Annotated in this window: 53 protein-coding genes and 1 pseudogene (2 of these 54 cut by a window edge); 29 read left to right on the forward strand and 25 right to left on the reverse strand. The window is 60.4% G+C overall.

Translation table 11 applies throughout. The annotated features are described in order from the left end of the window. The 8 genes from nuoN to EV130_RS21120 all read left to right on the forward strand — a co-directional run. Positions 1-810, forward strand: the 3' portion of a protein-coding gene (gene nuoN, locus EV130_RS21085) for an NADH-quinone oxidoreductase subunit NuoN (protein WP_074060890.1). Its footprint begins 636 nt before the window's first position; the window shows 810 of its 1446 coding nt (coding positions 637-1446); its start codon lies off the left edge, out of view; its stop codon occupies positions 808-810. Further along, positions 807-1571, forward strand: coding sequence for a biotin--[acetyl-CoA-carboxylase] ligase (locus EV130_RS21090; RefSeq protein ID WP_132552175.1), 765 nt, complete (start codon positions 807-809; stop codon positions 1569-1571). The genes nuoN and EV130_RS21090 overlap by 4 nt, the downstream gene beginning before the upstream one ends. An 8-nt stretch (positions 1572-1579) precedes the next feature. After that, on the forward strand, positions 1580-3250 hold the full coding sequence (locus tag EV130_RS21095; RefSeq protein WP_074060892.1) for a ribonuclease J: 1671 nt from the start codon (positions 1580-1582) through the stop codon (positions 3248-3250). Between the two features lie 3 nt (positions 3251-3253). After that, the gene (gene mce, locus EV130_RS21100; protein ID WP_074060893.1) at positions 3254-3658 is read left to right on the forward strand and encodes a methylmalonyl-CoA epimerase; all 405 of its coding nucleotides are present in this window, start codon (positions 3254-3256) and stop codon (positions 3656-3658) included. 123 nt (positions 3659-3781) lie between these two features. Then, a complete protein-coding gene (locus tag EV130_RS21105) occupies positions 3782-4057 on the forward strand; it encodes a DUF1467 family protein (protein ID WP_074060894.1) in 276 nt (91 codons plus the stop codon). 593 nt (positions 4058-4650) lie between these two features. Next, positions 4651-5973: a proline--tRNA ligase gene (proS, locus tag EV130_RS21110; RefSeq protein ID WP_074060895.1), complete on the forward strand. Its 1323-nt coding sequence runs from the start codon at positions 4651-4653 to the stop codon at positions 5971-5973. A 17-nt stretch (positions 5974-5990) separates the two neighbouring features. After that, positions 5991-7298: a lipoprotein-releasing ABC transporter permease subunit gene (locus EV130_RS21115; RefSeq protein WP_074060896.1), complete on the forward strand. Its 1308-nt coding sequence runs from the start codon at positions 5991-5993 to the stop codon at positions 7296-7298. A gap of 15 nt (positions 7299-7313) precedes the next feature. Next, a complete protein-coding gene (locus tag EV130_RS21120) occupies positions 7314-7997 on the forward strand; it encodes an ABC transporter ATP-binding protein (protein WP_074063122.1) in 684 nt (227 codons plus the stop codon). Here the strand turns inward: EV130_RS21120 and EV130_RS21125 are convergent, their stop codons facing one another. Then, positions 7998-8462, reverse strand: a complete 465-nt coding sequence (locus EV130_RS21125) for a DUF5680 domain-containing protein (protein WP_132552176.1) — start codon at positions 8460-8462, stop codon at positions 7998-8000. It lies immediately after the preceding gene. A 502-nt stretch (positions 8463-8964) separates the two neighbouring features. Here EV130_RS21125 and dnaE point away from each other — a divergent pair. Next, on the forward strand, positions 8965-12447 hold the full coding sequence (gene dnaE / locus EV130_RS21130; RefSeq protein WP_132661247.1) for a DNA polymerase III subunit alpha: 3483 nt from the start codon (positions 8965-8967) through the stop codon (positions 12445-12447). 37 nt (positions 12448-12484) lie between these two features. Here the strand turns inward: dnaE and EV130_RS21135 are convergent, their stop codons facing one another. From EV130_RS21135 to EV130_RS21150, 4 genes are all read right to left on the reverse strand, one after another. Beyond that, positions 12485-12991, reverse strand: a complete 507-nt coding sequence (locus EV130_RS21135) for an HIT family protein (protein WP_132661249.1) — start codon at positions 12989-12991, stop codon at positions 12485-12487. Between the two features lie 47 nt (positions 12992-13038). Beyond that, positions 13039-13509: a hypothetical protein gene (locus EV130_RS21140; RefSeq protein ID WP_074060899.1), complete on the reverse strand. Its 471-nt coding sequence runs from the start codon at positions 13507-13509 to the stop codon at positions 13039-13041. 188 nt (positions 13510-13697) lie between these two features. After that, positions 13698-14936 carry a L,D-transpeptidase family protein gene (locus EV130_RS21145; RefSeq protein WP_132661252.1) on the reverse strand — a complete coding sequence of 413 codons (1239 nt, stop codon included), beginning with the start codon at positions 14934-14936 and terminating at the stop codon, positions 13698-13700. A 139-nt stretch (positions 14937-15075) separates the two neighbouring features. Beyond that, positions 15076-16368 (reverse strand): DNA polymerase IV, encoded by a 1293-nt coding sequence (locus EV130_RS21150; RefSeq protein WP_132661255.1) that lies wholly within the window; start codon positions 16366-16368, stop codon positions 15076-15078. A gap of 78 nt (positions 16369-16446) precedes the next feature. Here EV130_RS21150 and EV130_RS21155 point away from each other — a divergent pair, with 78 nt between their 5' ends. Next, positions 16447-17061 carry a GNAT family N-acetyltransferase gene (locus EV130_RS21155; protein ID WP_132661257.1) on the forward strand — a complete coding sequence of 205 codons (615 nt, stop codon included), beginning with the start codon at positions 16447-16449 and terminating at the stop codon, positions 17059-17061. Here EV130_RS21155 and EV130_RS21160 read toward each other — a convergent pair. Further along, positions 17009-17654: pseudogene (locus EV130_RS21160) on the reverse strand (hypothetical protein). The gene EV130_RS21155 and the pseudogene EV130_RS21160 overlap by 53 nt on opposite strands. Before the next feature lie 5 nt (positions 17655-17659). Continuing rightward, positions 17660-17968, reverse strand: a complete 309-nt coding sequence (locus EV130_RS21165; protein ID WP_074060903.1) for a DUF3572 domain-containing protein — start codon at positions 17966-17968, stop codon at positions 17660-17662. Positions 17969-18100: 132 nt separating this feature from the next. Between EV130_RS21165 and EV130_RS21170 the strand changes: the two genes are divergently transcribed. Together EV130_RS21170 and EV130_RS21175 are read left to right on the forward strand one after the other, a co-directional pair. Then, entirely contained in the window at positions 18101-18472 is a 372-nt protein-coding gene (locus tag EV130_RS21170) for a response regulator (RefSeq protein WP_074060904.1), read from the forward strand. Positions 18473-18490: 18 nt separating this feature from the next. Further along, complete coding sequence (locus tag EV130_RS21175) at positions 18491-19864, forward strand: PleD family two-component system response regulator (RefSeq protein ID WP_074060905.1); 1374 nt, start codon at positions 18491-18493, stop codon at positions 19862-19864. A gap of 748 nt (positions 19865-20612) precedes the next feature. On the opposite strand, the gene rpmG is transcribed toward EV130_RS21175, so the two are convergent. From rpmG to EV130_RS21215, 8 genes are all read right to left on the reverse strand, one after another. Next, on the reverse strand, positions 20613-20780 hold the full coding sequence (rpmG, locus tag EV130_RS21180) for a 50S ribosomal protein L33 (RefSeq protein WP_003547442.1): 168 nt from the start codon (positions 20778-20780) through the stop codon (positions 20613-20615). A gap of 93 nt (positions 20781-20873) precedes the next feature. Further along, positions 20874-22058, reverse strand: a complete 1185-nt coding sequence (locus EV130_RS21185; RefSeq protein ID WP_132552180.1) for an MFS transporter — start codon at positions 22056-22058, stop codon at positions 20874-20876. A gap of 232 nt (positions 22059-22290) precedes the next feature. After that, positions 22291-22749, reverse strand: a complete 459-nt coding sequence (locus tag EV130_RS21190) for a DUF983 domain-containing protein (protein ID WP_132552181.1) — start codon at positions 22747-22749, stop codon at positions 22291-22293. 106 nt (positions 22750-22855) lie between these two features. Further along, positions 22856-25228: a ribonuclease R gene (gene rnr / locus EV130_RS21195; protein ID WP_074060907.1), complete on the reverse strand. Its 2373-nt coding sequence runs from the start codon at positions 25226-25228 to the stop codon at positions 22856-22858. A gap of 2 nt (positions 25229-25230) precedes the next feature. Beyond that, complete coding sequence (gene topA, locus EV130_RS21200) at positions 25231-27891, reverse strand: type I DNA topoisomerase (protein ID WP_132661259.1); 2661 nt, start codon at positions 27889-27891, stop codon at positions 25231-25233. Positions 27892-28052: 161 nt separating this feature from the next. Next, positions 28053-28673: a glycerol-3-phosphate 1-O-acyltransferase PlsY gene (gene plsY / locus EV130_RS21205; RefSeq protein ID WP_074060909.1), complete on the reverse strand. Its 621-nt coding sequence runs from the start codon at positions 28671-28673 to the stop codon at positions 28053-28055. Positions 28674-28816: 143 nt separating this feature from the next. Then, a complete protein-coding gene (locus EV130_RS21210; protein WP_074060910.1) occupies positions 28817-30109 on the reverse strand; it encodes a dihydroorotase in 1293 nt (430 codons plus the stop codon). Then, complete coding sequence (locus EV130_RS21215; protein ID WP_074060911.1) at positions 30106-31047, reverse strand: aspartate carbamoyltransferase catalytic subunit; 942 nt, start codon at positions 31045-31047, stop codon at positions 30106-30108. The genes EV130_RS21210 and EV130_RS21215 overlap by 4 nt, the downstream gene beginning before the upstream one ends. 177 nt (positions 31048-31224) lie before the next feature. Here EV130_RS21215 and EV130_RS21220 point away from each other — a divergent pair, with 177 nt between their 5' ends. The 4 genes from EV130_RS21220 (at position 31225) to EV130_RS21230 (ending at position 34402) form a co-directional block, all read left to right on the forward strand. Beyond that, positions 31225-32874, forward strand: coding sequence for an acyl-CoA dehydrogenase family protein (locus tag EV130_RS21220; RefSeq protein WP_074060912.1), 1650 nt, complete (start codon positions 31225-31227; stop codon positions 32872-32874). Between the two features lie 254 nt (positions 32875-33128). Further along, a complete protein-coding gene (locus tag EV130_RS21225) occupies positions 33129-33788 on the forward strand; it encodes a TetR/AcrR family transcriptional regulator (protein ID WP_074060913.1) in 660 nt (219 codons plus the stop codon). A 120-nt stretch (positions 33789-33908) separates the two neighbouring features. Then, entirely contained in the window at positions 33909-34079 is a 171-nt protein-coding gene (locus EV130_RS32630) for a transposase (RefSeq protein ID WP_074060914.1), read from the forward strand. Next, positions 34076-34402: a DUF6105 family protein gene (locus EV130_RS21230; RefSeq protein WP_074060915.1), complete on the forward strand. Its 327-nt coding sequence runs from the start codon at positions 34076-34078 to the stop codon at positions 34400-34402. Before EV130_RS32630 ends, EV130_RS21230 begins: the two co-directional genes overlap by 4 nt. Here the strand turns inward: EV130_RS21230 and ruvX are convergent. Further along, positions 34345-34833, reverse strand: coding sequence for a Holliday junction resolvase RuvX (gene ruvX / locus EV130_RS21235; RefSeq protein ID WP_074060916.1), 489 nt, complete (start codon positions 34831-34833; stop codon positions 34345-34347). The two genes, EV130_RS21230 and ruvX, sit on opposite strands and share 58 nt — an antisense overlap. Before the next feature lie 115 nt (positions 34834-34948). On the opposite strand from ruvX, the gene EV130_RS21240 reads away from it, so the two are divergent. The 4 genes from EV130_RS21240 to EV130_RS21255 all read left to right on the forward strand — a co-directional run bounded on the left by EV130_RS21240 (position 34949) and on the right by EV130_RS21255 (position 38017). After that, the gene (locus EV130_RS21240) at positions 34949-35653 is read left to right on the forward strand and encodes a metal-dependent hydrolase (protein WP_074060917.1); all 705 of its coding nucleotides are present in this window, start codon (positions 34949-34951) and stop codon (positions 35651-35653) included. Between the two features lie 70 nt (positions 35654-35723). Continuing rightward, complete coding sequence (gene gatC / locus EV130_RS21245; RefSeq protein ID WP_074060918.1) at positions 35724-36011, forward strand: Asp-tRNA(Asn)/Glu-tRNA(Gln) amidotransferase subunit GatC; 288 nt, start codon at positions 35724-35726, stop codon at positions 36009-36011. Between the two features lie 49 nt (positions 36012-36060). Beyond that, positions 36061-37542 (forward strand): Asp-tRNA(Asn)/Glu-tRNA(Gln) amidotransferase subunit GatA, encoded by a 1482-nt coding sequence (gatA, locus tag EV130_RS21250; RefSeq protein ID WP_074060919.1) that lies wholly within the window; start codon positions 36061-36063, stop codon positions 37540-37542. A 199-nt stretch (positions 37543-37741) separates the two neighbouring features. Further along, entirely contained in the window at positions 37742-38017 is a 276-nt protein-coding gene (locus EV130_RS21255; protein WP_074060920.1) for a hypothetical protein, read from the forward strand. 54 nt (positions 38018-38071) lie between these two features. Here EV130_RS21255 and EV130_RS21260 read toward each other — a convergent pair whose 3' ends face one another. Beyond that, positions 38072-38329: a YjhX family toxin gene (locus EV130_RS21260; protein WP_074063125.1), complete on the reverse strand. Its 258-nt coding sequence runs from the start codon at positions 38327-38329 to the stop codon at positions 38072-38074. Between the two features lie 297 nt (positions 38330-38626). On the opposite strand from EV130_RS21260, the gene EV130_RS21265 reads away from it, so the two are divergent. The 6 genes from EV130_RS21265 to EV130_RS21290 all read left to right on the forward strand — a co-directional run bounded on the left by EV130_RS21265 (position 38627) and on the right by EV130_RS21290 (position 42702). Then, positions 38627-39142, forward strand: a complete 516-nt coding sequence (locus tag EV130_RS21265; RefSeq protein WP_074060921.1) for a GNAT family N-acetyltransferase — start codon at positions 38627-38629, stop codon at positions 39140-39142. Between the two features lie 82 nt (positions 39143-39224). Beyond that, entirely contained in the window at positions 39225-40727 is a 1503-nt protein-coding gene (gatB, locus tag EV130_RS21270; protein WP_132661262.1) for an Asp-tRNA(Asn)/Glu-tRNA(Gln) amidotransferase subunit GatB, read from the forward strand. 5 nt (positions 40728-40732) lie between these two features. Next, positions 40733-41236, forward strand: a complete 504-nt coding sequence (locus EV130_RS21275; RefSeq protein ID WP_132661264.1) for a GNAT family N-acetyltransferase — start codon at positions 40733-40735, stop codon at positions 41234-41236. A 218-nt stretch (positions 41237-41454) separates the two neighbouring features. Next, on the forward strand, positions 41455-41655 hold the full coding sequence (locus EV130_RS21280) for a GNAT family protein (RefSeq protein ID WP_074060924.1): 201 nt from the start codon (positions 41455-41457) through the stop codon (positions 41653-41655). A 102-nt stretch (positions 41656-41757) separates the two neighbouring features. Then, positions 41758-42156 carry an NADH:ubiquinone oxidoreductase subunit NDUFA12 gene (locus EV130_RS21285; protein ID WP_074060925.1) on the forward strand — a complete coding sequence of 133 codons (399 nt, stop codon included), beginning with the start codon at positions 41758-41760 and terminating at the stop codon, positions 42154-42156. Between the two features lie 114 nt (positions 42157-42270). Next, a complete protein-coding gene (locus EV130_RS21290; RefSeq protein WP_074060926.1) occupies positions 42271-42702 on the forward strand; it encodes a DUF2155 domain-containing protein in 432 nt (143 codons plus the stop codon). Between the two features lie 160 nt (positions 42703-42862). Here EV130_RS21290 and aat read toward each other — a convergent pair whose 3' ends face one another. The 5 genes from aat to EV130_RS21315 form a co-directional block, all read right to left on the reverse strand. Then, entirely contained in the window at positions 42863-43477 is a 615-nt protein-coding gene (gene aat, locus EV130_RS21295) for a leucyl/phenylalanyl-tRNA--protein transferase (RefSeq protein ID WP_074060927.1), read from the reverse strand. 5 nt (positions 43478-43482) lie between these two features. Next, positions 43483-44829, reverse strand: coding sequence for an acetyl-CoA carboxylase biotin carboxylase subunit (gene accC / locus EV130_RS21300; protein ID WP_074060928.1), 1347 nt, complete (start codon positions 44827-44829; stop codon positions 43483-43485). 10 nt (positions 44830-44839) lie between these two features. Next, positions 44840-45316 carry an acetyl-CoA carboxylase biotin carboxyl carrier protein gene (gene accB / locus EV130_RS21305; RefSeq protein ID WP_074060929.1) on the reverse strand — a complete coding sequence of 159 codons (477 nt, stop codon included), beginning with the start codon at positions 45314-45316 and terminating at the stop codon, positions 44840-44842. A 20-nt stretch (positions 45317-45336) separates the two neighbouring features. Next, positions 45337-45774, reverse strand: a complete 438-nt coding sequence (aroQ, locus tag EV130_RS21310; RefSeq protein WP_074063126.1) for a type II 3-dehydroquinate dehydratase — start codon at positions 45772-45774, stop codon at positions 45337-45339. Positions 45775-45918: 144 nt separating this feature from the next. After that, positions 45919-46677, reverse strand: coding sequence for a DsbA family protein (locus EV130_RS21315; RefSeq protein WP_074060930.1), 759 nt, complete (start codon positions 46675-46677; stop codon positions 45919-45921). Positions 46678-46887: 210 nt separating this feature from the next. Here EV130_RS21315 and EV130_RS21320 point away from each other — a divergent pair, with 210 nt between their 5' ends. After that, positions 46888-48042 carry a pyridoxal phosphate-dependent aminotransferase gene (locus EV130_RS21320; RefSeq protein WP_132661267.1) on the forward strand — a complete coding sequence of 385 codons (1155 nt, stop codon included), beginning with the start codon at positions 46888-46890 and terminating at the stop codon, positions 48040-48042. Positions 48043-48239: 197 nt separating this feature from the next. Here EV130_RS21320 and EV130_RS21325 read toward each other — a convergent pair whose 3' ends face one another. The 3 genes from EV130_RS21325 to EV130_RS21335 form a co-directional block, all read right to left on the reverse strand. Next, positions 48240-48908, reverse strand: a complete 669-nt coding sequence (locus EV130_RS21325; RefSeq protein ID WP_132552185.1) for a hypothetical protein — start codon at positions 48906-48908, stop codon at positions 48240-48242. Between the two features lie 89 nt (positions 48909-48997). After that, complete coding sequence (locus EV130_RS21330; RefSeq protein WP_074060933.1) at positions 48998-49240, reverse strand: hypothetical protein; 243 nt, start codon at positions 49238-49240, stop codon at positions 48998-49000. Then, complete coding sequence (locus tag EV130_RS21335) at positions 49188-52028, reverse strand: Rne/Rng family ribonuclease (RefSeq protein ID WP_132661269.1); 2841 nt, start codon at positions 52026-52028, stop codon at positions 49188-49190. The genes EV130_RS21330 and EV130_RS21335 overlap by 53 nt, the downstream gene beginning before the upstream one ends. Before the next feature lie 726 nt (positions 52029-52754). On the opposite strand from EV130_RS21335, the gene EV130_RS21340 reads away from it, so the two are divergent. Both EV130_RS21340 and EV130_RS21345 read left to right on the forward strand, forming a co-directional pair. Beyond that, entirely contained in the window at positions 52755-53915 is a 1161-nt protein-coding gene (locus EV130_RS21340; protein ID WP_425375575.1) for an N-acetylmuramoyl-L-alanine amidase, read from the forward strand. A 238-nt stretch (positions 53916-54153) separates the two neighbouring features. After that, positions 54154-56521, forward strand: the 5' portion of a protein-coding gene (locus EV130_RS21345) for a penicillin-binding protein 1A (protein WP_074060936.1). It continues 92 nt past the right edge of the window; the window shows 2368 of its 2460 coding nt (coding positions 1-2368); its start codon is at positions 54154-54156; the stop codon falls past the right edge of the window.

Below are 56521 nucleotides of genomic sequence, written 5' to 3' on the forward strand. Positions count from 1 at the left end.
ATCCTCGCAGGCATCGCCTTCAAGATCTCGGCAGTCCCCTTCCACATGTGGACGCCGGACGTTTACGAAGGTGCGCCGACCCCGGTCACCGCCTTCCTGGCGAGCGCGCCGAAGGTTGCGGCCATGGCGATGATGACGCGCATCGTCATCACCGCCTTCCAGCCGGTCATTGCCGACTGGCAGCAGGTCGTGGTCTTCATCTCGATTGCCTCGATGGTGCTCGGTTCCTTCGCCGCCATCGGGCAGCGGAACATCAAGCGCCTGATGGCCTATTCCTCGATCGGTCACATGGGCTATGCGCTCGTCGGGCTTGCCGCGGGCAACCAGACCGGCGTAACGGGCGTGATGCTCTACATGGTCATCTATATGGTCATGACGCTCGGCTCCTTCGCGATCATCATGTCGATGCGCCGCAAGGACGGCACGGTCGTCGAAGCTGTCGACGATCTCGCCGGTCTTTCCAGCACGAATCCCTTCATGGCGACGGTGCTGACGATCCTGATGTTTTCGCTCGCCGGCATTCCGCCGCTTGCAGGCTTCTTCGCGAAGTACTTCGTCTTTGTCGCTGCCATCGAAGCCAGGCTCTATGGGCTCGCCATCATCGGCGTTCTCGCGTCGGTCGTCGGAGCTTACTATTATCTGCGTGTCATCAAGCTGATGTGGTTCGACGAAGCGACGGATGAGTTTGCCCGCGTTTCCGGTCCGCTTCGTCTCGTCTTCGGGCTTTGCGGCCTGTTCGTTCTTGCCTATGTCGTCATCGGTGGCCCGATCGGCGGTGCGGCAGAACTCGCGGCTGCGACGCTGTTTTGATGAGTCCCCTGCGGCGCCGGATATCGCTCGGCGATTTCCGGCACGAGGCGCTGTCGGAAACTTCCTCCACCAACAGCGAATGCCTTGCCCGAGCCAGGGCAGGGGACGATGGTTTCCTGTGGGTGACTGCGGAGAAGCAGACCAGTGGCCGCGGCCGCCGCGGCCGCGCCTGGGCTTCGGAACGCGGCAATCTTTACGCTTCCCTTCTCCTGATCGATCCGGCGCCGATGGAGCGCCTTTCGTCGCTTCCGCTGGCAATCGCCGTTGCCGTGCATCAGGCAATCCGCATGGTTCTGCCGCCAGGCGCAGCACCCCTCGAGGTGAAGTGGCCGAACGACATCCTGATCGGCCGCAGGAAGACCTGCGGTATCCTCGTCGAGGGCGAAAAGCTTGCAGATGAACGCCATGCTCTGGTGATCGGGATCGGCATCAACGTCTCCCTCATGCCCGACAATCCGCTCTACCCGGTGACCTGTCTGCGCCAGGAAGGAAGCACCGCCGCCCCCGAGGAACTCTTTGCCCATCTTTTTGCTTCGATGGCAGAGGTGCTCGACATTTGGAACGAAGGGCGCGGCGTTCGCGAGATCACTGCCCGGTGGCGGGATGTCGCCTGCGGCATCGGCGAGAAGATCACGGTCAATCTGCCGGACCGCTCGATTTCCGGACAATTCGCCGGGATTGATGATAATGGCTTGTTGATGCTCGAAACCGGCACGGGCAAGATGATGCAGATTGCCGCCGGGGATGTATTTTTTGGATAGTGGAGCTTATGGCTAAGCAGGACGAACTGGTATTTCTGCCTCTGGGCGGTGTCGGCGAGATCGGCATGAATCTCGCGCTGTACGGCTACGGCCCGGCCGATCGCCGCCAGTGGATCATGGTCGATTGCGGCGTCACCTTCCCCGGTCCGGATCTTCCCGGTGTCGATCTGGTGCTGCCCGACATCCGCTTTCTCGCTGCAGAGCGCAAGAACCTCAAGGCGATCATCATCACGCATGCGCACGAGGATCACTACGGTGCACTGGCCGACCTCTGGCCGGGCCTGAATGTTCCCGTCTACGGCTCGCCCTTCACCGCGGGCCTGCTGGAAGCCAAGCGCAATTTCGAGAAGGATGCGATCGGCGAGGTGCCGGTGACGATCTTCAAGGCAGGCGATACGATCAATGCCGGGCCCTTCAGTATCGAAGGGGTGGCTGTCAATCACTCGATCCCCGAGCCGATGTCGCTGATGATCCGCACGCCGCTCGGCAATGTGATCCACACCGGCGACTGGAAGATCGACCACGAGCCGTCGCTCGGACCGCTGACGGACGAAATGCGCTTCCGCCAGCTTGGCGACGAGGGCGTCTTAGCGCTGATGTGTGACTCCACCAATGCGCTGCGCGACGGCGTTTCGCCGTCCGAAAAGGACGTTTCGGAAAGCCTGAGCAGGATCATCGAGAATGCAGAAGGCCGCGTGGCAGTCACCAGCTTCTCCTCGAACGTCGGCCGTATCCGCACCATTGCCGAGGCCGCTGAAGCTGCAGGCCGCGAAGTCTTGCTGCTTGGAAGCTCGCTGAAGCGCGTCGTCGATGTCTCGCGCGAGATAGGGCTGATGGAAGGCGTCAAACCCTTTATCTCCGAGGACGAATATGGCTATATCCCGCGCGACAAGGTCGTGGTCATCCTGACCGGGAGCCAGGGCGAGCCGCGTGCGGCGCTTGCCAAACTGTCGCGCGACGAGATGCGCAACGTCGCACTCGCCGCCGGCGACATTGTCGTCTTCTCCTCCCGCGCCATCCCAGGCAACGAGAAGGCGATCCAGGATATCAAGAACGGTCTCACCGAGCAGGGTGTGCACGTCATCACAGACAACGAGGCGCTGGTTCACGTGTCCGGTCATCCGCGACGCAACGAGCTGCAGAAGATGTACGAGTTGACCCGCCCGAAGATCGTCGTGCCCGTGCACGGCGAGGCGACCCATCTGACAGCCCACAAGGAACTGGCCGAACAATCGGGCATCGGCATCGTGCCGCGCGTGCGCAACGGCGATATTCTGCGGCTTGCGCCCGGTCCGGTCGAGGTCATCGATGAGGCGCCGCACGGACGCATCTACAAGGACGGCATGCTCATCGGCGATTTCGACGAGATGGGTATTGGCGAGCGCAAGAAGCTGTCCTATGTCGGCCATGTCGCGGTCAGCCTCGTCATCGACAGCCGGTACGACATCGTCGGCGATCCCGATCTCGTGGCCATCGGTCTGCCGGTGTATGATGACGAGGGCGACGAGATGGAAGACACGCTCTTCGACGCCGTCGTCGGCGCTATCGAGAGCATCCCGCGCGCCCGCCGCAAGGACCTCGACATGATGCAGGAAGCGGTGCGCCGCGCAGTCCGGGCTGCGGCGAACCAGACCTGGGGCAAAAAGCCGATAGTCACGGCGTTCATCACAAAGGTCTGATCGATGCTCGGCCGCGTCAACCACATCGCCATTGCAGTCCCCGAGCTTGCCGCAGCAACGGCAGGCTACCGCGACACGCTGGGTGCCAGGGTCTCGCAGCCGCAGGCTTTACCTGAACACGGCGTCACCGTCGTCTTTGTCGAATTGCCAAACACCAAGGTCGAACTGCTGGAGCCCCTCGGCGAAAATTCGCCGATCGCCGCCTTCCTCGAAAAGAACCCTTCCGGCGGCATGCATCACATCTGCTACGAGGTGTCGGACATCCTTGCGGCGCGCGATCAACTCGCAAGATCGGGTGCGAGGGTCCTTGGCAGCGGCGAACCGAAGACCGGCGCCCATGGCAAGCCGGTGCTGTTCCTGCATCCGAAGGACTTCTTCGGCACCCTGATCGAGCTGGAACAGGTCTGAGGCAGGCTGCGGCAGACTGACCCGACTGCGGGATGCGTCGGTATACGGGATTTGAGCTAACCACCATTCCGCTCTATAAGTGCGTCTGCTTTAATGTTTGCAACGGCGTCTCGGGACACAGAAATGCTGCAGATTTTTCTACAGGGCTTTGCCGTCTACTTCATCGTCTGGTGGATCACGCTTTTCGCCGTGCTGCCGATTGGCCTGCGCACGCAGGCGGAGGACAATGACGTGGTTCTCGGCACAGTTCCGAGCGCGCCGACGCGTTTTCGGGCGCTCTTCATCTTCTCACTGACGACCCTCGTTTCCGCTGTCGTCTATGGCGCCTGGTATGTCTCCTCGACCTATTTCGGCTGGGGTTTCGACGCCCTGCCGCAGATTGGCCCGAGCTTTCGATAGGAATGGAGCTTTTGCTCAATCTTTGAGCATATGTAATAATTTGCAGAATTCCGGAGCTACAGACGGACCTCGTGGGAAGGCACGGGTGAACTGACGCAACGGCACGATGCTTGCCGTAAGGTAAGGCGAATGGTGTCTTTGTGGGCGCGGGGAGTGGAAAAACCAAAAAAAAACAAGGCTGAAAGCCTTGTTTTAAGTATCGCGTGATCTGTAACCGTTGCCGGGGCTGCGACGAGCGCGCCTAAGATCTGATCCTCCCAAGACTTGACCGCGAATTCGACAGGAATTTAATCTCCCTGCCTGTTTTGTGAGCTAAAGCTAGCTCAAAGATTAAGCTTTGTCATCAGCTTTTTTTGCATTTTTGCTACACTTGAGAAAAAAATACCTGTTGACAAGATTTTGATCCAAACCTTTAGAAATGCCCGCTTTTTTTCGCATAGGCATTTTTCGGCCGCAAACTTGCGTCTACGATAGGCGGCTCGCGCGCCACGCGGGTTTCTTTCCGGCCGCGAAGCGGTTATGAACGCTCCCGATATCAACGATCGCCGTCGATTCCGCATGAGAGCGGAATCCCAACTGCTCTGGAATCCGTCATGCGTCTGTCCCGCTATTTCATGCCCATCCTCAAGGAAAACCCCAAGGAGGCGGAAATCGTCTCCCACCGACTGATGCTGCGCGCCGGCATGATCCGCCAGCAGTCGCAGGGCATTTATTCCTGGCTGCCGCTCGGCAAGCGCGTTCTCGACAAGGTGAACTCCATCATTCGCGAGGAGCAGAATCGTAGCGGCGCGATCGAGCTTTCCATGCCGACGCTGCAGTCGGCCGAACTCTGGCAGGAGAGCGGGCGCTACGATGCCTATGGCAAGGAGATGCTGCGTATCAAGGACCGCCAGGACCGGCCGATGCTCTATGGACCGACGAATGAGGAGATGGTGACGGATATCTTCCGTTCCTACGTCAAGTCCTACAAGAACCTGCCGCTGAACCTCTATCATATCCAGCTGAAGTTCCGCGACGAGATCCGGCCGCGTTTCGGCACCATGCGCTCGCGTGAGTTCATGATGAAGGATGCCTATTCATTCGATCTGACGCGTGAAGGCGCCGAGCACTCTTACAAGAAGATGTTCACGGCCTACCTGCGCACCTTCGACCGCCTGGGCCTGCGTGCCATTCCCATGCGCGCCGACACCGGTCCGATCGGGGGCGATCTCAGCCATGAATTCATCATTCTCGCTGAGACCGGCGAATCCGAAGTGTACAGCCACAAGGATTTCGTCAATTTCGATATCCCGCCGGCCGATACCGATTTCGACGATGCCGCCGGCCTGAATGCCATTTTCGACAAGTGGACCTCTGTTTACGCAGCCACCTCGGAGATGCACGACGAAGCAGCGTTCAAAGCCATCCCGGAGACCGAGCGTCTTTCGGCGCGCGGCATCGAAGTCGGCCACATCTTTTATTTCGGTACAAAATATTCCGAGCCGATGGGCGCCAAGGTGCAGGGTCCAGATGGCAAGGAACATACTGTCCACATGGGCTCCTACGGTATCGGGCCGACACGCCTTGTTCCCGCCATCATCGAAGCATCGCATGACGACAACGGAATCATCTGGCCGGCTTCTGTTGCGCCGTTCGATGCGATCGTGATCAACATGAAGGCGGGCGATGCCGCTTGCGACACGGCTTGCGAGAAGATTTATGCGGCGCTTTCCAAGGCCGGCAAGGACGTTCTCTATGACGATACCGATGATCGCGCCGGCACGAAATTCGCCACCGCCGACCTGATTGGCATACCCATGCAGATCATCGCCGGCCCGCGCGCGGTCGCGAACGGCGAGGTGGAAATCAAGGACCGCAAGACCGGTGCCCGCGAAACGATGACGATCGACGCGGCAATCAACAAGCTCTTGGCGTAAGGCCGAACGGAGGCGAAATGGCAGATGCGGCGGTGGACCAGCGGGGTTCGAAATCCGGCTTCGGTCCGGCGGTCAGGCCATTTTCCGCTTTCGAACGGCTTGTAGCGTGGCGTTATCTGCGCGCCCGCCGCAAGGAGGCCTTCATCTCGGTCATCGCCGGCTTTTCCTTCGTCGGCATCATGCTGGGCGTCGCGACGCTGATCATCGTCATGGCGGTCATGAACGGTTTCCGCACCGAGCTGATCTCGCGCATCCTCGGCATCAACGGCCATATGATCGTGCAGCCGGTTGACGGACCTTTCACGGATTATGCGGCATTGACCGACAGGTTTTCGGCGGTGCCCGGCATCAGGATGGCGCTGCCGTTGGTCGAGGGCCAGACGCTGGCGTCGGGCCAGGCCGGTGCTGGAACCGGTGCCCTGGTGCGCGGCATCCGCGCCGACGATCTGACCAAGCTCAAGACGGTTTCCGACAACATCAAATCGGGAGACCTTGTCGGATTCGCTTCGGGGCAGGGCGTTCTTGTCGGTTCGCGCATGGCGGAGCAGCTCGGTCTGCAGGCCGGCGATACCATCACGCTCATTTCACCGGAAGGCGATGTGACGCCGATGGGCATCAATCCGCGCGTCAAATCCTACACGGTCTCCGGCATCTTCGAGATCGGGATGTCGGAATATGACGCGGCGATCATCTATATGCCGCTTGAAGAGGCGCAGCTCTATTTCAATGCCGAGGGCCTCGTTCAGTCGATCGAGCTCTTCGCCAACAACCCCGACGATATCGACAATCTCCGTCCAAAGGTGGAGGAAGCGGCAGGCCGTCAGATCGCCATCACTGATTGGCGACAGCGCAACCAGACCTTCTTCTCCGCCCTGCAGGTGGAGCGCAATGTGATGTTCATGATCTTGACGCTGATCGTTCTGGTCGCGGCGCTGAACATCATTTCCGGCCTGATCATGCTGGTGAAGGACAAGGGCAGCGATATCGCCATCTTGCGCACCATGGGAGCGACCTCCGGCGCCATCATGCGCATCTTCTTCATGACCGGTGCTGCGATCGGCATCGTCGGCACTATTGCCGGCGTGCTGCTCGGCGTCGTCGTCTGCATCAACATCGAATCGATCCGGCAGTTCTTCTCCTGGGTCACGGGCACCGTGCTCTTCAATCCGCAACTCTATTTCCTCAGTCAGCTGCCGGCCGAGATGAGTCTCGGTGAGACGGTCTCTGTCGTCGTCATGGCGCTGGCGCTGTCTTTTCTCGCGACCATTTTCCCCGCCTGGCGGGCCTCGCGGCTCGATCCGGTGCAGGCGCTCCGCTACGAATAAGGAATGCTGATTTCAATGAAACGGAACGTCGTTCTCAAGCTTTCGGGGGTCGAGCGTCACTATGGCCAGGGCGATACCGTGCTCACCATTCTGAAGGGGGCAGATTTTACCCTTCACAGCGGCGAGATCGTCGCGTTGGTCGCTCCTTCGGGCACCGGCAAGTCGACACTGCTGCATGTCGCGGGCCTCCTTGAGCACCCAGACGGCGGCGAAGTCATTGTCAATGGTCAAGTCTGCGAAGGGCTGAGCGACGACAAGCGCACCGCAATCCGCCGCAGCGAGATTGGCTTCGTCTACCAGTTCCACCATCTGCTCCCGGAGTTTACGGCCCTCGAGAACATCATGATGCCGCAGATGATCGCCGGACTGCCGCGAAAGGAGGCCGGCGAACGTGCAAAGCAGCTGCTCGACTACATGCGTATTGGCCATCGCGCCAGCCATCGTCCCGGCGAGCTTTCGGGCGGCGAGCAGCAGCGGGTCGCGATTGCGCGCGCAGTTGCCAATGCGCCGACCGTGCTTCTGGCCGACGAGCCGACCGGGAACCTCGATCCCGAGACCGCAAGCTACGTGTTCGATGCGCTGGAGGCGCTCGTCCGCCAGTCAGGACTTGCAGCGCTGATCGCCACTCATAACCACGAGCTCGCCGGCCGCATGGACCGTCGCGTGACGATCAGCGACGGTAGGGTTGTCGAGTTCTGATCAGCAGCGGACGAGGCCGCCTCGGTAGTCCAGCTCGTAAGCTCTCCGCTCTTCAACGATGATGATTTCCCGTCCGCTGAAGTGATCGCAATCGCCAATGCTGTGGTCGGCATAAAAGCCGAAGGGATGCTCGAATTCCATGCCGCCCAGGAAGCGCCCGTATTCGGCATACATAGTCGAAAGCGCCGCTTTGATGACGGCGCCTGCCTTGTCCCCATCGATCAGGGCCGGCTCGACGATGCGGCCGAAATAGTTCATTACCCAGACCGGCTCGCCGCCCAGCCAAACGACTTCTTGACCGGCAAAATCCGTTCCGCCGAAATAGCTGTCGAGATAGCGCCAGTCTTCGCGCTCGTAGCCGATGTCGTGCGATCCGCTGCGGCAGCCGCCCAATTTTTTCCCGCCGCCGACATAGGTATTGGCCTTCGCTTCGACGATGAAGTCGTTCAATGCAGCAAGATTCATGGCTTTCGGCCTCCCGCGCTGAAGCTCTCTGAAAAACGTATGGCTGTAAAGAACAAAATGAGAACTTGCGACGAATGACCGCAATTCGACCGACCGCTTCACCGATCGCGTGGTGCTCGTTCGACTGGAACTTGCCGGCAGGAGAACCGTCGGCATTGTCGGCAGCCGATGCCGCTTAGAAACGAGGCGATGACGTTAATTCTCGTCCCGTCCCGCCGTTAACCATGCGGAAACGATTCCTGTTGACAACGGAACAATAGCGGAACAAATTGGAAACATAACGAGTAAGGAGAGCCAGATGACTGACATGATCCGTGATATCGCAGCATTCACCTCCATTGCGATGTTCGTTGCCAGCTTTTCATTGATCCTCATGGCAATGTAATTTTTCAGGGGACCGCATCGCATTCTTGCGGTCCCCACAAGGGGCTGCTTCTGGACATCGCTTTCATCAACACCGACAATGCAAACCGATTCATTCGGGCGATTGGAAGGGTATGAGATGGCGGATGCGGAGAGCGGCTTCGTCGGTGGTACGCCGGGTTTCGTGCATCTGCGTGTCCACTCGGCCTATTCGCTCCTTGAAGGGGCGCTGCCGCTGAAGAAGATCCTTTACAAGGCAACCGGCGATAGCCAGCCGGCGATCGCCATCACAGACACCAACAACCTGTTCGTCGCCCTCGAATTCTCGCAAAAGGCGATGGAGGAGGGGTTGCAGCCGATCATCGGCTGCCAGCTGTCGATCGATTTGGACGACCTGGAGACAGAAAGGCGCGGCGGCCAGCAGGGTCTGCCCAAGCTGCCTTCGATCGTCGTGCTCGCCGCGACCGCGGCTGGCTACGAGCGGCTCGTCGATCTCGTCAGCCGCGCTTATCTCGGCGGCGACGACAACCAGGCTGTCCATATCAGGGCCAACTGGCTGGAAGAGGCGGGAACCGAAGGGTTGATCGCGCTGACGGGTGCGCTTGGCGGTCCCGTCGATATGGCACTGAAGCAGGGGCATTCCGCACAGGCGCAAACCCGGTTGCTTGCCCTGAAGCACCTCTTTCCAGACCGGCTATATGTCGAATTGCAGCGCCACGGAACCTATGACAAGCGCCATGAACAGAGGGTCGTGGGGCTTGCATATGAGCACGATCTTCCGCTGGTGGCGACGAACGAGGCGTTTTTCCCGACGCGTGACGACTATGATGCCCACGATGCCCTGATGGCCGTTGCCCATAACGCCATCGTCTCGGACGACAGCCGCTTCCGCCTGACGCCGGACCACTATTTGAAGAGCCGCGCCGAGATGGCGAAGCTCTTTGTCGATCTGCCCGAAGCGCTGCAAAACACGGTGGAGATCGCCCGGCGCTGCTCCTTCGTACTGAAGACCCGCAAACCCATCCTGCCGCGCTTTACCGGTGCCACCGACGATCCCGAGGAGGCGGAACGCGCCGAAGCGCTGGAGCTCCGCCGGCAGGCGGAGGAGGGGCTCGACATGCGCCTTTCGACACTCGGCATGTCGCCCGGCTATGAGGAGAAGGATTACCGTGAACGGCTGGAATTCGAACTCAGCGTCATCGAGCGCATGCGGTTTCCGGGCTACTTCCTGATCGTTGCGGACTTCATCAAATGGGCAAAGCAGCATGATATCCCGGTTGGCCCCGGCCGCGGTTCCGGTGCAGGCTCGCTGGTTGCTTATGCGCTGACGATCACCGACGTCGACCCGCTGCGCTTTTCGCTGCTCTTCGAACGCTTCCTCAATCCCGAACGCGTCTCGATGCCCGACTTCGATATCGACTTCTGCCAGGATCGTCGCGAAGAGGTGATCCGCTACGTGCAGCAGAAGTACGGCCGCGCGCAGGTGGCGCAGATCATCACCTTCGGGTCGCTGCAGGCGCGCGCTGCCCTGCGCGACGTTGGCCGTGTGCTGGAAATGCCTTATGGCCAGGTCGACAAGATCTGTAAGCTGGTACCGAACAACCCGGCCAATCCGACGCCGCTCTCCAAGGCGATCGAGGAGGAGCCGAAGCTTCAGGAGGAGGCGGCGAAGGAGCCCGTGGTGGCGCGCCTGCTCGATATCGCCCAGAAGATCGAGGGCCTCTACCGCCACGCCTCGACGCACGCCGCCGGCATCGTCATCGGCGACCGCCCGCTTTCGAAGCTGGTTCCGATGTATCGCGATCCGCGCTCCGACATGCCGGTTACCCAGTTCAACATGAAGTGGGTCGAGCAGGCCGGCCTTGTTAAATTCGACTTCCTCGGCCTGAAAACGCTGACGGTACTGAAGGTCGCGGTCGATTTCGTCGCCAAGCGCGGTATCAAGGTGGACCTCGCCGCGATCCCGCTCGATGACAAGAAAACCTACGAGATGCTCTCGCGCGGCGAGACGGTCGGCGTGTTCCAGGTGGAAAGTGCCGGCATGCGCAAGGCGTTGATCGGCATGAAACCGGACTGCATCGAGGACATCATCGCCCTCGTCGCGCTTTATCGACCGGGCCCGATGGAAAACATCCCGACCTACAATGCCCGCAAGCATGGGGACGAAGAGATCGAGTCGATCCATCCGAAGATCGATCACCTGCTCAAGGAGACACAGGGCGTCATCGTCTATCAGGAACAGGTGATGCAGATCGCCCAGGTCCTGTCCGGCTATTCGCTCGGCGAAGCCGATCTTCTGCGCCGCGCCATGGGCAAGAAGATCAAGGCGGAAATGGACCAGCAGCGTGAACGCTTTGTCGACGGCGCCATCAAGAACGGCGTGTCGAAGCCGCAAGCCGATAATATCTTCGAATTGCTGGCAAAGTTCGCAAACTACGGCTTCAACAAGTCGCACGCTGCCGCCTACGCTATCGTTTCATATCAGACTGCCTATATGAAGGCGCATTACCCGGTCGAGTTCCTGGCCGCGTCGATGACGCTCGATATGTCGAACACCGATAAGGTCAACGATTTCCGGCAGGATGCCAAGCGCCTCGCCATCGAGGTCATTCCACCCTCGGTTCAAAGCTCGTTCCGACAATTTGAAACCGGCGACAACCGCATTTACTACGCATTGGCGGCGCTGAAGGGCGTCGGCGAAAATGCCGTCGATCACATTGTCGACGTGCGCGGCGACAAGTCTTTTGCGAGCATCGAAGACTTCTGCCTGCGCATCGATCCGCGCCAGGTCAACCGGCGCGTGCTGGAAAGCCTGATCTATGCCGGCGCCTTCGACTGCTTCGGCCAGGATCGCGCTCAGCTCGCAGCCGGCCTTGATCGCATTTTGGGCTATGCCCAGCGCGCGCAGGAAAATAAGCTGAGCGGCCAGTCGGATATCTTCGGCGGCGCGCTATCGTCCGGGCCGGAGAAAATCGCGCTGCCGCCGTTTTCGCCCTGGCTCGCTTCCGAGCGGCTGCTCAAGGAGTTCCAGGTGCTGGGCTTCTACCTGACGGCGCATCCGCTAGACAGCTACAACAACATCCTGCAGAAGATGCGGGTGCAGACCTTTGCGGATTTCTCCGCTGCCGTGAAACAGGGCGCAACCAATGCCCGGCTTGCCGGAACGGTCATTTCGAAGCAGGAGCGCAAGACGCGCACCGGCAACAAGATGGGCATCATCGTCTTTTCGGATTCGTCGGGCCAGTTCGAAGCCGTGCTGTTCTCCGAAATGCTCAACCAGTACCGCGACGTGCTGGAACCCGGGAAGTCCTTCGTGCTAACCGCCACCGGCGAGGAGCGGCCGGAGGGCGTCGGTCTGCGCCTGCAGACGATCCAGTCTCTGGAGGAGAAGTCGCTCCAAATGCAGAAGTCGCTGCGCGTTTATGTCCGCGATTCCGGTCCTTTGCGCTCCGTTGCGGCGCACCTGAACGCCAAGGGTGACGGCCTCGTTTCCTTCATCGTCATCAAGGAGGACGGCAAGCGCGAGGTCGAGGTCGAATTGCCGCAAAAATACCGCATCACACCGGAAATCGCCGCCGCATTGCGCGCTGCCCCCGGCATTGTCGATGTCGAGCTTGTCTAGGTCATGAACTGCAAGGCCGGCAGCCGCTGAACCAGAATCAGAAAACGCCCCGTTCCTGAAGAAAGGCTTTTGCGATCTGCTCTGCGAGCCGTGCCATCTCGTCGGCGGGAATCTTCAGCACGCCATGCTCGACCATCAGCGCGTGGTACTGCTGCTCTTCGAGGGGTAGGCCTGACGGCAGAGGAACCACATGGAAATGGAGATGGCTGTTGGCTTGCCGGCTTCCGAGTGAAAGAACGTAGATTCTTTCAGCCTCGAATGTGTTTTTCAGCGCCCGAGACAAGTGGTGAACATGCCGTTGCAGTCGAAGGTATTCTTCGGTGGAGAGATCCCCGGCCAAGTCCTCGCGGTGTTTCCTTGGGGAAACAATGCAGTATCCGGGCAGCGTTGGATACTTGCTGAGAAAGATGATCGTCTCCTCATCCTCGAAAATGCGATGATGGAAGAATGCAGGATCTCCGCCCACCAGCCCGCAGATAAAGCAGGGCCTTGTCTCTATGTCGCCCAGGTAGGCATCGAGATTGAACGGCTGGCGTTTGCTCATGCTGAACATCATCGAAACTATATTAACTCAAATACGCGCGCTTCCGTTCAATTTTGGACGAAGGTTGTCTTGAGCGCCTTGGCAGCATCCTGGGCGTGGTCTCGGCGGTCAATGAAGTTGCGTGCCCGAGGGATCGGGTCGTGCAGATACTGGTCGGGGCCGAGCATCTTGCGCCGATTTAGCTCGACCGTGCTGAGCGGATCGAAATCGACCCCCACGATTGCGTAACCCCACCCGGGGTTATGAGATGCCCACCCCTTCCGATGGTGTTCCAGAAGCCGTTCGCGCCCGCAATAACCGTGATGATCGAAGGCGATGATGCCGTTCGTCACATACATATGAGCTCCTGCAAAACCCTCGTTCGGAATGATCCGCTCAGCATGGAAATCTTCGAGCGGCGGACGCCGAAGGAAGACACCGGCGAGGATGTGGCAGGCGCCATAGCCAAAAAAGATCCGGTCCGGCAGCGCCCACCGTTTTTCAGGATTCTTCTTGATGCCGTGTTTCAGGACGTACATTCGTGAGCATTTCCGTTTTCGATCCGGCCAACCACTTGGTTGATCGAACGTTCCGAACGAGACGCTTTATCTGCAACCAGTATGGCATTGTTTGCAACGAGATCGCAACTGGAAGGCAGCGCCGGAACCGACTGCAAAGGCCTGACGGCCACCACGTCCGTGCCGCCTGCTATCGATGGCTTTGCGCTCTAGCGCGTAATGGTGATGAAATCCGTGCCGGCGCCGGTCTCTGGGCCGATGCCGGTGTCGGAAATCGTCAGCGTCGAGCCTGCCGCCAGCATGCCGTCGATCCGTCGGCGTGTTTCTGCGGGTATCGTGATGCGGTCGAGCGCGTTGGCGATCGGCGTGCCGGTTACGATCGAACTCTCGTTGGCGACGATCCCGAGCCGCTTCATTGCTTGCCTGGAGAGATCATTCTTGAGCGTCACGCCGAGCCAGTCGGCCTTGCCGGCCTTGGCGTCGACGGCGTGCAGCACGAAGAAATGCGCGCCAAGTGCCTGTCGTGCATTGTCGATCGAAACCGGTGCCTCGAAGACCGGCATGAAGTCCTGCCGCACCATGATGACGCCGTTCGGCGGCTCGCCTTTGCCGGTCGCAGCGTAAACTTCCCTGAGGAGAGTGTCGCTGACGAGCACCCTGTCATCTTTGAATTGCGCCGGCCGCAGCGACTTGAAGGTGTTGATCGCCTGAATGGTGGCCGGCCCGACAAGACCGTCAGCTGTACCCGTCGAAAAACCCAGCTGGTTGAGATGGGTCTGGATGTCGATCACTGTCTCGCGCTGGGTTCGACGGGTAATGAGGATGCGGATCGGATCGGTGTTTTGCGGTGCCGCGACCTGCGCGACAGGCGACGGCGCGGCGCTGTTCATCGCCAGCTGAACCGGCTCTCCGCCGTACTGGCCGATCGCCGGGCGCAGTTCCGCATCCGAAAGCAGCAGTGGCGGTTCCGGCTGCTCGGGACGGAAGAGATTTGCATGCGCGATCGGCTCAGGCACCACTTCGGCATCGCTGATGATGACCGGCACGCTGAGATCCGTCATCTTGTAGAGCTGCTTGGCAAAGGTTGCGGGCATGCGCACGCAGCCGTGAGAGGCCGGATAGCGCGGGACGGAATTCGATTCATGAAGGGCGATGCCGGACCAGGTCAGCCGCTGCATCCACGGCATCGGAGCTGCCGAGTAGAGGTTGGACTCGTGGTACTTCTTCTTTTCGAGTATTGAAAAGATACCGTTCGGTGTCGTGTGACCGACCTTTCCGGTGGAGACTTTCGAGGTCGCGATCACCTCTGTGCCGTCATAGACGACAAGCGACTGCTTGTCCTTGGATACAAAGATTTGCAAGGTGCGGGCATCCACCGCAAACGCCGGGTGATGCACGAGCGCGGTCGCCGACAAAAAGCCGAGGCCGAAAACAAAACGCGAGAACATGTGAGCCAACCAATACGCAATACTTGCCCGTAAGATTACGGCACGATTCCTTAAGGAAGGCTTGAGCATCCGTCGTGGGATCGGCGCTCACGCATCGGTGATCTTTGGCCGGCACAGTCGCGTTCTTGCCATTGCCGGACTATCCGTCGCGTTTGCCGCTGCCGAACGTATAGCCGGTCTCCACGGTCTTCTTGCCGAACTTCTCGCGCAGTTTGTCCATCGCGCCTTCCGCCGCCGCGCGCCGCATGGACTGCTTGTCGATGAGGTCCGGCGGGTCGGCCCGCACCGGATCGCAAAGGTCGGTGACGCCGATGCCGATCAGGCGGAATTTCGTGCCGTCGGTCTCCCTCTCCAGAAGCTCGATGCCGGTCCGGAAAATCCTGTCGGCAAGCTGCGTCGGATCTTCCAGCCTACGGTTGCGGGTGCGGGACCTGAAGTCCGCCGTCTTCATCTTCAAGACAACCGTATTGCCGGCAATGCCGCTCTTCTTAAGCCGCCAGGAAACCTTCTCGGAGAGGCTGCGCAGGATCGGCACCAACTCGTCATAACGTGAAATATCGTCGAAGAAGGTCGTCTCGGAAGAAACGCTCTTTGCCGGATCGTTGAGGTGAACCTGGCGATCGTCGATGCCGCGCGAAAGGCGCGCAAGCCTCTGGCCGATACTGCCGTAACGGCGCATCAGGTCCGTTTCCTCCATCGTCTGCAATTGCCCGATTGTGCGGATGCCGTCCGCTTCGAGCATTGCCGCGAAAGACTTGCCAACGCCCCAGATCGTCGTCACCGGTCGCGGCGCCAGAAAATCCACGGCTTCTGCACGGCCGATGACGGAAAAGCCGCGCGGCTTTTGCAGGTCTGAGGCCACCTTGGCGAGGAACTTGCAGTAGGACAGCCCGACCGAAACCGTGATGCCGATCTCGTTTTCCACGCGGCGGGCGAATTTCGCGAGCGTTTGCGCCGGCGTGTCGCTGTGCAGGCGCTGGGTGCCGCCGAGTTCGAGAAATGCCTCGTCGATTGAAAGCGGCTGCACAAGCGGCGTCAGTGCCTGCATCATGGTGCGGACCTCGCGGCCGACCTTGACGTATTTTTCCATATCGGGGCGGATGACGACCGCCTGCGGGCATGCCTCCAGCGCCTTGTACATCGGCATGGCGGAGCGAACACCATGGATGCGGGCGATGTAGCAGGCGGTGGACACGACGCCGCGCTTGCCGCCGCCGATGATGACCGGCTTGTCGGCCAGTTCAGGATTGTCGCGCTTTTCCACTGCCGCGTAGAACGCGTCGCAATCGATATGTGCGAGCGTCAGATCATTAAGTTCCTCGTGCCGCACGACACGCGGACTGCCACAGGCCGTGCAGCGGCGTGCCTGGCCCTTCTGCTCGGCAAGGCAGTCGCGACAGAAGCCGGGTGTCTTGTCAGGGTTGGGCGTCATCGTGGTGAGAACAAAGATTGAACATTGTCAGACTACGCCTTAAACTTCCGAGTCTCAAGAGACGGGAGAGGTTTGGCTTTGGATATCGATCTGCGTTTTGAGCCGGTGACGCCGGAGCGCTGGACAGATTTCGAGAGACTTCTCGGTCCGCGCGGCGGCTTCTGTGACTGCTGGTGCGTGGCACTCAGGTTGCCGCATGCAGTGCGCACCAAAATGCGGCCGGATGAGCGGAAAGAGCATATCAAAAACCGCATCGCCGCCAGTCCGCCACCCGGAATTCTCGCATATGCGGATGGCCAGCCGGTCGCCTGGGTGCAGGTGGGGCCGCGCCATGATGTTGCCCAATTCAACTCGCCGCGCACAGTTTCCCGGCCGCTGGAGGAGGGTGATGTGCTGGATCCGTCTATCTGGGCTGTGAGCTGTTTCTTTCTCTCGCCGCCCCTGCGTGGCATTGGTCTCAGCCATCGCCTTCTGCAAGGCGCGATCGATCACGCGCGGCAAAACGGCGCGCGCTATCTCGAAGGCTGTCCCATCGACCACTCGAGACAGTCGAAGTCGGTCACGCTGTGCATTGGCTCGACCGCGATCTTCGATGCGGCGGGCTTCGAGCCGGTGGCGCGGCGAAAGGACGGGCGGCCGGTCATGAGGCTCGATTTGCGGCAGCGAGGCTCCGAGCCGCATCAGCTTCAGTGAAATGTCGGCCGATCAGCGATGCAGCCTCGTTCCAGTCGTGAATACGGCCGAATGCCGTCCATGGCCGCAGGCGCGAAACGGTGACGATCAAAGACCGGCATCGGTTGCAGCACAAAACAATGGCAACATGATCGCGCACCGAATGAAGATTGACCGCCATGTCGTCGATGAAAGCGACCGGCCCTTTCGCCTGACAGGTGCCAAGCAGCGGGGAGGGGAGGTTGAAGCGGTCGGCCCAACCGCAGCCGTTGATCCGCATAGACCGGCGGCATTGCGGTCAGCAAAACGATATCGACAGTGGCGGAGAACCTGCCGGGCGCCTTTGCGGCCAGAAAAAGGGGTAACGCCACTCCTCCTGCCGTTCGAAGAAGATTTCGACCGGCCGACGGACATGGATAAGATCGAGCGCAACCCCATCTTTAGAAACGATATTGCCATGAAGATGAAAGGATCGCGGCAAAAGCTCATGCCCTTCGCTGAGCAGGAACCGCTGAAAGGGATCGATGGACTGCAGCACGAAGGCGTCGACCTCGCAGACGATCAGCGGGGTCGCCGAGCCGCACATGCGAGAGATCGAAAGCTCCGGTCTCCATTGCGCTCAGTATTCTCCCGAATCGAGGCCGGGAGAGGAGAAATGCCGCCATACGGCAGCGAGCGTATCGGGCTTCGTCCCGGTCGCCTCGCAAAACGCCACCGCCGTTGGCTCGTGGTTCATCAGGAAATCGAGCAGTCCGGCGAGGAAGCCCGGATCGTGGACGGCGTTGCGGACCTGGGCAGGCTCCACGCCGGTCAGTGCCAGGAAACGCGAGAACATGTCGGGTTCGTTCGCCAGCCAGCTCAGAACGGCAATCGCCGTTTCCTGCGGGTCTGCGGCTAATTGTTTGGAAGTCTTGAAGTTGCTTTGCATTTCGCTGGGTAAGTTACCTTTTCTTCAACCAAATACCGGTAGTTTGCCACTATCGGTTTCCTGGATTCGCGCGCGCAGGCTTATGTCACGGCGCGATCGGCTGCAGGGACGAGACGTAGGGACACGCGTGCCATGCCCAAACAGGTGATGATTGTAGAAGATAACGAGCTTAACATGAAGCTCTTTCGCGACCTGATCGAGGCGTCCGGCTATTCGACAATTCAGACCCGAAACGGCATGGAAGCGCTTGATCTTGCTCGAAAGTATAAGCCAGACCTGATCCTTATGGATATCCAGCTCCCGGAGGTTTCCGGCCTGGAGGTCACCAAATGGCTGAAGGAAGACGATGAGCTGCATGTCATCCCGGTGATTGCGGTGACGGCCTTTGCAATGAAGGGCGACGAGGAGCGTATCCGCCAGGGCGGCTGCGAAGCCTATGTCTCCAAGCCTATCTCGGTTCCGAAGTTCATTGAAACGATCAAGACCTATCTCGGTGATGCCTAGCGCATCTGAAAGACGTTTATGACTGCGCGCATATTGGTGGTTGATGATGTTCCGGCGAATGTGAAGCTGCTCGAAGCGCGGCTTCTCGCGGAATATTTCGACGTGCTGACGGCGGCGGACGGCTATCAGGCACTGGCGATCTGCGAGCGCAACCAGGTCGATCTCATCCTGCTCGATGTGATGATGCCGGGGCTTGATGGCTTCGAGGTCTGCGCGCGACTGAAGGCGAGTTCGAAGACTTCGCATATTCCCGTCGTGATGGTGACGGCACTGGACCAGCCGGCTGACCGCGTGCGCGGCCTCAAGGCGGGTGCCGATGATTTCTTGACCAAGCCTGTAAACGACCTGCAGCTCATCTCCCGCGTCAAGAGCCTTCTGCGCCTGAAGACGCTGAGCGATGAACTGCGCATCCGTGCCGAAACGGCCGAGACGATGGGAATCGACGATCTGCTGCGTGCCGGCGAAGGGCGCCCGGAAGAGGCCGGACAGATTCTGCTGGTCGACGGCCGCGCCAATTCGCAGGAGCGTATCATCAAGGCGCTGAAGCCGATCGCCGATGTGACGGCCATCTCCGACCCGCAGGCAGCCCTGTTCGAAGCTGCCGAGAACGCCTTCGAGCTCGTGATCGTCAATGCCAATTTTGACGATTACGATCCCTTGCGGCTCTGCTCTCAGTTCCGCTCGCTGGAGCGTACCCGCTTTCTGCCGATCCTGATCATAACGGAGCAGGGCGCAGACGACATGGTCATCCGGGCTCTCGATCTCGGCGTCAACGACTACATCGTCCGCCCGGTCGATCCGAACGAACTCGTTGCCCGCGGGCTGACGCAGATCCGCCGCAAGCGCTTCAACGACCGCCTGCGGGCCAGCGTCAAGCAGACCATCGAGCTTGCCGTCACTGATCCGCTCACGGGCCTCAACAACCGCCGTTACCTCGACAATCATCTCAAGGTCCTCTTCAACCGCTCGATGGCCCGGGGGCGACCGCTGTCCGTGCTGATCACCGACATCGACCGCTTCAAGCAGGTGAACGACACGCACGGCCATGATGCCGGCGACGAAGTGCTCAAGGAATTTGCCAACCGCATCCGCTCGACCGTCCGCGGCGCCGATCTTGCATGCCGCTATGGCGGGGAGGAGTTCGTCGTGGTGATGCCCGATACGTCACCTGAGGTGGCTGCAGCGGTTGCCGAGCGTCTGCGGGCCTCGGTCGAAAGCATTCCTTTTGGGTTGAAATCGGCGGGGCAGGAGCTGAAAGTCACCGCCTCCTTCGGTATCTCTTCGCGCCTGTCCTCGGTCATCACACCGGACCAGCTTATGAAGCAGGCCGATCTTGCCCTTTATGAAGCGAAAAACACTGGCCGGAACCGGGTTGTTGCTGCTGCAGCCTGACGGCAATACTGTCTCGTAACCGGCGCAGGACATGGTTTTCCACCGGAAAACGTCGAATATTACAAATTTGTAATCGTGCTCCTGGCAATGGACGCGCTTCTTTTGTGGAAAAGGCCTGGAAATGGATCACTGCCTTCAGTGAGGTTCTTGGTCTGCATTTGCCACGGCTAAAAGAACAACGCCACACTGTCGAAGAATACACGGATTGCGGCAGGCCACTATGCAAGCGGTGCTATTTTCCGAACGGAAATGTGCGACCTCACGTAACGTCAGCGTCCAGTGAAGTTACTGCTATGTGCCTATCGGTTTCTTTGGAAATCTGGTTCATTTCCTGAACGCCTAAGTCATTCGGCTGAGCTCCACCTGCCCCAAATTTGGACTTTTAACCATAGGAGCAGGCAGGAATTTCTCATCATTAAGAATTTGTTGATTTTCTTTCATTTCTGCGCAAACAATTGGCTCATAAGAGAAAAGCACTCCCTCTATAGGAGTCGGAATACCCCATGATGCTCAGGTCCGCCGCATCTCCTGGGTCGTGGGGTCCGGTCGGCTAGCTCGCAACTTTTCGCGGTTCCTCGTGCCGCCTTGCCTGCTGGCCGACCCCCTTTGCCTGAAAACGCCGTCTTGTGCCATTGCGGAGCAAGGCGGCGTTTTTCATTTTGGACTGGTGGGCAAAAAAGACAATCCAGGAATGAAAAAAGCGCGCAGCCGGACAGCGCGCGCTCTTTCATCAACCTGAGGTCAAGAATTACTTGATCTTGGTTTCCTTGAACTCGACGTGCTTCTTGGCGACCGGGTCATACTTGGTCTTCGTCATCTTGTCCGTCATCGTCCGGCTGTTCTTCGTCGTGACGTAGAAGAAGCCGGTGTCGGCCGTCGACAGCAGCTTGATCTTGATTGTGGTAGCCTTGGCCATGGTTGTCCTGCCTTTAAGAAAATGAAAGCCGTGGAAAGCCGGATGGGCTCCACGGCAAATTCTGGCGCGAAACTACGAATCCGGCCCGAAAAGTCAAGCCCGCTTTCGCAGGAAAAGCAGCCTTATGCCTGCCAGCAAGGCATAAAGCCCGAAGAAACAGGCAATCGCCCATGCAAAACCATTGTTTCCGGCAACGTCGATAGCAACCCCGATCGCCTGCGGGCCGGCCACGGTGCCCACGGCATAGCAGAAGACGAAGGCGGCATTAGCCGCTGCAAGATCGGAGCCTTTGAGCCTGGAACCGAGGTGGCTGAGGCCGACGGTATAAAGGCCGGCAACGCAACCGCCCCAGAAAAGCAGGACTCCTGCCATCATGATCCAGCTGTGGGAGAGCAGCGGAAGCATCAGCGAGCCGATTAGGCCCATGAAGGCCATTGCGGCAAGCAGCGGGCGCTTGTCGGAAATCCTATCGGAGAGCATTCCGACCGGGATTTGAAAGATCACATTGCCGATGCCCATGACCGTCAGCAGCAATGCCGCCTGCGATTCGGTGAAGTTCGCGCGGATCGCGTAGATCGGGAACAGTGAAAGGCCGCCCGCCTCGACCGCACCGAAAATGAAGACTGCGGCCGTTGCCGTCGGTACCAAAAAGACGTAGCGCATGAAGTGCAGCTCCGGCTTCTCCTCTAGGATAGGGCTTTCGTGTCGCGCGATAAAGATCGGAATGGCCGCAAGCAGGATCGCGGCTGCACCAACCAGAAACGGCAAAATGCCGTCGCTGCCGAGAATCGAAAACAAGAGGGGGCCGGCCGCGAAACCGAGCGAAAGCACTGTCGCGTAGATGCCAAGCACGAAGCCTCGTTTCGTCGGAGGGGAGGCGGCATTGATCCAGAACTCCGACAGGATGAACAGGGTCGTCGTCGCGCCGTGGAATGCAAATCGCAATGGGAACCAGAGCCAGAAATTTTCGGCGTAGTAAAATCCGAGTGAGCTGAGCGCGGAAATCACTACGGCCCAGAGCATTGTCGGGGCGACTCCGTATTGATGAGCGAGTTTTGTGGTGATCGGGGCGGCAGCCATGGCGGCGATCCCCGCCATGGCCGTATTCAGGCCGATGAGGGTTGAGGGAATACCGCGCTTTTCCAGGATGATGCTGAGAAGCGGAAGGCCAAGGCCGATCGCGATGCCGACAGCGGAAATCGACGAGACGGCGGCAACCAGCGACGGCCAATGGATTTCCTCGACATCGCCTGGTGTGCCGTTTCTCGGCTGAGACATGAATCCATCCTTGAATGACTGAAACGAATCGCCCGTTTTGTGGCACATAGAAAGGCACACGCGTGCCAAATCCAAGTGACGGGCTGTGCTTTACGGAAAGTCCGGTGCCGATGGCAATAGATCAAATAGTCCAGCTCATGTTCACTAGGGACTGGTGCTGCAATCCTGCAGCGCCGGCGAGCGTTGCCCACTACACGCGAATTATGTCTGGACGGTGAAGGTGCAGGACTGCTTACGATGAGCGCCCGCCGGGGATATCGTAGTCGTCGTGATCATCGTTCTGGCCGCCGAAACCATGCAGGCGAAGCGCCCATTGCAGGCCGATCACGCCGCCCTTGATCGGCTGGATCACGACGAGGGCGGTGACAACTGTGACGGGAGCCCAGATCGCCAGCGTCAGCCAGAGCGGCAGCGGCCAGATCATGTCGGTCATCATGTAGCCACCGACCACGACGTGGCCGAGAACGAGGATGACGAGATAGGGCGGAAGGTCGTCGGAGCGGTGATGGTGCATGGCCTCGCCGCAGGCGGCGCAATGGTCGACGGGCTTGAGAAAAGCTCTGAAAAGCCTGCCGCTGCCGCAATGTGGACAACGGTTGAGCATGCCGCGCATGATGGAGCGGCCGAGCGGACGCTCCGTCGTTTCTGCGTCCCCATGACGGACCGGTTGTTCGGTCGAGGCAGTTGTCATGATCGTTCCCTTTCGAGCGTCCCTACACGCATGGAGCACCGCCGTCCGCCTGGCGGAGAAGGGACGCTGCTTGTTTCAAATGCAGAACATCCCATGAAAGGATGTTCTATCGCCGCCCCCTTGGCGGCCTTGTCCCGGCCGCCTTGCGGGCCTGGCGGTTGTCGCGGCGGCCTGCCTTGTGGAACGAGCGCACCGCCGTCGGCATGTTGCGGCCTTCGCTTATCATCTCGAAGCGAAGGGCGCCGGCAAGCGGGATCGCTTCGGCAAGCTTCACGGTGACATCGTCTCCAAGACGGTATCCCAGACCGGTCCTTTCACCTGACAGCGCCTGATGCGCCTCATCATAGATGAAGTAGTCCGTGCCGAGCGTGGATATAGGTACGAAGCCGTCGGCTCCATAGTCAGGGAGGGCGACAAATAGTCCCGATTTCGTGACACCCGATACGCGCCCCTTGAATTCTTCCCCGACACGCGTGCTCAGATGATGAGCGACCAGCCGGTCGACCGTCTCGCGCTCGGCGGCCATTGCACGGCGCTCGAACGTGGAGATTTCGGCGGCGATGTCGTCGAGTGCGGCTTCTTCCTCCGGTGTGATACCGCCTTCGCCAAGACCGAGCGAGCCGACCAGAGCACGATGAACGATCAGGTCCGCATAGCGTCGGATCGGCGAGGTGAAGTGCGCATATTTCATCAGGTTCAGCCCGAAATGGCCGATATTTTCCGGGCTGTAGATCGCTTGGCTCTGCGAGCGCAGAACCATCTCGTTGACCATCGTCTGATGCGGCGTGTTCTCGGCTTTTGCCAGGATGCCGTTGAAGCTGTTCGCACGCACATTGCCGCCTTTGGCAAGCGAGATGCCGAGCGTTGCCAGAAATTGGCGCAGGATCTCCTGCTTGGCGAGCGTCGGACCGTCGTGGACGCGATAGATCAGCACCTGACGCTTCTTCTCGAGCGTTTCGGCCGCGCAGACATTTGCCTGGATCATCATTTCTTCGATAAGCTTGTGCGCGTCGAGCCGCGGCGGCACGAAGACGCGGTCCACCGTGCCGTCCGGTTTCAGCAGGATCTTGCGCTCGGGCATATCGAGTTCGAGCGGCTGGCGCCTTTCACGGCCGCGCTTAATCACCTCGTAGGCGTGCCACAGCGGCTTGAGGATCGGCTCCAGCATCGGCCCGGTCTTGTCGTCGGGCTTGCCGTCGATCGCTGCCTGCGCGTTGCTGTAGGAAAGCTTCGCCGCACTTTTCATCATGATGCGGTGGAACGTATGCCCGGCCTTACGGCCTTCCTTCGAGAAGACCATACGCACGGCAAGTGCCGGTCGGTCGACGCCTTCCTTCAGCGAGCAAAGATCGTTGGAGATGCGTTCCGGCAGCATCGGCACGACACGATCGGGGAAATAGACCGAATTGCCGCGCTTCAGCGCTTCGCGGTCGAGTGCTGAATTGGACCTGACATAATAGGAGACATCGGCGATCGCCACGGTGATGATCACGCCGCCGGGGTTGTCGGGGGAGGGGTCCTCTTCGGCATAGACCGCGTCATCGTGATCCTTCGCATCGGCCGGGTCGATGGTGATCAGCGGCACGTCGCGCCAATCCTCGCGATGCGACATCGTCGCGGGCCTGGCCGCCAAGGCTTCGTCGATCACCGGCTGCGGGAAGACATGCGGAATGCCGTGCGCGTGGATCGCGATCATCGAGATCGCCTTTTCCGAGGCGACGGAACCGACGACCGACAGCACCTTTGCGCGCGGCAGGCCGAAGCGTCCGAGGCGCGCGATCTCGACTTCGACGAGATCGCCGTCCTTAGCATCGCCCGTATAATCCGGATCGATCAGCATCTCTTCGCCGCGTCGTTCGATCGGCAGCAGCCGTCCAGCGCCGCCGGGGGCGGTGCGGAAGACCCCCATGGTCGCGCCGCGGCGCTTGTCGATGATCTTGATGATGCGCGCGGTATAGGCCGGTCCGCCGCGGTCAGCCGCCGGAAAGATCTTCGCCACGACGCGATCGCCCATTCCGGCAACGGGTGTCTTGCCCTTGCCCTGGCGTCCGGCAGGCGACGTCTGGCGGATCGCGACGGCAGGTGCAACGCCCTGATCCTCAGGCCACTCCGCCGGCCGGCCGATCAATTCGCCGTCCTTGTCGCGTGTCGTGATGTCGAGAACGGTTACCGGCGGTAGTGCGCCCGGCCGGATCAGCGATTTCCGTGTCTTCTGCAGCATGCCTTCCTGTTCGAGGCCTCGCAGCATGTGCTTGAGTTCGACGCGGCTGTCACCCTTGAGGCCGAAGGCCTTGGCGAGCTCGCGTTTGGACGCCTTTTGCGGATGCTCGGCGATGAAGCGCAAAATGACTTCGCGCGACGGCAATGCGCCGTGCACGATGTTCAGCGGTTCGACGGGAGCGGCTTCGCGGCTCGCGCGGCCGAGCTTGCCCGAGCGCTTGCCCAAGGTCTTCGTTCTTTCGCGCGGAATCCTGCTCACTCTCAGCTCTTCTTCGTTTTGGCGGGCGCTTTCGCTTTCGCAGCGGCTTTGGCCTTGGGCTTGGCGGCGCTTTTGGTCGCCTTGCCTTGTGAAGCGGCAGCCTTTGCCTTCGGTTTTGCCCTGCCCTTGGCCGCCGGCGCCTTGCCGGCCTTGGCGGCGATCAGCGCCAGCGCTTCCTCGACCGTGATTGCCTGCGGATCCTTGCCCCTAGGCAGCGTGGCATTCACCTTGCCCCAGCTCACATAGGGACCATACTTGCCGTCACGAACGGTGATTGCGCCACCATCGGGATGGTCGCCCAACTCCTTGAGCGCGGCCGGTGTTCCACGCCCACGGCCGCCCGGAGCCTTGTTCGCCTTCTCGGCGATCAGCGTTACGGCACGGTTGAGGCCGATCGAAAACACGTCCTCGACGCTTTCCAGATTGGCATAGCCGCCGTCATGCAGCAGGAATGGCCCGTAGCGCCCGATGCCGGAGGAGATCATCTTGCCGGTTTCCGGATGCTTGCCGATGTCGCGCGGCAGCGAGATCAGCGCCATGGCCTTCTCGTAGTCGATGTCTTCCGGCTTCCAGCCCTTCGGGAGCGAAGCGCGCTTGGCATCCTTGCCGTCGCCGCGCTGGATGTAAGGGCCGAATCGACCGGAGCGCAGCGTCAGTTCCTCGCCGGTCACCGGATCGATGCCGAGGTTCTTCGGTTCGTTTTGGACCCCACCTTCGGCTTCTCCGCCGTTTTCGGAGGTGAGCTGACGGGTGTAGTTGCATTCGGGATAGTTCGAGCAGCCGACGAAGGCGCCGTATTTGCCGAGCTTCAGCGACAGGTTTCCGGTGCCGCAGACCTGGCAGATGCGCGGATCGCTACCGTCCTCCCGCTTCGGGAAGACGAGCGGCGCCAGCTGTTCGTTGAGCGAATCGAGCACATTGGTGACGCGCAGTTCCTTTGTATCTTCGATCTGCGAGAAGAAATCCTTCCAGAAATCGCGTAGCACCTGTTTCCAGTTGAGCTCGCCTGCCGAGATCCGGTCGAGCTTCTCTTCCAGGTCGGCAGTGAAATCGTATTCGACATATTTGGTGAAGAAGCTTTCGAGGAACGCCGTCACCAGGCGTCCCTTGGAATGGGGGATCAGCTTGCGCTTGTCGATCGTCACATATTCGCGGTCGCGGAGCGTCGCGAGGGTCGCGGCGTAGGTGGAGGGACGGCCGATGCCGAGCTCTTCCATCTTCTTGATCAGCGTCGCTTCCGAATAGCGAGGCGGCGGTTCGGTGAAGTGCTGCGTCGAGTTGATCTTCTGCTTTGCGAGGTTTTCGCGCGCATTGATCTCCGGCAGGCGGCCGCCTTCGTCGCCTTCGTCGGTCTGTTCGCCGTCTTCCTTCTGGTCGGTGTAAGCGGCAATGAAGCCGTCAAACCGGATGACGGATCCGACGGCGCGCAGGCCGGCCTTCTTTCCATTGTTGTCAGCAGCGATTTCGGCCGTCGTGCGCTCGATTTCGGCAGAGGCCATCTGGCTCGCGATGCCGCGCTTCCAGATCAGGTCGTAGAGCTTGATCTGATCGGCATCGAGGAATTTCCGCACACGGTCGGGCGAACGGTAGAAATCCGTCGGACGGATTGCTTCGTGGGCTTCCTGTGCGTTCTTCGCCTTGGTGGAATAGAAACGGGCCTTTTCCGGCATGTAGCGCTCGCCGAACTGATCGACGATGGCGCGCCGGGCCGCATCGATCGCTTCTGGTGCCATCTGCACGCCATCGGTACGCATATAGGTGATGAGACCGACCGTCTCGCCGCCGATATCAACACCTTCGTACAGTCTCTGGGCGATCTGCATCGTGCGCGATGCAGAAAAACCAAGCTTGGAGGAGGCTGCCTGCTGCAGCGTCGATGTCGTGAACGGCGGTCCCGGGTTACGCTTGACGGGCTTTGCCTCGATGCTGTCGACGACATAGGCTGCACCCTCGAGCAGGGCTTTCAGCTTGCCGGCGTCGTCGCCGTTGGCGATCGATCGCGCCTGCAGCCGTTTGCCATCGGCTGCAACCAGCTTGGCCTCGAATTCATCACCGCGCGGCGTCTTCAAAAGAGCCGAAATGTTCCAGTATTCTTCCGAAATGAAACGCTCGATTTCGGTTTCGCGGTCGCAGACGAGACGCAGCGCGACCGATTGTACGCGGCCGGCCGAACGGGCACCCGGCAACTTGCGCCAGAGTACCGGCGAAAGATTGAAGCCAACGAGGTAATCGAGCGCGCGTCGTGCGAGATAGGCATCGACCAGCGGTACGTCGATGTCCCGCGGTTCGGCCATCGCATCCAGGACCGCCTTTTTGGTGATGGCGTTGAAGACGACGCGCTTCACCGACTTGCCGTTCAGCACGCGCTTCTTGTTCAGGACGTCGAGGACGTGCCAGGAGATTGCTTCACCCTCGCGATCCGGGTCGGTTGCCAGGATGAGCCCATCGGAAGACTTTACCGCATCGGCGATGTCCTTCATGCGCTTGGCCGAGGCGCTGTCGACCTCCCAGAGCATTTCGAAGTCCTGGTCAGGAAGAACAGAGCCGTCCTTGGCAGGCAGATCGCGCACATGGCCGAAGGAGGCGAGCACCGTGTATCCGGAGCCCAGATACTTGTTGATCGTCTTGGCCTTGGCAGGCGATTCCACCACTACAACATTCATCATGATTCTCTAAAAAACCACCGCGCCCGGCGAGGAGAAGAGCGTAATACTTGCCGCTCGAAGATTACCGGCACTCCGACATGGACAGGGAAATCGCTCCGGTCAAGGGGTTTGCTGAATTTTAGAGCTCCCGCAGCACCGGGAGGGCGGCTTCGTCCAACTTACCCTTTTGCCCCGATCTTGCTCTCCGTCCCACTCATGAGGCGGGAAATGTTGGCCTTATGCTTGTAATAGGAGATGACAGACATCACCGCCATGACCGCTGCAACTTTCTCGACCCCCAATATCCACAGTGCAACCGGGACGACAAGCATCGCAACCAGCGCCGACAGCGAGGAATAACGGGTCGTAAAGGCAACCGCGAGCCATACGGCGCCGAAAAGCAGAACCATGACCGGCGCGACCCCTAGCAGCGTGCCGATATAGGTGGCAACGCCTTTGCCGCCCTTGAAGCCGATCCAGACGGGGAAGAGGTGGCCGATGAAGGCAAAGAAGCCGGCAATGATGCCCGCTTCCCCGCCAAGGAAATAACCGACGATCCAGGCTGCGGCCGACGCCTTCAGCGCATCGAGCAACAGGGTCGCTGCCGCAAGCTTCTTGTTGCCGGTACGCAGCACATTTGTCGCGCCGATATTGCCGGAGCCGATGCTGCGCACATCGCCGAGCCCTGCCGCCTGCGTCAGGATGAGACCGAAGGGGATCGAGCCCAGCAGATAGCCGATAACGGCCGCCGCAAACGCCAGCGGCAGTGTGATCTGCCAGGTCAACACGTCAGAGATCATATAACTCCATCCCTTTCGTCCAATGGACTTACCCCACCCGCAGACCGTCTCGCCCAAAGGGGAAAGCATCTCTACAGCGCCTTGCGAAGGACCAAACGCCTCTGCCAGCCACCTTCACCACGCCTGCGGGGGCAACACCCGCCTTATTCCACTCCGTAAACAAGCTTACCCGCGACATAGGTCGCGACAGCCCGTCCGCTGAAGCGCGCATCCTCGAAAGGCGTATTCTTCGAGCGCGAGAGAAGCATGTCTTCCGAGACAAGCCAAGGCTCGTCGAGATCGATCAGCGCGATATCGGCTTTGGCACCGGGCTTCAGCGTGCCGGCATCGAGGCCGAAGATCTGCGCAGGGCGCGTCGACATCGCATCGATCAGCCGCATCAGACTCACCTGGCCGCTATGGTAAAGGCGCAAGCCCGCCGCAAGCATCGTCTCAAGACCCACTGCACCATCAGCCGCTTCGCCGAAAGGCAGCCGTTTGGTATCGACATCCTGCGGATCATGCGAAGAAACGATGATGTCGATTGCCCCTCTCGCCAGCGCATCCACCATCGCCACGCGGTCGTCTTCGGAACGCAGCGGCGGATAGAGCTTGAAGAAGGTGCGGTACTCGCCGATGTCGTTTTCGTTAAGCGTCAGGTTGTTGATCGAGATGCCGCAGGTCACCTTGGCGCCGCGGCTCTTGGCAAGTTCGATCGCCTCGACCGACTCCGGTACCGAGATCATCGCTGCGTGATACGTGCCGCGGGTCAGTTGCGCGATGCGAAGGTCTCGTTCAAGAGGAATGAGTTCGGCTTCCTTCGGAATGCCCCCGAGGCCGAGCCAGCTGGCAAGCAAGCCTTCATGCATGACGCCGGTGGCGCCGAGATATTTGTCGCGGGTCTCGCAGGAGATGACGGCGCCGAATTCGCGCGCATAGGTCATCACTCGCCGCAGCACCTGCGTGTCATGAACGCTGGAACGGCCATCTGTGAAGGCGACGGCGCCGGCTTGCATCAGCAAGCCGATCTCGGTCATTTCCTCGCCGGCCAGGTGCTTGGTGATCGCTGCAGCCGGATAGATGTTGACGAGCGCCGTGTCCCTGGCCGTTTTCTTGACGAATTCGACCAGTGCGATGTCGTCGATGACAGGATCGGTGTCTGGCATCATGATGATCGAGGTGACGCCTCCTGCGGCCGCCGCCCGGCTCGCCGAAGCGATCGTCTCGCGATGTTCGGCCCCCGGCTCGCCGATATTGACGCATGCATCGACCAGACCCGGGGTTGCGACAAGGCCGTTGCAATCGCGAACCGCGGCACCTTCCGGCGCCCCCTGGTTCTGCGCATCCTTACCGGCTGCGGCAATCACGCCGTCCTTGACGATGATCGTGCCGATCTCGTCGAGATTTTTCGAAGGATCGATGATACGAACATTCTTGAGAACGATCGAGTTCGTCATGCCCGCGGCCCCCGGTTCTGAGACACGAGCAAAATCTCCATCACCGCCATGCGCACCGCGACCCCCATTTCCACCTGTTCGGCAATCACGCTTTGCGGTCCATCCGCCACTTCGGATGAAATTTCCACCCCACGGTTCATAGGTCCCGGATGCATCACCAGGGCGTCGGCCTTGGCAGCTTTGAGGGTTTCCGCATCAAGCCCATAGAAATGGAAATACTCGCGCACGGAAGGCACGAAGGCGCCGGACATCCGCTCGCGCTGGAGGCGCAGCATCATCACCACGTCGGCGTCCTTGAGCCCTTCCTTCATCGAGTGGAAGACCTCGACACCCATCTCCGCAATGCCGGCCGGAAGCAGCGTCGCTGGTGCGACGACACGGACCCGCGCGCCCATGGCATTCAGAAGCAGGATGTTTGAGCGCGCCACCCGCGAATGGAGCACGTCGCCGCAGATCGCCACGATGATGCGCGACAACCTGCCCTTGGCACGGCGGATCGTCAGCGCGTCGAGCAGCGCTTGCGTGGGATGCTCGTGCTGGCCGTCGCCGGCATTGACCACCGAGCAGGAGACTTTTTGCGCCAGGAGTGCAGCGGCACCGGCGCTCGAATGGCGGATCACCAGCACGTCCGGCCGCATCGCGTTCAGCGTCATCGCCGTATCGATCAGCGTTTCGCCCTTTTTCACCGAGGAATTGCCGACCGACATGTTCATGACGTCGGCGCCGAGGCGCTTTCCGGCGAGTTCGAAGGAGGCTTGCGTGCGCGTGGATGCTTCGAAGAAGAGGTTGATCTGCGTCAGGCCGCGAAGGGTCGATGTCTTCTTCTCGCGCTGCCGGCTGATCTTGACGGCCTCATCCGCCTTGTCGAGCAGGTAGGTGATATCCTGCTCCGTGAGGCCTTTTATGCCGATGAGGTGGCGGTGGGGAAAGAAGACCATGAACCTGCCTCTTGCTGTGTCACGCGCTCTATAATGAGTGGCGCGGTAAGGGGCAAGCACGTGCTGCGGACAAAGGCTTACGTCCCCACGCAATTTGTCGTAAATCCGTAAAAGCAGAAGCGGGAAAGCTCGAACTTCCGCTTTCCCTTTGCCTGCCTCTTGCAATAGAAGCGACTCATGACATCCGCTGAAGAAAAACTCGCCGAGCTGAACCAGCCTAGTCTCTGGTCCGGCATCAATGCCTACCGGTCCGATCCGCTGATCGTCGACCTGACTGCGGCGCTGCCGCGCGGCACGCGCGAGGATCTGGAAAACATGGGCCGTTACGTGACCTCGCCGGAGGCGCAGGAGCTGGCGCGCATGGCAAACCAGGGCACGCCACAGCTTCGCACCCATGGCCCGCGCGGCGAGCGTCTGGATGTCATCGAGTTTCACCCGGCATGGCATGCACTGATGCGCCGCTCAATGTCCGTCGGCTTGCATTCCTCCGTCTGGGATCCACAGGCCGATGCCGACGCCAAGGATCAGGCGCACAAGATCCGCGCGGCCCGCTTTTACCTGACTGCCCAGCTCGAATCCGGCCACCTTTGCCCGCTGACGATGACGAGTGCTTCGGTGGCAGCACTGTCGGCTTCGCCTGCCGTGCAGAAGGACTGGGCGCCGAAGATCCTCTCGCGCAAATATGATTCGTCTAACAAGCCCGCCATGCAGAAGTCTGCCGTGACAATCGGCATGGGCATGACCGAGAAGCAGGGCGGCACCGACGTCCGCTCCAACAAGAGCACGGCCGAAAAGGTCAGCGAAGGCATTTACCGACTGTCGGGGCACAAATGGTTCATGTCTGCGCCGATGAGCGATGCCTTCATCATGCTGGCGCAGACGAAGGAAGGCATGGGCTGCTTCCTCGTTCCGCGTCTGCTGGAAGACGGTTCGGCCAACGGCCTGCGGTTCCAGCGGCTCAAGGACAAGGTCGGCAACCGCTCGAACGCCTCCTCCGAAGTCGAGTTCAGCGACACCTTCGGCTTCCTGCTTGGCGGCCCGGATGCAGGCATCCGCACGATCCTCGACATGGTGACGTTGACGCGGCTTGACTGCGCGCTTGCCTCGTCGGGCATCATGCGCGCCTCGCTTGCCGAGGCCGTCCACCATACCCGCGGCCGCAGCGTCTTCGGCAAGATGCTCGTCAACCAGCCGATCATGACCCGCGTGCTGGCCGATATGGCGCTCGACGTCGCGGCCGCAACGGCGCTGTCCTTCCGCCTCGCGGATGCTTTCGACAAGGCCCGCGGCAATGCGGAAGAGGCTGCCTACGCCCGCGTCATGACGCCGGTTGCGAAATACTGGTGCTGCAAGATCGCGCCGGCGCTGATCTATGAGGCGATGGAATGCATCGGCGGAAGCGGCTACATCGAGGAGCGCCCCATCGCCCGCCACTACCGTGAAGCCCCGGTCAACGCCATCTGGGAAGGCTCAGGCAACGTGATGGCGCTCGATGTGCTGCGCGTGTTGACGCGCGGCAAGGATCTGTTCGAAACGGTGTTCACCGGCCTTGCCCGCGATCTTGGTCCGGCCGGCAAGAAGACGATTGACGTCCTTCGCGCCGCAATGGCGCTTTGCGAACGGGACGAGGGCGCAGCCCGCCTTCTGGTCGAACAGCTTGCGCTCGCCGCGGCTGCTGCCGAGCTCTACCGCCTCGGCGCCGGTCGCATCGCCGACGCCTTCATCGAAACCCGCCTCGCAGGCGGCTGGCGCGCGACATACGGCATGCTCGATTCCCGCTTCGACGCGACCTACATCGTGGATCTGCTCTATCCGCCGGCAGGATAGCGCAAGATCACCTACAGCCCTTGCTTGCGCTTGGATAGTGACCAGCAGGCGTTGACGATCTCCAATGCCAGGTGGCAGGGTCGATGATCCTGCGGATGCGACGCATCTTCCGCGCAACGGGCCCATATGTTTTTTTGGGCCGGTGACACATTCGTCCATTTCAAACGATATCCCCAGGCTTTCCGAGGCTGCCCCATTGTCGGCAAGCAAAGGCTTCGCTACTCACCGCATAGTGACAGGCTGGGCGATCCGACATGTTGAATGAACCCGCGGTTCTTGAAGCTCTTCCGCAGGCTGCAAGCGAAGCCGAAAAGCGCGTCCGCGACCGCGGTGCGACCGAAAAGGCGATCCTCAGGGCGGCCAAGGCGCTGCTGTCCGAAGAAGGGTTCCAGAATTTCGGCATTAACGCGGTTGCCCGCCGGGCCGGATGCGACAAGCAGCTGATCTATCGCTATTATGGTGGCCTGAACGGCCTTGTCGAAGCGATCGGCTCCGATCTCGGCACCTGGGTCAGGGATCGCATTCCCGAAGATACCGGCGGCATGTTTCTGCTCACCTACGGCGACCTCATGGAGCGCCTGGCGTTGCTTTTCCTCGAGGCGCTTCGCGACGATCCTCTGATGCGCCGCATCGTCGCCTGGGAGGTATCTGAGAATACGGAGCAGGTGAGGCGGCTTGCCGAATCCCGCTCGAAGGCGCTGTCGCAATGGCTGGAGCGCATGAAGGGCTCGCTTTCGCCGCCGAAGGGCGTCGATGCCGCCGCCGTCAACGCAATTCTCATTGCCGCGATCCAGCACCTCGTCCTCTCGGCCTCGGCAGGCGGCCAGTGTGCGGGCCTGGCGCTGAAGTCCGCCAAGGATTGGGAAAAAGCCGCAACCGCGTTGAAGCGCATCGTTCGCGGCGTTTACGGCTGACGCGGCTTCGCGTCATCCACAGGCGGCGACTTGGGTGTTAACCTTAACGAATGGTTTACATTGCACGCTGCGGGGTAACGGGACAGGGTATCGGCAGTTCAAATCTCAGTTGTCGGAATCATGGGAACCAAAGCTGCCAACGCCATTCTGCTCTTTGCCGCGATGATATTTTTCGCGGTGCTTGCGATGGATATCGCCGTGCCCGCACTGGTTCTGAGCCTCATGGCGTTGTCGACACGGGCAGTCACCCTGGAGGCGTCTTTGAGCCGACAGGAAGGGGAGTCCTCATGAGGTGGTTCCTGGTCTTCTGGCTGGGACCGATCGCCTTTTTGGGCGGCTGGTACTGGCTTTCTTACTACGACATGAATTTCGGCATTTTCATGCTGACGCGCCAGGTTCATGACCTGACCTTCCAGATTTACGGCAATGCGCTCGGCGTACCGCCGGAAACCATCCCGCCGCTTGTCGCCCGCGCGATCGCTGTCGACAGCCTTGTCGTCTTCGCAATCATTGGTTTTCGCAAGCGCAGGAAGCTCGTTGCATGGTGGAGGGCGCGTCAGGCCTCCAGATCGTCCGATCTGGCGAGCAGCGAGAGCCTGTCCAGGGCTCCCTGAAGGATGAAGCTGGCGGCGGCTGAATCGATCCGCCCGGCACGTTTGGCACGCGACACATCCATCTCGATCAGCGCCCGTTGCGCTGCGACCGTCGAAAGCCGCTCGTCCCAGTAGACAAAGGGCAGGTTCGTCTTTTGCTCCATGTTGCGCACGAAGGCTCTCGTCGCCTGAACGCGCGCACCGGCCGAGCCATCCATGTTCATCGGCAGCCCTATGACGAAACCGGCTGCTTTTTCCTTCGCGGCAAAAGCAAGCAGCAATTCGGCGTCAATCGTGAACTTCTGCCGTTTGATGACAGGCCGCGGCGTAGCAAAGCGCCGCCCGAGATCTGACATCGCAAGGCCAATCGTCTTTGTGCCGAGGTCAAGCCCGGCGATCGCCTGTCCGGACCGCAAGACAGCCGCCAGTTCCTCGATCGTCAGCACCGTCATCGTCGTTCGTCCCGTCAAAAGAAATTGAAGCGCTGGCCGCTTTTCTTTGCGGTCATACCGGATATGTCCTTAGCATCCAATTCTGCTTTTGCATCACCTATTGAGGAGCGATTCCATGAAGATCACCTGGCTCGGCCATTCCGCCTTCCGCATCGAGACGAAAGCGGCAAGGATACTGATCGACCCGTTCCTCACCCACAACCCGTCCTTTGCAGGTCAGGACATTAAGCAGGTTGCGAGCGGCATCACACATATCCTCCTGACGCACGGCCATGGCGACCATGTCGGCGATACCATTTCGCTTGCAAGCGAGACCGGTGCCGTTGTGCTCGCCAATGCAGATCTGGCCGCCTGGCTCGGCTCCAAGGGCGTCGAGAGGATCGAGATGGGCAACACGGGCGGCACGGTTTCGCTTGGAAGTTTCACCGCCACCTTCACCAATGCGCTGCACTCCTCCGCCCAGATCACCGAGGACGGCGTTTCCCATTCGCTCGGCAACCCCAATGGCCTGATGCTGCATTTCGACGACGAGGCGAGCCTGCTCCATATGGGCGATACCGACATCTTCTCCGACATGGCACTCCTCAACGAGCTGCACCAGCCGGATGTCGGCATCGTGCCGATCGGTGACCGCTTCACCATGGGCGGCGCCGTTGCAGCGCTCTCCTGCCGGCGTTACTTCAACTTCAAGACGGCAATCCCCTGCCACTACGCCACCTTCCCGATCATCGACCAGACGCCGGAAAAATTCGTCGCCGGCATGGAAGGCTCGAAGACGCAGGTCAGGACGCCGAAGCTTGGCGAGACGCTGTCCATCTAAGCAAAACGCCGTTGCACTGGGCGGACAGGGCCTTTATAGCGGGTGGGAAATTTCCCATTCGGAGAATGCCATGTCCGTCGATCTTGCCACCGTTAAGCGCGTTGCGCACCTTGCCCGCATTGCCGTTTCAGAAGAAGAGGCAAATCGCATGGTCGACGAGCTGAATGGCATCCTCGGTTTCGTCGAGCAGCTTTCCGAGGTGAATGTCGAAGGCATCGAGCCGATGACCTCCGTCACGCCGATGGCGATGAAAAAGCGGAAGGACGAGGTCACCGACGGCAGCAAGGCCGAGGACATCGTCGCCAATGCGCCGGTCAGCGACCACAATTTCTTCCTGGTGCCGAAAGTCGTCGAATAAGCGATCGCTTTTTCCGACCCCGTTGCATTCAAAAATCCGAGCGAACACGATGAGCGAACTCACCAGCCTGACCATTGCCGAATCCCGCGAGAAGCTGCGCGCTAAGGAAATCACCGCGACCGAACTGACGGAAGCCTACATCTCGGCTATCGATGCGGCCAATGACCGGCTGAATGCCTATATCAAAGTCACGCCCGATCTCGCCCGGGTCATGGCGAAGAACTCCGACGAGCGCATCGCCGCAGGCCGGGCCGGCGATCTCGAGGGTATCCCCCTCGGCATCAAGGACCTCTTTGCGACAGTTGGCGTCCACACCCAGGCCTGCAGCCACATCCTCGACGGCTTCGAGCCGCGCTACGAATCGACCGTCACCCAGAACCTTTGGAACGACGGCGCCGTCATGCTCGGCAAGCTGAACATGGACGAGTTCGCCATGGGCTCCTCCAACGAAACCTCGCACTACGGCCCGGTCATCAATCCATGGCGCGCGAAGGGCTCCAACCAGCAGCTCGTTCCGGGCGGCTCTTCAGGCGGCTCGGCGGCGGCGGTTGCGGCCCATCTTTGCGCCGGCGCCACTGCCACCGATACCGGCGGTTCGATACGCCAGCCGGCCGCCTTCACCGGCACCGTCGGCATCAAGCCGACCTATGGCCGCTGCTCGCGCTGGGGCACGGTCGCCTTCGCGTCCTCGCTCGATCAGGCCGGCCCGATTTCCCGCGACGTGCGCGATGCCGCGATCCTCTTGAAGTCGATGGCAAGTGTCGATGCCCAGGATACGACCTCCGTCGACCTGCCGGTGCCGGACTACGAAGCCTCGCTCGGCAAGTCGCTGAAGGGCATGAAGATCGGCATTCCGAACGAATACCGCGTCGAGGGCATGCCGGAAGAAATCGAGACGCTTTGGCAGCAGGGCATCGCCTGGCTGAAGGACGCCGGCGCCGAGATCGTCACCATCTCGCTGCCGCATACCAAATACGCGCTGCCGGCCTATTACATCGTTGCTCCGGCCGAAGCCTCCTCGAATCTTGCCCGCTACGACGGCGTGCGCTACGGCTTGCGCGTCGACGGCAAGGATATCGTCGACATGTACGAGAAGACCCGTGCCGCGGGCTTCGGCAAGGAAGTCAAGCGCCGCATCATGATCGGCACCTACGTGCTGTCGGCCGGCTACTACGACGCCTATTACCTGCGTGCCCAGAAGGTCCGCACGCTGATCAAGCGCGATTTCGAGTTCGCCTTCGACGCCGGCGTCGATGCCATTCTGACGCCCGCCACCCCGTCTTCGGCCTTCGGCATTGCCGACGAGAACCTCGCCTCAGACCCGGTCAAGATGTACTTGAACGATATCTTCACCGTGACGGTCAACATGGCGGGTCTCCCGGGCATCGCCGTGCCCGCCGGCCTCGATCACAAAGGCCTGCCGCTCGGCCTCCAACTCATCGGCAGGCCCTTCGACGAAGAGACCCTCTTCAAGACTGCGCATGTCATCGAACAGGCCGCCGGCAAGTTCGCGCCGGCGAAGTGGTGGTAACGGTTCGTCATCTGCAAGATGACGGCACATTCGCTGCATGGAATTTGGCGGCGAAGATGAGCCCCGCGCCGCGATCCGTTAGGAGCGGTCGGGCTTTCAAGTGGCGGGGCGCTCAACTGGATTTGAGCCTTGGTACCGTTCTCGATAAGATGCATCTTGAACCGGTGCTCAGTTGTCAATAGCGGTGCCGGAGGGCTTCATGGACAAGACAGATCTCGCGCCGTTGATCCAGGCATTCGATCGTCTCGCAGGCGGCGATTTCCACATGGGCGGCGAATGGCGGGCCGTGCACGAAATCTGCCAGGCCCACGAGGGGGAATGGCCCTTCGACTGGGGTCATGCCCTTTGCCATCGCATCGAAGGCGACGACTGGAATGCCGATTACTGGTACCGCCGGGCGGGTAAGAGGCGCCCAGCCGGTACCGTGGCTGAAGAGTGGTCGGCGATGAAGGCCGAGCTTTCGGCGCATCTCTGACATCGCGGAGGGGCGCGCGCCGATCAGAACGCGCGGCCAGGGCGATGTGAAAAACTATCGATTGTTCTGCTCGGCTCTTACCAGCACCAAGCCCCGCTCCGTGATGCGGTAGGGTTTACCGCTCGAAGATTTGATCGCCTTCTTCTGTTTGAGTTTGCGGAAGGTGATCAGGTCAAGGCCTGAAAATACCCAGCCTTCGCGGGTATAGAGCTGCAGCTTTTCGATCCTTTTCTTTTCGTCGCGTGTGATTTCGATGCGGCCGCCCTGGGCCAATAGGTGCAGGATGCGTTGCTCCGTGCGGGAAATATCCATTTGAATGTTGATCCGGTCTTGGCGCCGAAAAAGCGCATAAAAAAACGATCCGGCGTTCGGGGCGAGCGTCGGGGCTTCGTTCTTTTTCTGGCCCATGCACGCAAGCAGGCTTGCAGGCAGGGCCCTTACCGGGTCTGAGAATGGCTCAACATAAGGATTTGGTAGCTCGCCTCGAACAGGAGGTCAAGCAGGCGCCGGGGGGGTTGAAAACCGGCTGGTAACGATTGCGCGAGCGAGCAAATCATTGGAAAAACCGCCGATTCGGTGCTCTAGTGAAAGTGTAGAGCGGAGGTGCCATTGATCCACATTCGCAATGCTCGCGAGGGCGAAGCGGACCTTTTGAGTGAGATCGGCCTCAGAGCCTGGCAAAAGGCGATGAGGGCAATGGGCGAGTCGGACGCGCTGCTGGATGCGGCGCGCAGTGCCTTCGTCAATTTTACGCAAGGCACGTGGCTGACGATCACCGTGATCGAGCTCAACGGTTTGGTTGCCGGCTGGGCGGCGCGCGAACACCTGGACGAGACGATATCCGATTTCTGGATCGATCCGGCCTATACTTGCCAGGGCCTAGGCTCTGCGCTTCTGGAAGCGATCGAAAAGGACATTGCCGAGCAGGGTTTTGCCAAAGCTGCAATGCAGACGCATTCGGGAAATACCGAGGCGATCAGTTTTTTCCAGAAGCACGGTTACGCCATCCACTGGCTTTCGATCGCCTATAATCCGAAGCTCGACCGCGACGTACCATCGCTCGGACTGGCAAAGGACCTTGAAACCGGGGGCGACGGAGCCTACGGGCCCGGCTCCAGCTTCTGACTTGACGTGCCGAAAGCCTTGCACCGGCAGACCATTTCCTTTACCTCACCAGTTGAAAAGAACAGCCTCCAAAGAGCATCAAATGACCATTGTCGACGTTCGTACGCCTGATCCGAAACGCTTCATTCCCGGCGCCACCGGCGATTGGGAAGTCATCATCGGCATGGAAGTCCATGCGCAGGTGCTGTCGAATGCGAAGCTCTTCTCGGGCGCCTCGACGCAATTCGGCAAGCCGCAGAATTCGAACGTCTCGCTGGTCGATGCTGCCATGCCCGGCATGCTGCCGGTCATAAACGAGGAATGCGTCAAGCAGGCGGTGCGCACCGGCCTTGGTCTGAAGGCTCAGATCAACAAGCGTTCGGTCTTCGACCGCAAGAACTATTTCTATCCCGACCTGCCGCAGGGCTATCAGATCTCGCAGTACAAGGATCCGATCGTCGGCGAGGGCACGATCGTCATTTCGCTTGGTCCTGACCGCCAGGGCCAGTTCGAGGATATCGAGATCGGCATCGAGCGCCTGCATCTGGAACAGGATGCCGGCAAGTCGATGCACGACCAGCATGCGACGATGTCATATGTCGACCTCAACCGTTCCGGCGTCGCGCTCATGGAAATCGTCTCGAAGCCCGATATGCGCTCGTCGGACGAGGCGAAGGCATACATGACAAAGCTGCGCTCGATCGTGCGGTATCTCGGGACCTGTGACGGCAATATGGACGAGGGCTCGATGCGCGCCGACGTCAACGTCTCCGTCCGCCGCCCCGGCGAGCCCTTCGGCACGCGCTGCGAGATCAAGAATGTCAACTCCATCCGCTTCATCGGCCAGGCGATCGAATATGAAGCCCGCCGCCAGATCGGCATCCTGGAGGACGGCGGTACGATCGATCAGGAAACTCGCCTTTTCGACGCGAACAAGGGTGAAACGCGCTCCATGCGTTCCAAGGAAGAAGCACATGATTATCGCTACTTCCCCGACCCGGACCTGCTACCGCTCGAATTCGACGAGAGCTTCATCAAGGATCTTGAAGCCCACCTGCCGGAGCTGCCGGACGACAAGAAGGAGCGCTTTGTGCGCGAACTCGGCCTTTCGGTCTACGATGCTTCGGTGCTGGTCTCCGAAAAGGCGATAGCCGATTACTTCGAGGCCGTGGCCGAAGGCCGCGACGGCAAGACGGCTGCAAACTGGGTGATCAACGACCTGCTCGGCGCCTTGAACAGGACCGGCAAGGACATCGAGGAGACGCCGGTTTCACCGGGCCAGCTGGGCGCGATCATCGATCTCATCAAGGCCGAAACCATCTCCGGCAAGATTGCCAAGGACCTCTTCGAGATCGTTCTCAACGAAGGCGGCGATCCGGTTGAGATCGTCGAAACCCGCGGCATGAAGCAGGTGACCGATACCGGCGCCATCGAAAAGGCCGTCGACGACATCATCGCCGCCAACCCGGATCAGGTTGCCAAGGTTCAGGCAAAGCCGACGCTTGCCGGATGGTTCGTCGGCCAGGTGATGAAGGCAACCGGCGGCAAGGCCAATCCGCAGGCCGTCCAGGCGCTCGTCAAGGCCAAGCTAGAAATCGAGGAGTAAGGGCCGTGTATTTCGTGCGCACGGCAAGCGAGCGGGACCTCGACACGGTCCGCGCCCTGCTGGCCGAGGCGTTTCGTTGCGCCTATGCCGATCTCTACGGCGAGGCGAAGGTGAGCGAGCTGATCGCGCATCTGTTTTCCCCGGCAGCGCTCCAGGCGCGGCTGGCGAGGAAGAACGCGGAATTCCTCGTCGTCGATAACGGCAAGACCCTCGGCGGCATAGGCTATGCCGCCATGTCGGACGAGATGACGAAGACGGTCATGCTGCACCTGCTCTACGTGCGGCCATCGCTGCATCGCCAGGGCATCGGGCGCGAAATCTTCGCCGAGCTCGAGACCTGCTTTCCGGATGCAGAGATCATGCGTCTCGAGGTCGAGCCGAGGAACGAGAAGGCAATCGCCTTTTATCACGCACATGGTTTTACCGATGCTGGCCGCCAGGAAAACGACGGACCGGGCCAATCCGGGATTGCGACGCTGATCCTCGAAAAGCGGCTCGAAACCCATTGAGCCGGCAATGATGGCCCGGCGCGCATCGCGATCTTTGCTGCCGAGGCCATTCGGCGCTCATGGCGATGCGGTCGCGGCGGACGCATTCCGCATCAAAGGGCGTTGTGAAGGATTGCCGCGCTGCCCGATCCGCGCCTTACCGAGCCGATCATCGCGCCGAGGTGGTCTTACTTTAAAAGTTCATCGCTGCGACGGTTAAGGTTTGCGGCGTCTCCTCCATGATCATCGAAGCGCTGCAGGCACGTGGCGACATGTGCGGCAAAGGAATTGCTGCACAGAATTCTGCCTCGCCAAGGCGAAAGGACGCATCAATTTCGCCTTTGCAAAGCATAAACGCCGGAGGCCGGGATGCGCATGGTTTCTACGAGCGGCTCAGTCATTGCCCGTTGCATTTGCGCTTCAAGATGGTCCTGAAATAGGGTCTCGCCCGATCGGAATCGCTGGACAATCCACCAATCCGGCGGCATAAGCGAAGGAACGAATTCCAGTCCGCTCGCCTTCGGCAGGCACAAGGAAAAGACATGAAGAATCTACTTTTGCAAATCTTCACCTGGTGGAACGGCCAGACGCTGGGCACGCGTTTTGCGACCTGGCGTTTCGGCAAGCGCGTCGGTGAGGATGAATTCGGCAACGTCTATTATGAAGGCGGGATGTCCTCCTACGGACTGCCGAAGCGCTGGGTGATCTACAAGGGATATGCCGAAGCCTCCGCCATCCCCCCCGGCTGGCACGGCTGGATGCACCACCGCACCGATGTTCCGCCCTCGAAGGAAAGCTACGTCGCCAAGGAATGGCAGAAGGCGCACCGTCAAAACCTCACCGGCTCCGCGCAGGCTTATCGCCCGCCGGGCTCGCTTGCCGTTGCCGGCGAACGTCCGCGGGTGACCGGCGATTACGACGCCTGGACGCCCGGCAACTGATATCGCGTTGCCGGGGGGCCGTCCGGCCCCGCTTTTGGCCACAATTGACCTTTACCCGCAGATTGGTCGCAGGACCTGCGACCACGATCTGAAATGCGCTGGAGACGGGTAGATATGAAGCTTTTCACGCGCAATCATGTCCTGCGTGCTGCCGGGTTTGGCCTGGCGCTTGGTACTTCCTTCTTGCCGCAGGCGGCGTCTGCCGCACGCATCGACAATCCCGTTGCCGTCTTCTCCGGCCTCGACAAAATCACCGGCCGCATCACCACCTTCGATGTCTATGTCAACGAAACCGTGCAGTTCGGCGCACTTCAGGTCACGCCGAAGGCCTGCTATTCGCGCGACCAGGCAGAAGCCCAGAAGATCGACGGTTTCGTCGAAGTCGACGAGATCACCCTCGACCGAAAGATCCGTCGCATCTTCACCGGCTGGATGTTCGCAGACAGCCCCGGCCTCAACGCTGTGGAACACCCGATTTACGACGTTTGGCTGAAGGACTGCAAGGCGCAGTCCGAGGTGCCGGCGCCCGAAGGGGCGGCGAAGTAGAATAGCGACATCGTGGCCATCCTCGTCCTTCGGGGCTACACCGTGCCGGCTTGCGCCTCCAGATGAGGAGGGGTGGCAGCGCCGACATTTGCCAAGCGCCTCAAAAGACAAAAGCGACCTTTACTAAGGGGCGAGGGCGGTAAGACTTGGGCCGCAGCCCTCAGAACTTCAGTTGCGGTGAATCCATCGCCGCGGCGAGCATTACCGCATATTCGTCCTTGGGCACGTCGATGGCGCCGAAAGTCTTCAGGTGCTCGGTAGTGAATTGCGTGTCGAGCAGGGTGAACTGCCTGTCGCGCAGACGCGCGACCAGATGAACAAGACAGATCTTCGAGGCGTCGGTGCGGCGCGAGAACATGCTCTCGCCGAAGAAGGCCGAGCCGAGCGAGACGCCATAGAGGCCGCCGACCAGTTGATCGTCGTGCCAGGCTTCGACGGAATGGGCATGGCCCATGCGGTGGAGTGTCGAATAGAGCGATCTGATCGTATGGTTGATCCAGGTGCTCGGCCGGTCTGAAGTCGCCTCGGCGCAGGCCGCGATCACGGCGTCGAAATCATGATCAAAGCGGATCTCGAAGGGATGCCTGCGGATCGTCTTCGCAAGGCTTTTCGAGACGTGGAAGCTGTCGAGAGGCAGTACGCCGCGAAGCTCCGGCTCGACCCAGAAGATTTCCGGATCGTCGGCGGATTCGGCCATCGGAAAGAGGCCGATGGAATAGGCGCGCAGAAGAATCTCCGGGGTTATGCCTGGGGACTTCCTGCGCGAACCTGCCATTTCCGTTATGCCGGATGGTTGGCCAGGTAGTGTTCCAGCCAGTGGATATCATAGTCGCCGTTGGCGATATCCTGATTGGACACAAGATCCTGGAACAGTGGTAGCGTCGTCTTGATACCGTCGACGACAAATTCGTCAAGAGCACGGCGCAGACGCATCATGCATTCTACTCGGGTGCGTCCATGCACGATGAGCTTGCCGATGAGGCTATCATAGTAGGGCGGGATCTTGTAGCCCTGATAGGCGCCGCTGTCGATGCGCACACCAAGGCCGCCCGGCGCATGGAAATGCGTGATCGTGCCGGGCGAAGGCACGAAGGTGCGCGGGTCCTCGGCATTGATGCGGCATTCGATGGCGTGACCCTCGAAGGTGACCTCTTCCTGCGTGACGGACAGGCCTCGGCCGGAGGCGACGCGGATCTGTTCGTGAACGAGATCGATGCCGGTGATCGCTTCGGTGATCGGATGCTCCACCTGCAGACGGGTGTTCATTTCGATGAAATAGAATTCGCCGTTTTCGTAGAGGAACTCAATCGTTCCGGCGCCGCGATACTTCAGCTTTTTCATGGCCTCGGCGCAGATCTGGCCGATCTTCATGCGCTGCTCGACGTTGAGCGCCGGAGAGTTTGCCTCTTCCCAGACCTTCTGGTGACGGCGCTGCAGCGAGCAGTCACGTTCGCCAAGGTGGATCGCATTGCCTTCACCGTCGCCAAACACCTGGATTTCGATGTGGCGCGGCTTGCCGAGATATTTTTCCATGTAGACGGCGTCGTTGCCGAAGGCCGCCGCCGCTTCCGCGCGTGCCGTAGACCAGGCCTCGACCAGGTCGGCTTCGGATTTTGCGACCTTCATGCCGCGGCCGCCGCCGCCTGCCGTTGCCTTGATGAGCACCGGATAGCCGATCAGGGCGGCCGTCTTGATCGCATCTTCCTCGGTCTTCACTTCGCCGTCCGAACCTGGAACAACCGGAATGCCGAGTTCCAGCGCGGTCGTCTTGGCGGTGATCTTGTCGCCCATGATGCGGATATGGTCCGCCGTCGGACCGATGAAGGTGATGTCGTGGGCATCGAGGATGTCGGCGAACTTGGCATTTTCCGAAAGGAAGCCATAGCCCGGATGCACGGCATCCGCGCCGGTGATTTCGCAGGCGGCAACGATCTGATGGATGTTCAGATAGCTATCGCGCGAGGGCGGCGGGCCGATGCAGACGCTCTCGTCGGCAAGGCGCACGTGCATGGCATCGGCATCAGCGGTGGAGTGAACCACGACGCAGGGGATGCCGAGCTCTTTGCAGGCGCGCAGCACGCGCAGCGCGATTTCCCCGCGATTGGCTATGAGGATTTTGGAGACCATGACGCCCGCCTTATTCGATGACGACGAGGAGTTGGCCGTATTCGACGGGCTGACCATCCTCGACCAGGATCTCCGTGATCGTGCCGGACTTCGGAGATGGGATCTGGTTCATCGTCTTCATTGCTTCGATGATGAGAAGCGTTTGGCCTTCCTTGACCGTCGCGCCGACTTCGATGAAGGCACGGGCGCCGGGAGCCGGGGCCATGTAGACGGTGCCGACCATCGGCGCGTTGACGGTGTTGGCCGGGTTGCGCACTGCAGCGGCCGCAGCAGCGGGAGCAGGCTGCGGTGCGGATGCGGAAGAAGCGGCTTGAGCATAGGCAGGAACACCGATCGGCGCCTGGACATAATGCGTATTGCCGGCGCGCGAAACGCGGATACGCAGATCGTCCTGCTCGACCTCGATCTCCGTCAGGTCCGTGTCGTTTAGGATATTTGCGAGATCGCGGATCAGCGCCTGATCGATACTTTTTTTCGTCTCAGCCATGAGTGTGCCCTGTCTTCTTCTTATGCCGTGAGGTTCTTCAGCGCGTGGAGCGCCAGGATATAGCTATGGGGACCAAAACCGCAGATGACGCCCTTCACAGCGGGTGCAATCAGCGACTTGTGGCGAAAGTCTTCGCGAGCATGAACGTTGGTGATATGGAGTTCCACCACCGGAATGGAAATAGCACGGATTGCATCGTGCAGTGCGAGCGAGGTGTGCGTAAAAGCCCCGGCATTGAGCATGACGCCCGCCGCCTTGCCGTTTGCCTCGTGGAGCCAGTCGATGAGGACGCCTTCATGATTGCTCTGGCGGAAGTCGATCTCCAACCCGAGCTCGCCGCCTGCCACCTTGCAATCCGTCTCGATATCCGTGAGCGTCTTTGCGCCGTATATGCCGGGCTCTCTGGTGCCCAGCAAATTCAGGTTAGGTCCGTTCAGGACGAAAATGGTCTGCGTCATCGAATGTTCCGTCAAAAGCACGAGGGCCACCTATAGACTCCCCATGCCTTGATTGAAAGCCCTTTGGGGGAGGCAGCCGGAATCGTGCCATATTTGTCCACATGGCTGAAACATTTGGATTTTGGCGAATTGATGGGCGCGGCCTCAGCAGCTCGTCTTGCCGCAGGTGCGCATGTTCTTGACCTTGGCCTCGAGGTTGTCGAAGCCGACCGCACCCTGCACCAGCTCGTTGCCGATAACATAAGACGGCGTGCCGGTGATGCCGAGGTTCTGCGCAAGCTGGTAGGTCTTTTGAACGCTCTCCTCGCTTGGGCTCTTCTTCATCTCCGCGAGGATCTGCTCCTTGCTGATGCCGAGCGATTCCGCAACGGCGAGAGCCTTCTCCTCGTCAGCGCGTCCACCGCTGCCGAGCAGGGCGACGTGGAACTCGCCGTATTTTTCGGGTGCAAGCTTTCGCAAGGCGTCCGAGACCTTGTGGGCGGCAGCCGATTCCGGCCCGAGGATCGGAAGTTCCTTCAGCACGAAACGGACATTCTTGTCTTTTTCGAGCATGGTCTGCATGTCGGAAAGAGCCTGGCGGCAATAACTGCAATTGTAGTCGAAGAACTCGACGATCGTGACGTCGCCCTTGGGATTGCCGATGGCCGCGTCGTATTTCGCGTCGAAGATTTCCTTCTGGTTGTCTTCGATCGCCCTGTTGGCTTTCACCAGGCGAGCCTCTTCCTGCTTCTTCTGCAGGGCATTCTGGACGTCGATCATGATTTCGGGGTTCTCAATCAGGTATTCCTTGATGAACTCGCCGAACTCCTTCTTCTGCGCGTCGTCGAGGGCTGCTGCCGGAACGGGCAGCGCAACGCTCGCTGCGAGCGCAAAAACGGCGAAGGCTTTCGGGAAGAAGGTCATGTTATCCTCGTCTACGGCAGATGGGGCGCGAAATTTGCTGCATCTTATCATTGCCGTGTTAACAGGTAGAACTGCAAAGCACCAAATTACGGCGCATGGTTCCGTCCTCAAACAGGATTTTTCGCAGGCGCGACGCAATCGCGGGATTGTGATGACCCGATTATTGCGGCAATTGTCTGGCCGCAAGTGAAACTTCCGGAGATATCCAGCTTGTTTTCCATATCGAGACGCAGCGAAGTCGAACCCTTCCACGCCATGGACGTGCTCGCCGAGGCGACCAGACGGCGCGCCAGCGGTCATCCGGTCATTTCGATGGCGGTCGGCCAGCCGTCCCATCCGGCGCCGCAGGAAGCACTCGATGCAGCACGAGAAGCGCTCGCCAAGGGCAGGGTCGGCTATACAGACGCCCTCGGCACCGCACGTCTGAAGCAAGGAATCGCTGCGCACTATCGCGGCCGGCACGGGCTTGACATCGACCCGCTGCAGATCGCCGTCACCACGGGTTCGTCTGCGGGTTTCAACCTTGCCTTTCTTTCGCTCTTCGATGCCGGCGATGCCGTGGCGATTGCCAGGCCCGGTTATCCGGCCTACCGCAACATCCTCGGCGCACTCGGCTTGAAGGTTGTCGAAGTGCCGGTGACGGCCGAGACGCATTTCACACTGACGCCTCAAAGCCTGGAGGCGGCGCAGCAGGACGGCGTCAGGCTGAAAGGCGTACTGCTCGCAAGCCCGGCCAATCCGACGGGCACGGTGACGGGCAGGCAGGCGCTGAAGGCGCTCGCCGATTATTGCGCCGCCAACTCGATCGCCTTCATATCCGACGAAATCTACCACGGACTGACATTCGCGGGCGAAGAGACGAGCGCGCTGGAACTGACCGGCGAAGCGATCGTCATCAACTCGTTTTCGAAATACTATTGCATGACCGGCTGGCGCATTGGCTGGATGGTGCTGCCTGAGCGTCTGATCCGGCCGATCGAGCGGGTGGCCCAAAGCCTCTACATCTCGCCCCCGGAGCTTTCCCAGATCGCGGCGACGGCAGCGCTCAACGCGACGGCGCAGCTCGACGTCTACAGGGCAAGCTATGCCAGGAACCGCGAGTTCCTGATGCGGCGTCTCCCAGAGATCGGGCTCTCGATCGCTTCGCCCATGGATGGCGCCTTCTATGCCTATGTCGACGTCACCCGTTTCACCAATGACAGCATGGCCTTTGCCAAACGCATGCTGGCGGAAATCGATGTCGCTGCCACACCCGGTTTCGACTTCGATCCACTGGAGGGCAACCGGACGATGCGCATGTCCTATGCGGGCTCAGAGGCCGAGATCGCCGAGGCGGTGGAGCGCATTGCCGCCTGGCTGAAATAGAGTCTGATTTCCGAGGCTTGTCGAGGATTTCGAAAGGATTTTTGAAAGGACTTGAATCAAATTATTCGCAAATCACGGTCTCGAGGAGAAGCCATTGCCACTAGGATCCAGGCCTTTGGCCGATGGCCAAGGGCACGATTTTAGAACGCTCCGACGAGGGACAGCCAGGGCGTCGAGAGGTCAGGCGAGCTGGGCCGTCAATGCCAAGCTGGTGTTGACAACAGGGTAGCCGGGCGCAGTCCGCCGCCCATCCGAACTCGCTGTTGTGCAGTCAGGAGAAACAGGCTTGCCGCAAGCTCAACGGCTTCTTCGAAGATCTGCCCGTTACCCACGACCGCATCCAGCGACATGCCCATGTGATGCTCCGCGGCAGTCATGAGAATAACGCTCACAACCGTCATCCCGCATTCGAGAACTGGCAACTGGTTGTTGCCCTGAACAGCCGGCAGGAGCCTCCAAACCCGACCTCTGATCACCGTTATGAGCGAAAATAGCAGCAGCGCAGCCACGATCGGCGTCACCGCACCGTTGTACCAAAGCAACTTGCTGGCCTGATACATGGGACCGTTCGCTGAAAAATGCGTCGGCTCATGGAAGACGGCAGCCCAGCTCAATTCACGCGCGACGAGAATGAACCAGACCGGCATAAGGGCAATCCATAATGCCCTCCAGGCTCCGCTCGTCCGTGAGGCCAAGATGCCTGCTTGTACGAAGCCGAAAGCGTAGGCGACAACTTGCAGGTTTTCGAACGAACCGTTCTCCCAGCCCATTTGCTGTGGCAGCACGAATGAAAGTGGATAGGCCGATGCAAATACTGCAAATGCCAGCAGCCTATATGGCCAAACAGATTGAATCACGTCCCACATCCTCCCCACTGATCAGAAACTGTTTATGAAGGAAATGTGACAGGGGCAATCTGATTTTGCATCGATCCCCAATGTAAATAAGAAAATGCTTAAAAGAAGCCCGCCAGCATGTGTTGCTCACGCGCGGCGTGGCTGTCGACCAGGGGGTGCAGCTTCAAGAGACTGACGGATGCCGCCAGAGCGTCTTGCTTGCCTTTCCCGTACATGCAGATGAGCAGATAAAAAAATCCGGCCGCGTTGCGCAGCCGGATTTTACCTTCAAGGTTTTGTATCGGCTTCTCAGAAGAAGCCGCGGCGTTGCCACCAGCCGGCTTTTTTCGGCTTTCCGTCATTGTCGGCCTCGGCAGGCTCGCTGCGCGTGGATTTGACGGTCGGGATCGACGAAGAGGAGATGTTCGATTCGCGATTGGCGCGGACCGGCTTGGCTTCGTCGTCTGCCGGCGTGGCGAGATCGGCGGAGGCTTCGACCGTTTCGGCTTCCGCTTCCGCAGGTACGGCTTCGACAACCGGTTCCTCGACGGGAGAGGGGGCCGCCTTGCGGCGGCTGCGGCCCTTGACGGGCTTGGCTGCGGCGACAAACGCGCCGGTTTCGACGGCTGCCATCGCCGGCTGGCCATCGCCGGCTTCTTCGGAGAACGCCTCGACGATTTCGGCCTGCGTTTCAGCCTCGGTGCCATCCCCGGCATCAGCGGCATTTTCATTGTCGGCTTCAGCGCCGGCGCTCACTTCTTCGCCTTCCTCGCGGTTGCGGCGCCCGCCACGCTTGCCGCGGCGCCGGCGTTTGCGGCGCTGGGATTCTTCGCTTTCAGCCCCCGTTTCGAAGGTTGCTGCGGCTGTATCATCGCCCTCGCTACCTTCTTCGTCGCCTTCATCCTCGTGACCGGTTTCGCCGGAAACGGTATCCTGAGCGGCGATTTGCTCACCAGCACCATTGCGTCCACGCCGGCGGCGGCGGCGCTTGCGCTTGCGGCTGCCTTCGCCGTCACCTTCGGCGCGCTGCTGGGGCGCACGCTCGGCGGCTGGGGGCTTTTCATCCACATCCTCGTCTTCTTCCTCCTCCGTCTCGATGACGATATCTTCGTCGTCATCATCGGGAATGGCTGCGAAGTTGAAGAGGGTTTCGATCTTGACCGGATTTTCGACCGGCTCGCCGCGATCGATCGCAAAATGCTGCGAACCGACTGCGCTATCGGCATCGACGACAATCGCGACGCCGAATCGGGTTTCATAATCGATGATCGACTGGCGCTTGTGGTTGAGCAGGTAGAGCGCGATTTCGGGCGTGGTGCGCACGGTGATGTCGTGCGTCGTGTTCTTCAGCAGGTATTCCTCGATGCCGCGCAGCACATGCAGGGCGACGGAGGACTGCGAGCGCACATGGCCGGTACCGCCGCAATGCGAGCAGACCTGAGTCGTGGATTCGAGCACGGAAGCGCGGATGCGCTGGCGCGACATTTCAAGCAGGCCGAAATGCGAGATGCGGCCGACCTGGATGCGGGCACGGTCGTTCTTCAGGCATTCCTTCAGTTTCTTCTCGACGGCGCGGTTGTTGCGCTTTTCTTCCATGTCGATGAAGTCGATGACGATGAGACCGGCAAGGTCACGCAGGCGAAGCTGGCGGGCGACCTCATCGGCCGCTTCGAGATTCGTCTGAAGTGCGGTGTCCTCGATCGAATGTTCACGGGTCGAGCGGCCGGAGTTGACGTCGATCGAAACGAGCGCTTCCGTCTGGTTCATGATCAGGTAGCCGCCGGACTTCAGCGTCACCTGCGGCTGCAGCATGCGGTCGAGTTGCGCCTCGATGCCGGAGCGCGAGAAGATCGGATGGATGTCGCGGTAAGGCTGAACGACCTTGGCGTGGCTCGGCATCAGCATCTTCATGAAGTCTTTCGCCTCACGATAGCCTTCCTCGCCGGAAACGATGATTTCGCTGATGTCCTTGTTGTAGAGGTCGCGGATCGAGCGCTTGATGAGCGAGCCTTCCTCGTAGACGAGGCAGGGGGCCGTGGATGCGAGCGTCAGCGTGCGGACGTTTTCCCACAGGCGCATCAGATATTCGAAGTCGCGCTTGACCTCGACCTTGGTGCGGTTGGCGCCAGCCGTGCGCAGGATGACGCCCATGCCCTGCGGGACTTCGAGCATTCGGGCGATTTCCTTGAGACGCTTGCGGTCCTGCGGATTGGTGATCTTGCGGGAAATGCCGCCGCCGCGAGCCGTGTTCGGCATCAGGACCGAGTAGCGGCCTGCGAGCGAGAGATAGGTGGTGAGCGCCGCGCCCTTGTTGCCGCGCTCTTCCTTGGCAACCTGCACAAGCAGGATCTGGCGACGCTTGATGACTTCCTGAATGCGATACTGCTTGCGCGGCTTGCGCTGCACGCGGTCGGGAACCTCTTCCATCGCATCTTCGGCGCCGACCGATTCGATCACTTCCTCCTCATGATCGTCATCGTCGTCGTCGTCATTGCCGCGGCGGCGGGAATCGACGTCTTCGGAGATCGAGTCGGTCTCCACAGCAGCAGCTATGCTGCCGCCGACAGGCCCCTCGTCATCATTGTCGACGACGGAGGCGGAAGGTGCTTCGACATCGGTCGGGACGGCGTCTTCGGTCGGCGTGGTTTCGACGACCTTCTTGCGGCTGCGACGCGGCTTGGCCTTCTTGGCCGGAGCCTCTTCTGCGGCCGGAGCGCTTGCTTCAGCCGGAGCGGCGTCTTCGGAAGCCTCTTCGGCGGCCGGCTCTTTTGCCGGCAAGATGCCGGTGTCGGGCTGCTCCTGGGTCGACGGGTCGCTCACGGGTGCGGTTTCGACATGCTCGACGTCGTCGTCTCGGCGGTGCTCCTCGGCCTCGGCGCGAAGCAGGGCCTGACGGTCGGCCAGCGGGATCTGGTAATAGTCGGGATGGATTTCGGCAAAGGCCAGGAAGCCGTGCCGGTTGCCGCCGTAATCGACGAAAGCGGCCTGAAGCGAGGGTTCGACCCTCGTTACTTTTGCGAGATAGATGTTGCCGCGTATCTGCTTCTTGTGCTGCGACTCGAAGTCAAATTCTTCTATACGGTTTCCGCGAACGACAACGACACGTGTCTCTTCCTCGTGAGACGCGTCGATAAGCATTTTGTCTGCCATGTAAGGTGTGCTCCTCGGCGCAGCCGCAGACACCCATTCCCGCCCGTATTGATAACAGGGGGCATGCGGTCGAGCGTGGGTGCGCCGGATAATGAAAGTCGCGATTGGTTCGGGCGGGACAGCAGCAGCCAGGCGACAGCGGGGAATTCATTCTCCCGGGGCCTGTAGACTTTGGATAAAACCTGCTGCGAAACCATTATGACCAAGCGAGATCGACAATACTTAAGACCCCTGGGGGTCCGATGAGTTTGCTCCTCGGAGCGTTTGGTGGCTATCCACCGATGAAGTTTCCGCATACGCCGGAAAATTCAGGATCCAGTTTACCATGGAGAGAAGCGCGTAAGACGGCGGACGATTGCCGGTTGTGGCGCCAGGTCCTCGTGGGGTTGGCAGCCGCGCGGCGACTCTATCCCGTCAACACTTTCTAACCTGAAAATCGTTGTATGGTTTCTCTGTCACAATAGCAAGGGAAAAGCCAAATGCGCCATAATATTGATGGATTTGGAAATGCATAGACAATCGGGGAATTGGCGGTCCTGATTCGGCGGCGGCGGACAATCGTTCAAGCGGGCGGTGCGTGCATGAGGCTGCAAGGATCCATCGCAATGACAGATAGGGTGTGGCGGTCGAGTGTTTAAGAGGGTGCGGTCCGCAGCGGGGGAATCCGGCAAGCGGAAGACGAAATTCGTAGGCATGCTCGCAGCAGCGGCGGTTTCGCTTCATGCCATGGTCGCGCTTGCCGCCGGTCCGAAGAAGCCAGAGGCGCTGCTTGCCTATGGCGCACGCATCATCGGCGACGACGCCCGTACCCGCGTCGTCATCGATTTCGACCGGCAGCCGAGTTTTTCGGTCCACTATATCGCCAATCCCGAGCGCATCGTCGTCGATCTGCCGGCGACCGCGTTCGGTTTCCACGCCAAAGATCTGGCGGCGAGGGGGCTTTTCAAGGACATCCGCTACGGCACGATGGACGAAGGCAGCGCCCGCATCGTGCTGAGCGCCGTCAAGCCGGTGAAGCTGGCCACGGCCAAGGTGCAGGCCGACGAGGATGGCAGGGGTTACCGCCTCGTGCTCGATGCCGAGATGACCGGCAAGGAGGAGTTCGCGGCCCTCGTCAAGGCGCAGTCCTGGAGCGATCCGGCAGACCGTCCGCAGTCGGGTCCAATACCGGCGCCGCAGGCGGCACAGCCTGGCGACTTCATCATCGCCGTCGATGCCGGCCATGGAGGCATCGATACCGGCGCGATCGGCGTCGATACCAAGACCGAGGAAAAGCAGGTGACGCTTGCCTTCGCCAAGGCGCTGGCCGACCGGCTGAACCGCGAGCATGGCATCAAGGCCTTCCTCACCCGCAGCGAGGATGAATTCCTGTCGCTTGCCGAGCGCGTGCAGATCGCCAGGCAGAACCATGCCGGCCTCTTCATCTCGCTGCACGCCGATACGCTGAAGCAAAAGGATATCCGCGGCGCGACGGTATATACGATCTCCGACAGGGCCTCCGACAAGCTCGCCGCCGATCTTGCCGAGCGCGAAAATCTTTCCGATCAGATCGCCGGCAAGGAAACCGCCGCCGAACCACCGGAAGTGGCCGATATCCTGCTCGACCTGACGCGCCGCGAGACTCAGGCCTTCTCGATCTCGCTGGCCGAAAGCGTGCTCGGTTCGTTCAAGGATCAGATCAGTACGATCAACAATCCGCATCGGCATGCAGGCTTCCAGGTTCTGCGGGCGCCCGATGTGCCCTCGATTCTGCTCGAACTCGGCTTCCTCTCCAACGCGGAAGACGAAAAGCTGCTGCTCGACGAGAAATGGAGGGTGAAGATCGCCGAGCTGTTGACCGATGCCGTCAAGCGCTATCGCTCTTCCGTGGTTGCCAATGGCGGCTGAGGCCGTGGCTGAGATGTGACACCCGCGGCGAAAGCAAAGCGGAGCATGTGAATGGGGCAGGGGAGCCCTATTTTGCTCACATTCAGGCCGTTACTCGCCGCTATGTTTTCGACTAGCCAGGCTGGACGGCTTGTCGCGATGGCGCTCATGGAGTATGCCCGCGCGATGTGCAAATCGCCCGCTTCCATGCAAATATAGTGCCTGCACCGATTGAAATTTGGAATACCGGTAGCTCAATATGATCAGACTCCTTGGATATTTCTTCGGAATTGCTTGCGTCCTGTTTCTGGGCGCTGCTGCCGTCGTTGCCGTCTACCTGGCAAACGTCGCGAAGGATCTCCCCGATTACGCCGTCCTGAACAGCTATGCGCCGCCGGTCACCACCCGCGTTCATGCCGGAAACGGCGCGTTGATGGCCGAATACGCCAAGGAAAAGCGTCTTTTCCTGCCGATCCAGGCGATCCCGGATCGGGTCAAGGCCGCCTTCCTTTCGGCCGAAGACAAGAATTTCTACAACCATCCCGGCGTCGATCTCAGCGGGCTTGCGCGCGCCATCGTCGTCAACCTGCAGAATTTCGGCTCCGGCCGCCGTCCCGTGGGCGCCTCGACGATCACGCAGCAGGTGGCCAAGAACTTCCTTTTGACATCCGACCAGACGATCGACCGCAAGATCAAGGAAGCCATCCTCTCCTTCCGCATCGAGCAGGCCTACAGCAAGGACAAGATCCTCGAGCTCTATCTGAACGAGATCTTCTTCGGCCTGAACTCCTACGGCATCGCCGGGGCGGCGCTCACCTACTTCAACAAGTCGGTCACCGAACTCACCGTTGCCGAAGCCGCCTATCTCGCCTCGCTGCCGAAGGGCCCCGCGAACTATCATCCCTTCCGCCATCCAGATGCCGCGGTGGAGCGCCGCAACTGGGTCATCGACCGCATGGTCGAAAACGGCTATGTGAGCCCGAGCGACGGGGCGGAAGCCAAGAAGCAGCAGCTCGGCGTGACGGCCCGCAGCACCGGCCCCTCGCTCTTTGCTTCTGATTATTTCGCCGAAGCCGTTCGCCGCCAGCTCATCGGCCAATATGGAGAAAAGGCGCTCTACGAAGGCGGCCTTTCGGTCCGCACCTCGCTCGATCCGCAGATGCAGCTCGCCGCCCGCAAGGCGCTGCAGGACGGCCTGACGACCTACGACGAACGCCGCGGCTTCCATGGAGCGCTGAAGGCGATCGACACTACCGCCGATTGGGGCAAGGCGCTCGCGGAAATTCCAGCGCTTTCCGACGTGCCCGAATGGCGCCTCGCCGTCGTGCTTGCCGTTTCCACCGAAAGCGTCGACATCGGCCTCCAGCCCCGCAGGGACGGCGCCGGAAAGGCTGCCGCCGAGCGCGAGCATGGCACGATCGAGGCGAAGAACATGCAGTGGGCCTACCGCTCCTCGACCGGCGAGCGCAAGACGGCCAAATCGCCCGAAGGCGTGCTTTCGCCGGGCGACGTCGTCTATGTCGAGCGGTTGGGAGGCGAAGGCTCGACGTCTTACCGTCTGCGCCAACCGCCGAAGGTTCAGGGCGGCCTCGTTGCCATGGACCCCAAGACCGGCCGCGTCCTTGCGATGGCAGGCGGCTTCTCCTATGGGCAGTCGGAATTCAACCGCGCGACGCAGGCGATGCGCCAGCCCGGCTCCTCGTTCAAGCCGTTCGTCTATGCTGCGGCCATGGACAATGGTTATACGCCCGCCTCGGTGATCATGGACGCGCCGATTGAGGTCGTCTCCGGCGGCCAGGTCTGGAGGCCGGAAAACTACGGCGGCGAATTCAATGGTCCGTCGACGCTGCGCTCCGGCATCGAGCACTCGCGCAACCTGATGACCGTGCGCCTTGCCAATGACCTCGGCATGAACATCGTTGCCGAATATGCCGAGCGCTTCGGCATCTACGACAAGATGCCGGCATTGCTTGCCATGTCGCTCGGCTCCGGCGAGACCACCGTGTTGCGTATGGTTTCGGCCTATTCGGTGATCGCCAACGGCGGCAAGCAGATCAAGCCGACGCTGATCGATCGCATCCAGGACCGCTACGGCAAGACGATCTTCAGACATGAGGAACGTCTCTGCGACAGCTGCAATGCCGGCGACTGGCAGAATCAGGAAGAGCCGAACATCGTCGACAACCGGGAACAGGTTCTCGACCCGATGACGGCCTATCAGATCACCTCGATGATGCAGGGCGTCATCGCCCGTGGCACTGCGGCCGGCAAGATCGACCTCGGCGGGCGCGACGTGGCTGGCAAGACCGGCACCACCAACGACGAGAAGGATGCCTGGTTCGTCGGCTTCACGCCCGACCTCGTGGCCGGCCTCTACATGGGCTTCGACAATCCGGCGCCGCTTGGCCGCGGCGGTACGGGCGGCGGCCTCTCGGCTCCCATCTTCAACGAATTCATGCAGGCAGCCGTCAAGGACATGCCGGAATCGAAATTCGTCATCCCGCAGGGCATGAACCTGATCCCGATCGACCGCAAGACCGGCATGGCGGCGATGGAGGGCGATCCGAACACCATCATCGAGGCCTTCAAGCCCGGCACCGGCCCGGCCGACAGCTTGTCCGTCATCG

Origin of the sequence: Rhizobium azibense, assembly GCF_004342325.1 — a bacterium.
GTDB lineage: Bacteria > Pseudomonadota > Alphaproteobacteria > Rhizobiales > Rhizobiaceae > Rhizobium > Rhizobium etli_B.

Excerpts from the sequence above, each read along its gene's own strand:
- aat (WP_074060927.1), bottom strand. The coding sequence starts at position 43,477 with ATGGCAGGTTCGCGCAGGAAGTCCCCAGGCATAACCCCGGAGATTCTT.
- EV130_RS21150 (WP_132661255.1), bottom strand. The coding sequence starts at position 16,368 with ATGACGCCCAACCCTGACAAGACACCCGGCTTCTGTCGCGACTGCCTT.
- EV130_RS21165 (WP_074060903.1), bottom strand. The coding sequence starts at position 17,968 with ATGCAAAGCAACTTCAAGACTTCCAAACAATTAGCCGCAGACCCGCAG.
- gatB (WP_132661262.1), top strand. The coding sequence starts at position 39,225 with ATGACCATTGTCGACGTTCGTACGCCTGATCCGAAACGCTTCATTCCC.
- EV130_RS21215 (WP_074060911.1), bottom strand. The coding sequence starts at position 31,047 with ATGGTCTTCTTTCCCCACCGCCACCTCATCGGCATAAAAGGCCTCACG.
- EV130_RS21140 (WP_074060899.1), bottom strand. The coding sequence starts at position 13,509 with ATGTACGTCCTGAAACACGGCATCAAGAAGAATCCTGAAAAACGGTGG.
- accC (WP_074060928.1), bottom strand. The coding sequence starts at position 44,829 with ATGGTCTCCAAAATCCTCATAGCCAATCGCGGGGAAATCGCGCTGCGC.
- EV130_RS21135 (WP_132661249.1), bottom strand. The coding sequence starts at position 12,991 with ATGAGCAAACGCCAGCCGTTCAATCTCGATGCCTACCTGGGCGACATA.
- dnaE (WP_132661247.1), top strand. The coding sequence starts at position 8,965 with ATGGCGGATGCGGAGAGCGGCTTCGTCGGTGGTACGCCGGGTTTCGTG.
- EV130_RS21280 (WP_074060924.1), top strand. The coding sequence starts at position 41,455 with ATGATCATCGAAGCGCTGCAGGCACGTGGCGACATGTGCGGCAAAGGA.
- EV130_RS32630 (WP_074060914.1), top strand. The coding sequence starts at position 33,909 with ATGGGAACCAAAGCTGCCAACGCCATTCTGCTCTTTGCCGCGATGATA.
- EV130_RS21285 (WP_074060925.1), top strand. The coding sequence starts at position 41,758 with ATGAAGAATCTACTTTTGCAAATCTTCACCTGGTGGAACGGCCAGACG.
- EV130_RS21175 (WP_074060905.1), top strand. The coding sequence starts at position 18,491 with ATGACTGCGCGCATATTGGTGGTTGATGATGTTCCGGCGAATGTGAAG.
- EV130_RS21330 (WP_074060933.1), bottom strand. The coding sequence starts at position 49,240 with ATGACGGAAAGCCGAAAAAAGCCGGCTGGTGGCAACGCCGCGGCTTCT.
- EV130_RS21120 (WP_074063122.1), top strand. The coding sequence starts at position 7,314 with ATGAAACGGAACGTCGTTCTCAAGCTTTCGGGGGTCGAGCGTCACTAT.
- EV130_RS21220 (WP_074060912.1), top strand. The coding sequence starts at position 31,225 with ATGACATCCGCTGAAGAAAAACTCGCCGAGCTGAACCAGCCTAGTCTC.
- EV130_RS21170 (WP_074060904.1), top strand. The coding sequence starts at position 18,101 with ATGCCCAAACAGGTGATGATTGTAGAAGATAACGAGCTTAACATGAAG.
- EV130_RS21240 (WP_074060917.1), top strand. The coding sequence starts at position 34,949 with ATGAAGATCACCTGGCTCGGCCATTCCGCCTTCCGCATCGAGACGAAA.
- topA (WP_132661259.1), bottom strand. The coding sequence starts at position 27,891 with ATGAATGTTGTAGTGGTGGAATCGCCTGCCAAGGCCAAGACGATCAAC.
- proS (WP_074060895.1), top strand. The coding sequence starts at position 4,651 with ATGCGTCTGTCCCGCTATTTCATGCCCATCCTCAAGGAAAACCCCAAG.
- EV130_RS21145 (WP_132661252.1), bottom strand. The coding sequence starts at position 14,936 with ATGTTCTCGCGTTTTGTTTTCGGCCTCGGCTTTTTGTCGGCGACCGCG.
- gatC (WP_074060918.1), top strand. The coding sequence starts at position 35,724 with ATGTCCGTCGATCTTGCCACCGTTAAGCGCGTTGCGCACCTTGCCCGC.
- aroQ (WP_074063126.1), bottom strand. The coding sequence starts at position 45,774 with ATGACGCAGACCATTTTCGTCCTGAACGGACCTAACCTGAATTTGCTG.
- EV130_RS21115 (WP_074060896.1), top strand. The coding sequence starts at position 5,991 with ATGGCAGATGCGGCGGTGGACCAGCGGGGTTCGAAATCCGGCTTCGGT.
- plsY (WP_074060909.1), bottom strand. The coding sequence starts at position 28,673 with ATGATCTCTGACGTGTTGACCTGGCAGATCACACTGCCGCTGGCGTTT.
- EV130_RS21125 (WP_132552176.1), bottom strand. The coding sequence starts at position 8,462 with ATGAATCTTGCTGCATTGAACGACTTCATCGTCGAAGCGAAGGCCAAT.
- gatA (WP_074060919.1), top strand. The coding sequence starts at position 36,061 with ATGAGCGAACTCACCAGCCTGACCATTGCCGAATCCCGCGAGAAGCTG.
- EV130_RS21260 (WP_074063125.1), bottom strand. The coding sequence starts at position 38,329 with ATGGATATTTCCCGCACGGAGCAACGCATCCTGCACCTATTGGCCCAG.
- EV130_RS21185 (WP_132552180.1), bottom strand. The coding sequence starts at position 22,058 with ATGTCTCAGCCGAGAAACGGCACACCAGGCGATGTCGAGGAAATCCAT.
- EV130_RS21230 (WP_074060915.1), top strand. The coding sequence starts at position 34,076 with ATGAGGTGGTTCCTGGTCTTCTGGCTGGGACCGATCGCCTTTTTGGGC.
- ruvX (WP_074060916.1), bottom strand. The coding sequence starts at position 34,833 with ATGACGGTGCTGACGATCGAGGAACTGGCGGCTGTCTTGCGGTCCGGA.
- mce (WP_074060893.1), top strand. The coding sequence starts at position 3,254 with ATGCTCGGCCGCGTCAACCACATCGCCATTGCAGTCCCCGAGCTTGCC.
- accB (WP_074060929.1), bottom strand. The coding sequence starts at position 45,316 with ATGGCTGAGACGAAAAAAAGTATCGATCAGGCGCTGATCCGCGATCTC.
- EV130_RS21325 (WP_132552185.1), bottom strand. The coding sequence starts at position 48,908 with ATGTGGGACGTGATTCAATCTGTTTGGCCATATAGGCTGCTGGCATTT.
- EV130_RS21105 (WP_074060894.1), top strand. The coding sequence starts at position 3,782 with ATGCTGCAGATTTTTCTACAGGGCTTTGCCGTCTACTTCATCGTCTGG.
- EV130_RS21340 (WP_425375575.1), top strand. The coding sequence starts at position 52,755 with ATGGTCGCGCTTGCCGCCGGTCCGAAGAAGCCAGAGGCGCTGCTTGCC.
- EV130_RS21190 (WP_132552181.1), bottom strand. The coding sequence starts at position 22,749 with ATGACAACTGCCTCGACCGAACAACCGGTCCGTCATGGGGACGCAGAA.
- EV130_RS21335 (WP_132661269.1), bottom strand. The coding sequence starts at position 52,028 with ATGGCAGACAAAATGCTTATCGACGCGTCTCACGAGGAAGAGACACGT.
- EV130_RS21210 (WP_074060910.1), bottom strand. The coding sequence starts at position 30,109 with ATGACGAACTCGATCGTTCTCAAGAATGTTCGTATCATCGATCCTTCG.
- EV130_RS21315 (WP_074060930.1), bottom strand. The coding sequence starts at position 46,677 with ATGACCTTCTTCCCGAAAGCCTTCGCCGTTTTTGCGCTCGCAGCGAGC.
- EV130_RS21290 (WP_074060926.1), top strand. The coding sequence starts at position 42,271 with ATGAAGCTTTTCACGCGCAATCATGTCCTGCGTGCTGCCGGGTTTGGC.
- EV130_RS21225 (WP_074060913.1), top strand. The coding sequence starts at position 33,129 with ATGTTGAATGAACCCGCGGTTCTTGAAGCTCTTCCGCAGGCTGCAAGC.
- EV130_RS21095 (WP_074060892.1), top strand. The coding sequence starts at position 1,580 with ATGGCTAAGCAGGACGAACTGGTATTTCTGCCTCTGGGCGGTGTCGGC.
- rpmG (WP_003547442.1), bottom strand. The coding sequence starts at position 20,780 with ATGGCCAAGGCTACCACAATCAAGATCAAGCTGCTGTCGACGGCCGAC.
- EV130_RS21255 (WP_074060920.1), top strand. The coding sequence starts at position 37,742 with ATGGACAAGACAGATCTCGCGCCGTTGATCCAGGCATTCGATCGTCTC.